Genomic DNA, 57,671 nt, shown 5'->3' with positions numbered 1-57,671 from the left:
TTTGCCCCACAGAAGGGGCAGTCGCAGGATTCCTTGCGCGCCCAGGCTTCGACCGCCAGGGGAGACACTCCCGATCGCCGCTCCAATTCGGGACGGATGACCCAGCGTCGGTAGAGTTTCGGCCCCCATCGGCCGCAGACGGCGCAGCGATCGAATCGGCGATGGCGGATCGCCCCGGCATACTCGCCGGCTCGCCAGGCAAGCTGGTGACCGCCGTTCCAGAGCGGGAGCAACAGACGCTTGAGCCGGGAGGGGATCACCGGGCGGAAGACCTCGACGGATGATTGCAACCAGGGCGGAATCTCGGCTCACACGCCGGGACTCAAAGCGTTGATGATTGTCGCGACGATTCCGAGGAACAATCCCCCGGCGACACTCGTTCTCAACCCGGCCTGGCTCGCGTGATCTTGATGCCACGGCCCCGCTTGACTACGATAAGCAGGGAAAAACCACACTTTGCGTGAAAAATGCGCAAAGCCCGAGCACCTCGAACGATACGGACGCGACACAGCGATGGCCTACGCGACCACGGTCCAGCGGCACAAGACCCGCGAGGTGGGTATCGACGACCACGTTGTCGGCGGTGACAACCCGATTTGGGTGCAGTCGATGACCACCACCGACACGGCCGATGCCGCCGCCACCTTGGAACAGATCAAGCGTTTGGAGGAGGCCGGCTGCGAAATCATCCGCGTGACCGTGCCCAAGAAAGGGGACGTGGAAGCCTGCCAGGCGATCCGAGACCACATCCAGATTCCGCTGATCGCCGACATCCACTACGACTACCGGATGGCCCTGGCCTGCCTGGAGGCCAAGACACCCTCGGGCCGCCGCGCGGTCGATAAGATTCGGATCAACCCCGGCAATATCGGGGGAATCGAGCGCTTCAAGGAGGTCGTCCGCAAGGCCAAGGACAAAGGCGTCCCAATGCGGATCGGGGTCAACAGCGGGAGCCTCGAAGAAGATCTGATCGAGAAGTACGGCTTTCCCTGTCCCGAGGCGATGGTCGAAAGCGCCCTGAGGCACATCGAGATTGCCGAGTCGCTCGGCTACCACCAGATGATCATCAGCCTCAAGGCCAGCCACGTGCCGACGGCCGTCGAGTGCTACAGCCTGTTCGCCGAGAAGAGCGATTACCCGACCCACCTGGGGATCACCGAGGCCGGTTCCCGGGAGTACGGGACGCTCAAGAGCGCCGCCGGGATCGGCGCGATCCTGCTCCGGGGCATCGGCGACACGATCCGGGTGAGCCTGCTTGGCGACCCGGTACCGGAGGTGAAGGCCGGGTTCGACATCCTTCGGGCAACCAGCCGACGGATCAACGAGCCGGAGGTCGTCGCCTGCCCAACCTGCGGAAGGCTTGACATCGATCTGGAACGGATCGTCGCCGAGGTCGAGGAGCGGATGAAGGGGCTGACCCATCCGCTTCGGATCAGCATCCTCGGCTGCCTGGTCAACGGCTTCGGCGAGGCCAAGGAGGCCGACATCGGTATCGCGGCCGGGAGCGGCAAGGGGATCATCTTCAAGCGAGGCGTGCCGATCCGGCACGTCAAGGAAGCCGAGATGGTCGAGGCCCTTTGGGAAGAAGTCATGCGCTTCGAGGAGGACACGCCTCCGCTGGAGTCGTATCTGAAGAAGCAAGAACAGAAGCAGCAAAAGTCGGCCCTGACCGTCATCGGTTGAGCCGTCATCGGCTGAGGGCGGGTCCGGCCCCCCCCACCAGACCCGCTCCCTCCTGTTTAGCCTCCGGCGCCCTCGTCGAACGTAGCCTCGGGCATCGTCGACAGGCAGGGTGTCGTCCGCCGGATCGTGTTTGCGAAGAATCGATCAACAACACCCTCAATGGTCCTCGCCTCTTGATGGTCGTTCGATTCGATTCTCTCGAGACCGACCGGCGACTCTGGAACGTGCGTCGAATGACTTCTTCCGAACACGATCCATGGCAAAGGGGGCAGAATTGCGATTATTCGACATTAACCTTGTCCGGAATCTGATTGACCCCTATCTTTTCAGGACCATTACCAAGAAGGTCTACAACCCGACGAGCGGGGCCATGAGGAATGAGGTCCGGCCGGTCGTCGTCGATGATGGCGCCCTTCCGGGCAACGACCCGATGATGAAGAGCTCCCAGAGCGACACGGCTTTGCTCCTCCAGGGGATGGGCCAGAACACCGTCAGCGAGTCCTGGTGGTTCGAGTACGGCCGTCGGGTCCACCAGCGATTTCAGAATGTGGGGTCCATGGGGATCCGCTGCGACACCTGCACCGCCCTGGTGTTCTACCTGCTCCGCAGCAACAACTGCCGCGGGGCGATCACGGTCATCGAGCAGGCCCAGGGCAACGCCAACGGGCACTGGTTCCTGCTGGTGGGCTGCCCGAAGGACGCGGCCATCCAGTACCGCGATCGCTTCCCGCGCGGCTGCTTCGCCGTCGACCTGTGGGGCGTGGGCGTCAAGCGACAGCGAAACGAGACGACGAGCACCACGGCCGTCCTCGATCCGGCATCCTGCTGCTACAGCTGCGGGGACAACTCCATCAAGCGGAAAGTCCACCGGGACGGCCTGACGACGGTCCCGAGCGGTCGGGATTTCGTCCGGGACACCACCGTGCCGGGATTTATCGGCAACAAGTGGCGAAGCAGCAAGCTCAAGGCGCTGGACGCCAGGCTCAACGACTATCAGAAGGGCACCGCGACCGTGGACCAGCTCGCCTCGGCGTTCAAGGCCTGGGCCGACAAGAAGCCGACGCTCCTTGACGGAGAGATCGACAGCATTCGCGACAGAGAGGGGCAGATCAGGGCCTTGCGGGAGCAGATCCAATGGCTCGGAGGGACGGTCTGATCCCTGTCGTGATCGGTCTCGGCCTCGGGGGCCGATGCAGGGGCCGGCGGCCCCGGATGATCCTCGCGGAGATCGCTCGATGTCAGGGGGCCGCGACTGGCGTATTGCCGGGTCGATTTCCCAATGACACGCCACCCCCGGGCGAACGCCACTGCGGCGTCCCTGTCGGGCATCACGACCTGGATTCCGGGCTGGGCGTCTGTCCCTCTCCGAACGTTCGACGTGCCGCATCGCAGAGGGCAATGACGGCCGGATGGTGGATGGTGCGCTCGATCGTCACGGCGAAGAAGCGCTCGCGGACCTCGTCGATGCGACCAACGCGCTCGACCTCGTACTGCTCGCAGACCTCCGACTCGACGACCGAAGGAACGAAAAAGAGCCCTTCCCCTGATTGGCCGAAGACCTTGATCAAGGCGCTGTCGGCAATTTCTCCTCGGATCTCGGGTCGGAGGCCCCGCGTCTGAAACCAGGCATCGAGCATGCGTCGCAAGGCGGAGGTCACGGTCGGCAAGAGCAGCGGCGCACGGTGGAGCGAGTCGGGGAATCCCGGTCGATAGCGTTCGGCGAGCTCAGGGCTGCCGAGCAATGTCACCCCGCATTCTCCTAACAGGTGGGTGAAGGCCTTGACGCGAACCTCGGGAACGAGGGGAGAGTCGGTCAGCACCGCATCTAGCTCATGAAGGGCCAGATCGGCAAGTAACTGCGCAGGCTTTCCTTCATGACACACAAGGCTGACCGACTCTGGCCCGGTCATGACCGGGCGGACAAGGCGATAGGCGACGGTTTTCGGCATCGCATCGGCAATTCCGAGGGTGAGCCGCATGGGCCGGCCGGGCGGACGACCGCGGAGGGTCTCCATCAAGTCCGACGCCGTCCGGAACATCTCATCGGCATGGCGAAAAACCAGGCGGCCCGTCTGGGTCAGAACCATCCCCCGTCCCTGGCGCTCGAACAGGCGGTTCCCCAGATTCGTCTCCAGAGTCTTGAGTTGGGTGCTAATCGTCGGCGGGGCGAGCATCAACTCGTCGCAGGCCGCGGCGATGCTCCCCGTACGGGCCACGACCCAGAAGTAATAGAGGTGGTTGTAGTTGATCTGGGGCTGCATGACGTGCTCGCCAATCGTTCGAAAAATCCGAAGAGAGCGATTCCTGCTTTCTTATAGTCGAATTGGATTTTTTTGCCAATAATCCTCCTTGTCGAGAGCGCGGTGCTACGCCGCCCGAATCGCACCGGGGGGGAGCGAACGGGAGGTGTGGCCCGTGCTCTTGGCAATTTCACGAGTGGATCCCTCACGAGCGGAACCGTTTGCATCATCGTTCTGCGAGGTTGACCGGCGGTTCCGCCGATCACACGTCTTGCTCAGGAGGGTTTGCCCATGAAGTGTCCCAGCTGCAACACCCGGTTGATGCCTGCCAATCGCGGTCCGGTGGCTATCGACTTTTGCCCGAAATGCTGGGGAGTCTGGTTGGATCGAGGCGAACTGGACGCGATTATCCGGGAGTCTCGATCGCCCGAGCATGCGCAGGGCGTGGCGTCTCGGCCGATACTCGATCCGGGAAATCACCTGGTTTCATCTCGGCCACATTGAGAACGGTGACGTTGCACAACGTGTTCATGGTGTTGGGTCATTATTCAGGAGGACACACGTCATGAGGTGCCCGAATTGCGACATGCTGCTGATTACCGACCATCGGGTCGACGTCGAGATCGACACCTGCCCGTCGTGCCAAGGGGTCTGGCTCGATCGAGGCGAGTTGAACGCGATTCTCGATCGATGGGCCGATCTTCCTCTGCCGACTGCGGAAGTCGGACAGGTCGAGGCCGTCGCCCCCGCCAGCGGGCCCGATCAGGCTCCGGGCGCTCGACGAGCCGAGCCGTCGTTCTGGATGACAGTGCTCAACGCCGACTGAGCGATCGGCAGGCGGATTCCCGGGCCTCGGCCCTGTTCCCGGACAGTTCTTCCCACGGCAAGCGTGGGGAACTCCGGGGCCAGGGCCGGGGCCCGGGGTTTTGCGTGGTGGGGGAATCGAACTTGCATCGACGTTGCGTGACAACGACCACCCCACGGATCTCGACCAGGGGCGAGACGCGATGACATCGAGGACCCCGCTCCTAATCGTCGATGCCATGAATGTCATCGGCACACGGCCGGACGGGTGGTGGCGCGATCCGAATGCCGCGAAGTGCCGGCTCGTGGGCCGCCTGCAACGACTGGCGGCGGCGCGTCCCGAACGGATTGAGGTCGTCATCGACGGCCGTCCCGTGCGGGAGATGCCGGCAGGGGAGTACGACGGCGTCCTGGTGCGTTACGCGGGGCATTCGGCGCCCAACGCGGCCGATGATCATATTGTCGCGCTGGTCCCCGACCAATCCGAGGACATCACGGTGGTCACCTCCGACCGGGAACTCCGGAGGAGGGTCGAGGCCCTCGGGGCTCGGGTCGAGGGAGCGACCTGGCTCCTGGACCGCATCGATCAGGCCGAGCACCCGGGACATTTGCCCGAGCCTTGAGAATTCGCAACGAGCGGGTGCCTCACCGCCCCGAGGACCCCGGCCGTTTGACCCGATCCGGGCCGAAGTCCCTGACATTTCAGGGATCGCCCACACAAGCCCAGGTTGGCCGCAGGAAGGCCTGCGGACGTGCAGGACAGCAGCCCCCCCATCTGGCGTAGACGCTATTTGACGTAGCGGCCTGGGTCAGCCACTCAGTCGCCAAATGATGCAAAGGGTTGGGTACGGGCCGCCGAAGATCGTCCTGTCGATCCAGTTCGCCGGGGTGTAAATTGCCTTCAGTGCGTAATGGCGGGACAGGTCCTCAGAGGCGGCGGCTTCCTCGAAGGGGACGTACAGGAAGCCTTCGATGCCGTAGATTTCGGCCTCTTGGAGCCCACGCCGGGAGAGGCGATGGTAGCTGACCGGGTAGGAGAGGACCAATGCCGAGACGGCGACGAGGAGGATGAGCCCTCGGAGGCCGAGCTTTGGCCGCCGTGGGATACTCAGGATCAGTCTGCCTTCAACATAGCGGATTCGCATGGACTCAACTTGTACTGGATCGTGGCCGATGACCCGGCCCCTCCAACATACACGACCCAGGCGACCGAGGAATGTGGACCCGTCGAAGCCTATCCCGGAGACCCTGACAAGTAGCGTATCCGTATCCTGACAGGGCGGTTCACCATGCTGGGATCGAAACCACCGTCGAGCGGGTGGTGATCGGCGGGAGATGCCCGGCTCAGGCCATGAACTGATCGGCCAGGCTGGGGTCCTCGACGAGCGAGAGGAGCAGGGAGCGTTCCTTGTCTCGCGTCTCGCCGATGGCGGTGACGTAGACGGCGGGATCGTCCTTGACGGGGCACTCGTGCTCGCAGATGCCGCAGCCGATGCACTTCTCGGGGTCGATGAAGGGGCGCTTGAGTTCGAGGGTGCCACCCCAGCGGTCGGTGACCTCGACGTTGCGGGTGAAGATGGCCTTCGGGCTGGTCGGGCAGACCTCCTCGCAGACGACGCACTCGACGTCCATCGCCCAGGGGAGGCAGCGGCCGCGGTTGTAGAAGGCGGTGCCGGTCTTGATCGGCCCCTGGGCCTCGAACGGGCCGACGCCGAGCTTCTCGGCGATCGAAATCTCGCGGATGGCGCCGGTCGGGCAGACCTGGCTGCAGAGGGTGCAGTTCAGCTCGCACCAGCCCATCTTGGAGATCATGATCGGGGTCCAGAGCCCCTCGATCCCCGCCTCGAACAGGGCAGGCTGCAGGACGTTGGTCGGGCAGACCCGGATACACTGGTCGCACTTGATGCAGCGGCGGAGGAATTCGTCCTCGGCGACCGAGCCGGGGGGCCGGATCACGCGGCGGTCGAAGTTCTTCTTCACGCCGCCGGAGAGCCGGGCCATCGGGAAGAAGAGGACGCCGAAAACCCCGGCAAGCATCAGGGATCGGCGATTAAGCGCCGGGCCGGTGACTTCACTCGCTTTGCGCGGGAGGAAGCGGAACTGGAGGGCGTCGTGCGGGCAGTCCTCGATGCAGTTGAAGCAGACGAAGCATTCGCTCTTGCGGAGGTCGGTGTGAGGGTCGGAGGCGCCTTCGCAGCTCTTGAGGCAGAGGTCGCAGTCGGTACAGCGGACCGGGTCGCGGTCGATTCGCCAGAGCGAGAACCGGCTGAAGACACCGAGCAAGGCCCCGAGCGGGCAGACCGCCCGGCAGAAGAAGCGCGGGATGAACCAGTTGGCGACGAGGAAGCCGAGGAAGATCAGGCCGACGACCCAGGCGAACCAGTATTCGCGGGTCTCGGTGTAGACCCCTTCGGTCGCCTTGTCGACCGAAGGGAGGACGCTGGTGGTCATCGACCGGACGGTGAGGGCGATCGGGTCGAGCAGGCCGATCTGGAGCGTCGAGTTGCCCCGGCGCGAGGCCTCGACCGATCGACCGACGCCATCTCCGACGGCCGAAAGCGTTTCCGGGACGCCCGCACGAACGATGCCGATGCCAAGGCCCAGCACAATCACCCCGAGCAAGGCCCCCGACACCGGCACCCGAGCCAGCCGGGCCGGTCCGAAGAGGCCGAGCGCTCGCAGGACCGCGTAACTCCCAAGCGAAACCAGGCCCAGACCAATCATCCACGACGAGAGGCCGAAGACCTGGCTGAAGGACGACACCGATTCGCCCTCGGCCGCGCGGGCGAGGGCGGCCTCGTCGTACGCCTCGGCGATCTTGCCCGGGGCGTTGTAGAGGGCGGGGACGATCCAGAGGGCGGCCATGGCGATCATCGCCGCCAGGATGTAGTACTTGATGGCGTAGATGCGGCGGTAGCGGTTGACCTCGATCATCTGCTTCGTGTTGCGGCGGTTGCCGATGTAGCCGAACAGGTGGTGCAGGATGCCGAAAGGGCACATCCAGTTGCACCAGACCCGTCCGAGCATCATCGTGATGCCGAGGATCACGAGGCCCCAGAACAGGTTCCGGTAGATCGTGTGGGTCGTCAGGGCAGTGGCGACTGCTACCAGTGGAGAGGCTTCCAGGAACCACGAGACCGGCCAGCCTTTGAGGAAGCGCAGATCTGTGATCAGCAAGAAGAACAGGAAGAGTCCGAGGGCGAGCGCCTCGTAGGCGCGACGGATCTTGACCATCGGTTCCTCCGAACAGGGGCCGTCGAGCCCAGGGGGATGATTCGCGGATAAGTGCGAGTGTTGAAAGAGTCTATCAGCAACGGGGGGAAATGTTGAACACGATTCCCGAGAATCCAACCCAGCCGGTCAATCCAAGAGGATCCCTTTGAGGTCGAGCACGAAACCGGGGAGGATATCTTCCCCTGAGAGTGTGTCGGGGCACTTGAGCACCTCAAGGGGGAGGTCGGGGCGGTAAATCTCAACGGTCCTGGCCTTGATCGTGGGGTCGATCAGCCAGCCGAGCTGGGCGCCGTTGGCGAGGTACTCGCGCATCTTCGCCCGAAGTTCCCGCTTGCGATCGCTCCGCGATCGAATCTCGACCACGAACTCGGGGCAGATGTGGGCAAACCGCTCACGATCGCCCCTCGGCAGCATCTCCCAACGCTCCCGGGAGATCCAGGACGCATCGGGGCCTCGGACCGCCGTGTTGGGGAGCGTGAAACCGGCAGAAGGGCCGAAGACACATCCGGGATCGCCGTTCGATCGGTTCCAGAGCCACAACTGGCCCGTCAATTCCGTGTTCCGAGAGTCGGAATCCGCTCCGGCAGGGGCCACGATAACGAGATCTCCCCACGCCGTCCGTTCGAAATCCAGTTGGGGGTTTTGCTGGCAGAGCCGCCAGAATGCATCTTCCGATAGACCAGGGCGGAACCGGACCTTGAGGGGTCCTCGAAGCAAGGCTCGGGTCAGTGTGACGTTGCCGCTCATGGCGGGCCTCTCCTCACACGACGGTGATTTCTCGGGTCCACTGGGGCCGCCAGTCGGAGGCGAGGCCGCGGTCGATGGCCTTGTCGAGGTAGAGGATCTCGTGCCGCTGCTTCTCCAGGAGCTTGGAGACGCACCAGCTATCGACGGCGACGTGATCGGTGCCGACGACGATGGCGTCGGACTGCTTCACGTCGTTGAGGCTGCCGCCGGTCGGCCCGTTGCGCATGAGGAGCTTGCGGCCGTCGGCGATCACGAGGGTCGGCTTCATCATCTTGGCAAAGTCGGAGATGATGCCGTGAATGTCCTGGTGGAACTGGTTGCGGGGGTTGCCGAGCAGGCCGTACCAGTTCTTCAGGCAGATGGTCGCCTTGCAGAGGTTGTGGTCCTTGACCGGGCTGATTCCGATGACCTTCGTTGCCTCCTTGAAGGGGGCGTAGAACATGCTCCAGGTGTCCTTGATCGTCTCGCCGCCGACGTAGAGGGGCTCGAAGTAGCTGGACTTTGGCAGCATCAAGGTGGCCCCTGCCCGCTGGGCGGCGTCACCGACGCGGGTCTTGAAGAAGCAGCTCTCGGGGTTGTTGATCGGGTTGTCGCAGACGATCACCTTGCGGGCACCGGCGGCGAAGCAGAGCTTGACGACGGCCGAGACGGTGTCGGGCTGGCTGGTCGCGCCGAGGTCCGGGTTCTTGTCGAAGGCGACGTTCGGCTTGATGACGACCACGTCCCCCTTCTGGATGAACTGCTCGACGCCGCCCATCTCCTGGAGAGCCGAGCGGACCATGGTGAGGGCCTGCTCCTCGCGGGCCGCGTACTCGGCATCGGGCGATTCAAAAGCAGAGCGGTCGGGAGGGGTCGCGCGGACGACGACGAGGCTCGGCCGGCTGGGAGCGAGGGCAATCGAGTAGTCCTTCAACCGGACCGGGGGGGGCGGCTCGACCCCCTTCATGCCCCAGGGGTCGGTGATTGCCACGCCCACCCCGGCGGCCGCGCCAACGGCGGCCGCGCCGACGCCGATTTGGGTGAGGAACTGGCGTCGAGGGATGGGCGCCTCGGCGGGATTCACCCCTCCGAGCCGCTCCAGGTTCTTCTGCTGGGTCCGGGTTAGCTTCTCGCCCATGGCGAAGGCCTCGGTTCAGTTCGGGGAAGGAGTCGGCGGGAGGTCGGGAGGACACGCGGAACGTTCGATGTCACCGGGATCGACAACGTGGCGGGTCATTCGCCTTCGTCGAAGTGGGGCACCGTCTCGGGGAGCGAGCCGGCGAAGCGGTCGATGAAGGCCCGGGCGGCATCGAGGTCGGTGGAATCGTTCAGACCACCGACGGCGTTGCCCTTGCGGAAAATGACCTCGATCAGGCCGAAATTCTCGGCAACGAACATGGCATCGGCGACCTCGGTCTCGACTTCCGTAATGGTGGCGTCGAACGACTCGGCATCGGCCCGATAAAGCTCGAAAATCTCCTGGGCACGTTCAGGAGAGGCATAAGGTCGAATGAATGCCTGCCAGGTGAGATCGTTCTCACCGTAACTGGCCATGAAGACATCGGAGAGGAAGGCATAGCCAAACGCATCCTGCGCGAGGTATTGCTCGTTGGTTCGGCCGGGGCCGTCGGGCAGGAGCGCGAACAAGGCGGTGGGGTCGGCCGCCTCGGCGGCGGAGGAAGCCGCATCCGTGTCCGCCATTTCCTCGGCTTCGGCCGAGGCGAGCGCGGTCTCACCCTCGGGCTTTGGCTCGGGGGCCGAGCCGGGAAGCACCTCGTTCGAGATACGCCGAGCGATCGTAAGGGCAAAGTCGCGGAACTCGTCGGACTCGGAAGTGGGCACGACCTGAACGTAATACGACTTCGCGTGGAAGAAAACACTAGCCCCGGAGGCATAGCCGGCGCTGCCGAGCTGGAGCGATTCGGCTTCTTCGGGTTTTTCAGTGCCGTACTTACCGAGGGCCTTTAGGGGGCTGTCCATCTCGAAGATGTAGAGCTGCACCTCGTTGGCGGGGTTGCCTTCAGGGTGATAGAAGGTGTAAGCCATCCCGACCACGTCGTACTGAACAAAGCTCTCGGCGCGGCCGTCGATCTTCTCGTAGAGGTTGCCGGCGTTAAAGGATTCGAGCGATCGGCCACCCGAGTCGCCAATTGCCCAGCCCTCGGGCAGGTTGGTCAGCGGGAGAAGCGCAGCAAGCGACCGCTGCTCGTCGGGCACCTGGGCGAGTTCGGCCTCGCGTTCGGCGGGTGAGAGACCGGGGCCGGGGGGTTCCGCGGCCGCAGGAGCGCCGGAGGTCATCCCACCCCAGTCCACTCCAGGAGGCATCATGAAGGGATAAGGGAAGCTTGGGGCTCCAGAGCGGGCGATCTCGATGGGCGGGGCGGTCTCGTCGAGCAATTGCTGAGGGGCATCGACCCCGACGGCTTTCCGGATGGTCGCCAGTCGCTCCAGGACCTCGGGCATGGCCTCGGCGGTCGGGGGGGCGACGGCGACGGCCGATCTGAGGGTGATCATCGCCTGGTCGAGTGCCTTGATCCCGTCGCTAATCAACCGACGCTCGTTCTGTAGCCGTTCGTATTCCTGCTGGGCCGCGTCCGCCAGTTCCTGAGCGTTGCGGAACTGTCGTCCCTGGTCCGCGACCGACCAGGTGCGGTTGGGGTCGAAGGCGTAGCGATCTTCATCGAAGTACTGGCTCTTAACCAGCAGGACGAGGATGATGCCCGGGACTCCCATCACCAGGGCCATGCCGCAGACGACCGACCACCATTCAGGCTTGCGGTACACACGGCCCCTGCGGGTGTGGAGGTACTCGGTGCGGCCGAGCAGGGCGAAGGCGATCGGCGTGGTGGCCAGGGCGATCACGCAGGCCAGGGCGGCCAGGCCGCGCATCGGATCGGCCAGGAACCAGTCCTGAAGAAGATTCAAGGGGCCGGACGTGGTCGGTTCCATGCGTCTCGATCGCTCCGAGCCAAGAGGGACGAGGGTCGGTGTTGACGATTCGTTGAATTCTTCTTCGGATTCTATCGGACATCGGGGCCAGGCAGCAATCGGCAAGCTGCCGATCCAGACGAACGAAAGGAGGGATCAGGAAAAGAGCGACTCAACGAAAGCGTCCGGGTCGAACGGCTGCAGGTCGTCGATCCCCTCGCCGACGCCGACGAACTTCACGGGCAGGCCGGTCTGCTGGCGGACGGCGACGACGATGCCCCCCTTGGCGGTGCCGTCGAGCTTCGTGAGGATCACGCCGGAGCAGTCGATCGACTGGGAGAACATCTTGGCCTGCTGCAGGGCGTTCTGGCCGTTGGTGGCGTCGAGGACGAGCAGGGCCTCGTGAGGGGCGCCGGAGATCTTGCGGGCGATGATGCCGCGGACCTTCTCCAGCTCGCGCATGAGGTGGGTCTGGGTGTGCAGGCGGCCGGCGGTATCGACGATCAGGAAGTCGGTCTTATGGGCGAGGGCGCGATCGCAGGCATCGTGGGCGACGCTGGCGGGGTCGGCCCCAGGGTTGCCGCGGACCAGCTCGGCCCCGGCGCGATCGGCCCAGATGGCGAGCTGGTCGGCTGCGGCGGCGCGGAAGGTGTCGCAGGCGGCAAGGACGATCGAGTGCCCTTGATCCTTCAGGAATTGCGAAAGCTTGGCAATCGAGGTTGTCTTCCCCGAGCCGTTGACTCCCGCCACGAGGATGACGGTCGGGTTTGAGGCGGCCCGGTTCAGCTCGCCGGCCTTGGGGTCCTGGAGCAGGACCTTCATCTCGGCCTTGAGGAAGGTGAGTAGATCCTCGTCAGCGGTCTTGTCGGCGAAGGCTTCGCGGACGCGATCGATGAGAATCTCGGTGGCCTTCACGCCGACATCGGCCCGGATGAGCTTGGCTTCCAGCTCGTCGAGGAAGTCCTGATCGACCTTGCGGCCAAACCAGGAGCGGACGTCGAACAGCTTGGCGGTGCGGGCCAGGCCCTTCTTGAAGCGGGAGAGGAGGTCTTTGAAGGCCATGATCGTCGGTCGAGGGTCGTGAGGGAAATCCGGTCGCGGCGTGATCACGATCCCCGACCGTACAAAGCGGACGCACGCTATTGTACGCGATTCGCCTCCGATTCGGCTGGTCCGGTTTCGTCGAGCCCCAGTTCGGCCTGGTAGAGGGCAAGGTCGTCGTCACCGAAGACGCAGAAGATGACTTCCCGGGGCGAGTCGTGGACATGCAGCCAGAGGCGGACGGCGTCGACGGCAATCGTGGCGGCCTCGGCCTTCGGATAGCCGAAAACGCCGGTCGAGATGCACGGAAAGGCGATCGACTCGACGCCGTGTTGATGTGCCAGAGTCAACGATTCGACGTAGCAGGAGCGGAGCAGGGCGGCTTCTCCATGGTCGCCCCCCTGATAGACGGGGCCGACCGTGTGGATGACATGAGCGGCGGGGAGCTGATAGCCCTGGGTCATCCGCGCCTGCCCGGTCGGGCAGCCGCCAAGGGTCCGGCATTCGGCCAGGAGTTCCGGACCAGCGGCGCGATGGATCGCCCCATCGACCCCGCCGCCGCCGAGCAAGCTCTCGTTGGCGGCGTTGACAATGGCGTCGACCTTGAGCGAGGTGATGTCACCCTGAACGACTCGGATGCGATCGAGGATCGGGTCGGTCGGCATGGCGAAGCGTCTCCGATCGTCTGGGATGAGCGTGGGGAGCCAATCACGAGCGCCCCGCACGCTGACGAAGCCGGTTGAGGTCGTCCGCCGGGGTCGCAATGGCCCCGACCCAGCGGCCGGCCCGGTCGGGAGCGTGGAAGTCGGAGCCGGCAATGGGAACAAGATCGAAGCGGTCGGCAATCTCCCGCCAGCGACGTGATCGGCGGTTGTCGACGCCGGGACCATCGACCTCCAGGGCGGCAAGCCCAGCCTCTCGATACGATGCAAGCCGCTCCAAAGAGAAATCATAAGGTGGGTGAGGGAGCCCTGCAACGCCGCCGGCGTTGAGGATCAGGGTGATGGCCTCAGCCACCGTCGGCCCCCCTTTGGAAACGTTGGCCGGACCGTCATCGCCGAGATAGCGGGCAAAGACCTGACGATGGGTGGCAACCTGGCCGGTCCTCACGAGGTAATCGGCCAGATGCTTGCGTCCAAGGGCTGCTCGAGGATACGAGCGCCGCAGCGACTCGGGATCGACCACCAGGCCGCATCCGGCAAGGCGAGCAACCATCTGGTCCAAGCGTTCCTGACGATTGCGTCGCAACGACTCCGCAGCCTCGCAAAGGTCGGGATCGTCAGGGTCGACAAAGTGACCGAGGATGTGCACCTCTCGACCGTCGTCGGAGGCGCTCAGCTCGATCCCGGGAATCAGCTCGATGCCCAGCCGATCGGCCTCGGGTCGAGCAACATCAAGGGCCGATAGGGTGTCGTGGTCTGTAATGGACAGGGCCGAGAGCCCGACCGTCGCCGCGGCGCGGACCACGTCTCCCGGAGAACAGGAGCCGTCGGAATGGGTTGTATGCACGTGCAGGTCGGCTCCGCGATCGACCCGAGGAGCCGGCCGGGGGCGCGGCCGTCGGCGGCTCATGATGATTCAGGCTCACGATCGGCCGTTTCGTCTTTGAGAGAAGGCTCCGGAGCTTCCGAGGTTGAGGTTGGGGGGGGAAGCAACTCGGCCGGTGGTGTACCGCCGCGAGCCTCGGTTGCGGCGGGTTGGAGACGGTCGAGAATCCCGTTCACGAACCGGCTCGACTGCGCAGTGCTGTAGCGCTTGGCCAGTTCAAGTGCCTCGTTGATGACCACCTTGACCGGAACCTCGGTACGGTAGAGCATCTCGAAGGCACCGAGCCGGAGCACGTTGCGGTCAATGGCCGCCATGCGTTCGACCGACCAGTTTTCGGCGACCCGTCCGATCAGCTCATCGAGATGATCCTGGCGGGAACGGACGCCTTCAATGAGGGCATCGGCATAGGATCTCAGAGTCGGGTCGTGGAGGCGGCGCTCCACGAACTCCTGAATGACCTCGGGGGCAAGGTCCGCGTTGTGGTCAAGTTGATAGAGGACCTGAAGCGCGATTTCTCGTCCTCGGGTGCGTCGCGTCATGGTCGGCCGGGCTGACGGGTCGGGGGGTGGGTTGGTCGGTCGGTCGGCGGGTGTCGGACCGATCGGGGGGCTCCATCCGCCCCTCTGTTGCTCTCAGTGAGCTAGACCATCTTAGTCAATCGTTTGACCTGTCGTGAAGGGCGCGCGGACGCTTTGGAAGGGGCAGACCAGCCTGGCGAGGGAGCCCGGCTCGGCCCTAGGCATCTGCGCCACTTCCTGGCATGATCAATTCTGAAGCGATGGGAGAACCGGACGAGAGGCCGTCCGGGGATCCCCCGATCGCGCGACCGGCGCGGATCGGATCGCGATGAGGAGCCGCAAAGGAGCCCCGAACCCGCCATGATCCATTCTCGACTCGCCCCGGCCCACCGGCTCGCCGTGACCCTGGCCCTGTTGGCTCCCACGGTGGGATGGTCCCAGGAACCGGCCCCGACGGAAACTGACTCGATTGAGGCCATTAACGCCGACTTCAACCGGAAGTATCGCGCTCTGGAACGGGAGCGACTGGAACAGCTCGCCGCGTTGGCGGGCCGAAGCGATCCGAAAGAGGCCGCCCCCATCTACGAAACCTATTTCCGAGATGCGTTAGGAGCCGGTCTCTACCAGGAGGCCGAGCCGGTCGCCGAACGAATTCTCTCACAACAGCCGCCGACAGCCGTCGTGCGGTATCTCGCCGAGGTCATCAACATCATGGCCGAGGCCGATCGAGGTGACTTCGAAAAATCACTCGAGAGCCTGCTACGGGCCATTGAAGCAGGAAAAGAGGCCGACGAGGCTGAACTTGCCCGAGTGGCCTTGCCCGTCGCCGCTCGGCTGTCCCTCCTCGACGCCTATTACCAGCGACTGGTGCAGGCTGGTGCGTACGAGATTGCCAGAAAGGCCTTCGGGACGGTCAAGGAGAGTGCCCAGGAAGGCAACGAGCCGGCCATTCTCGACTACCTCTCCAATCGAATTCAGCAACTCGACATGATCGGCCGCCCCGCGCCGAGCTTCCAGGGGAAAGACGTGGACGGACGATTGGTCCGGCTGGAAGACTTCGAGGGGAAACCCATTTTGCTCGTCTTCTGGGCCACCTGGTATCGCCCGAACGCCGAACAGGTCGCCTGGATGAAAGAGGCGTACAACGAATACCGTCAGAAGGGCTTGCAGATTGTGGGAGTGAACCTTGACGCCTTGGCCTCGGGTAGCCAGCCGGTCGAGCAGGTCATTCCCGAGGTCCGACGCTACGTGCTGGACTACAACATTAGCTGGCCGAATCTCATCAACTCCCCGGGCGAGGGAGACATTGCCCAGGCCTACGCCGTGAGTGAGATCCCGGCAAATGCTCTGATTGACTCGGAAGGCCGCATCTCGGCGCTCGATGTCAATCAAGCGAATTTCGTGGAGGAAGTCGAGAAGGTGCTCGGCGAGCCGAAGTGAGTTGCGAGGATCAAGTCGCGCATCGTCCTCGATTGGTGCCGGACAGAACCATCTCTCCGGCATCCGAGTCCGGGCGCCGAGGGGGGGGCTCGTTGGCCCTTCGTGAGGCTGACGCCCCTTTCAGGAGTACGCGTTCTGTGAGCCCGTGACGCCCAGACCGCGCCAGGTTCAAGGGAGGCTTTCCCCCGGGGCGGTGAGCCGCTCCGGCCAGCTCCGGTCGATCGAGAAAGGGCGGTGGTAGAACCACCATTCGCGGCCCCGCGAATAACCGCGACGCCGTGCCGCCACCTCATTGCCGAGGGTTTGCCCGAGCGGGAGGAGGTGCGACCTGATGAGGTCGTCGGCCGCCTTTACCCTGCCCTCGAAACGGTCCCTTTGCTCCGGCGGAGCGGCCTCCAACGCCCCAGCCAGGATGTCGCGAACGATCACCTCATTGAGATAATGATCGTAGTATTGCGGCTGACCCTGGGCGACAGAAGCCGCCGTCGACTCCCACTTTCCCGTGAGGTATTCGAGCCCACCGCGGATCGCCTTGTCTGAGCATCCTCGGCCTCGCAAATAGTCTCTGACCGGGTCGGGCATGGCAATTCGCCATCGATGCGATGAGGAAGCGATCGCTCCGGGCGAGGGAATCAGCGGTCCTGCGCGTTGATTCCCTGCTCGGCAGCCTGCGCCAGCGAGTCATAGAGCGAGAGCAGGAACAGGTGGAAGGTATCGGCCACGCGAGCCGTGGAGGTTTCTCGAAGGTATTGAAGCGCGGGCTGTCCGTAAGCGATCAAATCCTCCCGGGCAGTGGCCACAGTGTTGATCTGAGCGCCGTTCATGGCCCGGTATTCCTGCACGACCTCATGAATCGCCTCGTCGGCCTGATCGCGCTTGGTGATCAAATCCCCGGAGACAGGGGCATCAGACGGCCAGACGAGCTGATCCTGCTGATTGACAAAGCTGGTGATTTCGAGAACGGGTCGGGCGACGGCGGCCGCTTGATTGGGGGGAGGAGGGGTCGGCCTCCCGGCCTCACTGGCCCGGCTTCCCGGAATCGGAGTCCCGCGTCCGGCCCGAGCGACTTCCATGCCTCGCGTCGAGGAGACGTCGTAGCGCTGTTGCATGGAAACCTGCTGCCGACGGTAATCAAAACGGTCAGGGGTTGAGAGACTGGTTCGATTGAGCGCCTCCTGATCCATACCGGCCCGTACATTCGCTCGTTGATCGAGCATTCGGACCGATGGCGGGGTGTAAGGATGAGCGAATCCCCAGCCGAAACCGCCGAATGGCCCGAACCCCCACTGGGCCTGAGCGTCTCCGGAGCAGCACAAGAGAAGCACCATCGACGCCAGAACACCTCGGAGGAGTGTTCGGCGAGATCGGGAGTGAAGGCTCAGTTCGGTGGTCGTCATCATGCGATCTCGAGGGCGTCGTCGATGCAAGATCGGTGAAGCCGAAGGCCGGCCCAGGCTCCCCGGCAGCGATGGGGAGGGTCGGTCGACCCGACCCCTGACACGCGCTTCTTGCTCAATCATAGGACGATCAGGGAGGATTCCACAACGTCGAGCAACCCGGCCGCGAGGAAGATCCCGAATTCCAGAGCTTAAGGCACCCTCGTCGAACGAGAATTTGCTGAAGAACACTGTACGTTCGGTTCCGGAACGAGAAGGCATCACTCGCTCCGACGGGTCGAACCTGGGAGAGCGTTGCGTCGGACCCGCCGGGTTCGAACAACGCAAGTGATCGAGTAAAGTCTCGGTCCGACGAGTTGGACCAGCCGGGGACTTGTCCCACACTCAAGCGCCCCTTTACACTCATGGCCATCCACGGACGCCGCCTGGCTCAATCGGGGGCGTCTCGCCCAATTCAACGCCACGTTCTCTCACTCTCTCCGCGGCGCGAGGCCCTGTGATGTCCGAGTTCTTCCCTGACGTTCCCAAGATCGCTTACGGCGGACCTGATTCGAAAAACCCCCTTGAATTTAAGCATTACAACCCGGATGAGCTGGTCGGCGGGAAGTCGATGCGCGACCATCTGCGCTTCTCGGTCGCCTACTGGCACACGTTTACGAACCCCCTGAGCGATCCCTTCGGCGCGGGTACGGCTCAACGCCCCTGGGACGACGGCACACCAACAGTCGAGAACGCTACCCGACGCGCCCGGGCGGCCTTCGAATTCCTGGAGAAGCTTGGGGTCCCCTTCTACTGCTTCCACGACCGCGACGTTGCGCCCGAAGGCAAGACGCTGAAGGAGTCGAACGCCAACCTCGACGCCGTGGCCAAGGTCCTGAAAGAAGAACAGCAGCGGACCGGAGTGCGGTTGCTCTGGGGGACGGCCAACCTCTTCTCCAACCCCCGCTACATGCACGGAGCCTCGACCAGCCCGAACTTCGACGCCTTCGCCTTCGCCGGCGCCCAGGTGAAGAAGATGCTGGAAACGACCCTGGAGCTGGGGGGCCTCGGCTACACCTTCTGGGGAGGCCGGGAAGGCTACTCGACCCTCCTGAACACCGACCTGAAGCGGGAACTCGACCACCTGGGCCGGTTCCTCAACATGGCTGTCGATTACAAGAAGTCGATCGGCTTCGACGGTCAGTTCTACATCGAGCCGAAGCCGATGGAGCCGACCAAGCACCAGTACGACAGCGATACCGAAAGCTGCCTGAACTTCCTCCGCACCTACGACCTGCTTGGCCACTTCAAGCTGAACCTCGAAACGAACCACGCCACCCTCGCCGGCCACGAGATGCAGCACGAGCTGCGCATGGCCGCCGCCTCCGGCGTGCTCGGCTCGATGGACGCCAACACGGGCGACCCGATGCTCGGCTGGGATACCGACCAGTTCCCGACGAGCATCTACCTGACGGCCACCAGCATGCTCGAAGTCCTGGACATGGGCGGCTGGACCACCGGCGGCATCAACTTCGACGCCAAAGTGCGCCGCGAGAGCTTCGAGCCGGTCGACCTGTTCTACGCCCACATCGGCGGGATGGACGCCTTCGCCCGCGGCCTGAAGATCGCCCACAGGATTCGCGAAGACGGGCGCCTCGCCGAGTTCGTTCGCAATCGCTACGCGAGCTGGGACGGCGAACTCGGCCGCAAGGTCGAATCGGGGCGGGCCACCTTCGCCGACCTCGAAGCCTACATCCTGCCCAAGGGAGACGTCACACCGAACGTTAGCGGACGGCAGGAGATGCTCGAAAACCTGATCAACGAGTTCATCTGAGCATGAGCGACCCCGCAAGCCGATTCGTCCCCAGCTCGATGGGTTCGAATCGGCGAGTGGGTTAGTCGCAAGATCGCATCCGCCTATCGCACGACGCGATCGATTATTGGCTGCTCGGCAAGAATCACTTCGGAGGCGTCCCAGGTCACTGCCAGGTCCTGCGACGCTCCGAATCCAAGGGCGGAAACCCAAAGTCCATAGGGCGCCTGCTCCTTCTCAAAGTGAGGCTTGTGAGAGGTGTCGGGCTCGACCCCATCACAAACCAAGGTGAGCCGGTGCAAGCCCTCTGCCAGATCGAGCGGAGGACTGACGATCGTACGCTGATCGCCCGCTTCGATGCGCCATCGAGCCAGCACCGAGTTGCCATCGCGAAGTTCCAGAATGCGAGCCGCCCGGCGGGTCGTTCCCCGAAGTGCCAGCACGATCGGTTCGCCGGCGTTCGGGTTGTATAGGGTCACTTCGCTGACGGGGTCGATGAGCCGCCCCACTCCAAACCGGGACGGGATGTATCCTCGCCAACCCCGGCCACAAAGCAAGGTGGGGCGAGACGGGACGGGAAGCAGCTCCGTCTCGTAGACCGCCGTCACCTCGTCTTCAAAAACCTTCGCCGGTGCGAGCCGATGCTTGATCTGATCGAACTGTACCGGAAGTTCCGGATAATCTCCAGGACGATGATGGAGAACCAGATAGTCAAACCCAAAAGATTTCAAATATAGCCATACATAATCGTTAAATTTCTGTGATCCCGTTAACCCGATCGGCTCGAAGACGATCGTGTCAGACGCCTTCAAATACTCCGGATCCGCTAATCGATGGGCGTGAAAGGGGGACGAATGCGTGATCAAGGGTTCGTGAACCGGGTTTAGGTCAGCCGTATAGCCCGCCGAGGTCCGAAGCCCGTGGAATGATTGCCAGTAGGTGCAAAGCGCCGGCATTCGCCACGCGAAATTGGAGTGCGGCGCTTCGAACAACGCGGCATTCGGTGAGCGTTCCTTGATCCACTGATACGCCCTCGGCATTTCCGGGACGGTGCGGGTGGGGAATGGCACATGAGCTAGATCAACCAAAGCAACCGACATCACCAGAAGTGCCAGACCAGCGCGGCCGATGGCATTCGGAATGCGAGTCAGCAGGTGCCTGAACCCGGCCGCAGCAATCAGAACTGCAAGAAGGGCCGCGAAATAGGCAAATCGAGCAGGCACTCGTACAGGTTTGAGAATTTTGATGTACTCGCGGAGCCATTGAGCGGGCAACGGGAGTTCCGTGTTGCCGATGGTGATGGACGCTCCCAGCGACAAGATGACCAACATTGCCAGTCCAAGCCACCAGAAGGAGGCCCGAGGAAATCGCACTCTTGCCACCGCAGTGTAGGCGAGCAACCCAAGAGTCACGATTCCCAGATAGGCCGGAAAGAATGCCTCTCCGAGCAAGACTGACCCTGGCTTTTGCAACCAACCCGCCAGCAGTTTCGGGGCGATCGGAATGAGATATCCCCCCAGGCTCGCCTTGTAGAACTGAAACTCGCCCGAGGATCGGTCCATCGGGAAGCCATGTGTCATGGCCCAGACCTGGCTGGAGAACAGGACGAGGAGCGCAGGGAAGGTCAATCCGACGAACGCGATGAACCATCCCAGGCGGGGGAGGATAAACGGTTTCCGAACGCGCCATCCGTGGCTCCAGGCACTCCAGAGTACGTAGAGTGTCGCCGGAAAGACACCAAAGAGTCCGTAGTAGGGTGCGCTCATCGCGAGAAGAAGATACAGAGCGGCCGCGAGGACCAATCGGCCGCGCGAGGGTTGATCGACGAAACGAAGCCATCCGACCATGAACAGGGGGAACCATCCCAGGGTAATCTGTTCAATTTCTCCCACGGCAAAATAGGAGATTGGCCCCGCAAGCATCGCCAGCAATCCGGCCAGTGTCGCCGCCCAGCAGTGACGCAGAACGTACCAGGCCAGGATATAGGTGCCAAAGCCAGTCAACACGAACCCCAGAAACCAGATGATGTTGAAGCAAAGCACGTCGTTGGAGAGGAGTGACGAAAGACCGAGATAGAGCAGACTCTGATATTGCAACGGAGGCAGGTATCCGACCGGAGCCCCGACGGGATGCTGGAGGCCGGGAGCCAGAAAGGGAAGGTTTCCTTCCATCAGGCACTGCTTGTACCAGCGCATCGTCCAGAGATGAACGAGCGGATCAGCCGGATGACCTGGCAACGCGGTCCGAATTGTGGTTATGGCGGGAAAGGTTGCTCCGATCGCCACCCCGGTATAGAGCAGCGCGATCAGCGTCAGACGTCTCCAGGACGGGAACTCGGGCCGATCGGGAGTCACTGCGTCTGCGAGCGATTTCATGCTGCAAGATCCTCCTTGGCTCCGAGAAGGCCCGAGAGCCATCCGAACGTCGCGCTCTGACATCGTGAATGGCGTTGGGAACCTGAGTCATTCGGGCCACGATCTCCCGAGTGATCCGGCCGGGGCAAGCCGTTCGGAAGTTCGCTGACAAACGCAGGTGCGGGATTGAAACAGGAAGGGCCGGATGGGTCAACGGAAGTCAACCCACCCGGCCATTTCAAGGGATCGAGGCTCTCTCCGTGTTGATCAGGGAGCCTGACGGGCATTCAGCCGTTCAATGAACCGGAAGGTGTGGCTGGGCTGGCCGCCGGAGAGTCCTTGAACGCCAGGGGTTCGTCCGGGGCCGGGCTGCGGCCGGAACGGGGCACCAGGTGCCGCGGGAGGAATGACCGGGCCGGATTCGAGTCGAACCCGCTCGGCAAAGAAGGCTTGATCGAATGCCTCGGGGCTGACCAGCGGATTGAGGCTATTGTCAATCAAGCCCTCAACCTTGGCATTGATATAACCGGTCGGGAGGACCAGGTCTTGAGGACTACCAAAGACCCCTTCGAACGGCTGGACCGAGGCGGCGAAGAGCGAGTCAAAGACGTCTCCAGCCACCCGGACCGTCATCTGTCCACCGGACTGGGCCGTTGGAGCCGCTCCGACACCAGAACCGGGCGTGTAGCCGGCGAGAACGTTGGTGTTGATCACGTCGCCACCGAGTGTCAACGAGCCGGCGTTTCGACCCACGAGGACGGATGACCCGACGGCTCCCCGATTGGCCTTCAGTTGCTCAATCTCGCCCGCCTGGATGGAAACGGTATCCATACCCAGGCCGAAGAGTGCCGTTCGAATCCCTTCGACGGCCGCGACTGTCACCTTGTTCGTTTCGCCACCGATGAAGAAATTTGTCAGTCGCGCATTGTTCCCGCCTACCTGAACCGTCATGTTTGTGGCGTTGCCACCGATTCGGAACCGCCCGATGGCCCCGGTCCCCACCTGGCTAATGACCTGGGGAGGTCCGGAGATAATGGTCGTCCCACCAGAATTATTGCCGTCGAAGGTTCCCGAGTCACCCAGATCCAAGGTGGGATCGCCGTCAATTGTATTGGCCTGAAACACGTTGAGCCGGCCGCTGACGTTGAAGGTCACTGTGTCTTGAGGAGTGAGGGGATCAACGAGAGTCGCCGGGTTTGTCGTATCGACTCGATCAAGAATAATGCTCGTACCAACCCGGGTTGGAAGGCCGAGATTGATCGTGAACCGATTGGGCTGGGCGTTTGTCGCGGGAGGTTCGGGAGGTTCCTCTCCGAAGGACGCGCGGGTCACAACCCCTCCGAAGTGCAAGGTCACAACACCGTCAGGAATGTCGATCCGACCTTGAACCTGCTCGGTATCGCCGGGACTGGTATCTCCGAGCCAGAAGTTGGGCATGTCGATGGCCAACATGCCGACTCCAGTCCCAGGCCCCGGAATGACGCTCGCGGGCGAAATGAGATTCTCGAAGAAGACTCGACCATCACCACCCGCAGCTTGCTCGACGACGCCAATTAGGCGGGTCGTTGAGGGATTCGCGCCCTGAACCGTGATCGTATCAATCAGTCCTGGCTGACCGATTGGAACCGGAGTCACCCCGTCAGACCCTGGTTGATTCGTCACCCGAAGCGAACCCGGTCCGACCAGCCGCAACGTCCAGATGTCGCCATCAAAATCGACCCCCCGGAAGACCGTCGAGAGCAACTGACGGCCCTCAAGCAGATCCGGCCTCGGACGGAAACTCAGCGACCGACGGCGCTTTGACGTCGACATGGAGACACTCTCCCTGAAGGGGAAAACCTCGCCCGATGCGGGACGACCCGCCCAGCCTGCCGCGCCAGGTCACAGTCGGCCTCACCACGAGAACGGGCGAAGCCCAAGCCCCCTCATCGCTCGATCCAACCACCGCGACCCTTGATTCGCTCCCCTGCTGGACAACGAATCAAGCCAGGAAACGTTCCCTCACGGTGGTCACCGACTCACTCCTATTCAGTCGGTTCCTGTCTCGCACCCCTTGAGGAAAACCCACACGACCGGCACGATCAACAGAATCGCCAATCTCTCGGCGAGACCTATGGGCTGGACCACCAGCCCAGATGATTGCTAACATGCATGAAATATGTGTGTTCCTACTGGGCCATGGAGGGCTTGATGGCATTGCCGACGACCATTGATGCATTGATTGCCAAGCCCGGTGCCTTGCCCGTAGGAGGAGACGATGAGTTCGAACGCTCCGCCCCGACGTCGGCCGGCAGTTCAGATCACCGACAGCCGGGCTGCCCGGTTGCACCGCCTGGCTCGATTGCTCGACGAGGCTCCACGATCGCGAGCGGAGTTACTCGACATGCTTCAAATCGGCTTGCGGACGTTTTACCGAGAGTTGGAGTTGTTACGACGCTGTGGCGTCAAGATCCGCCTGATCGGCAAGAAGTATCAGCTGCGTGGGACGTTGTCGCAGGCGGAAACCCAGTTACCGTTTCCTGATCCTCGGCTGAGCTTTGCCGAAATGGTGGAACTGTCCTCGTACCAGGGAGCAGCGTCGCGGCGTCTGGGAGCGATGTTGAAACGGGTGCTCGATCAATCGGCCGGGAAGACACCGAAACGAGGCCAGAATCGTCAGGAGGGCGCAGAGGAAAGCCCCCCGAAACGTCGGGGGGCTCGGAAGTGACCGGGGTGGGACTCGAACCCACGACCAGCGGATTAACTTACCCCATCGGCTTTCACCGACCTCAGGTCAGCCCGAGTTGAGGGGGGCTGACCCGTGTTGGAGTCTGGACTCTCCCTTCACCATCGCAGGTGTGCCGCGTCGAGTCTCTGAGGCTGGACCCGGCGATCCGCCGGAGTCCTTGCCTGCTGATTACCCAATCCCTCGATCTTTTCGAACCGTCACGTTTGCCGTTGCCGGCTACCGTTGTGGTGGCGGGGGCTCTCAGGGCGTCCCAGCATACTGCGGCATGCACTCTCGCAGTTCGGTTTCTTCCCGCGAGAGGCTCCAGGTGCGCGCCAAAAAGGCGGCGTCGAAGTCCGCTGCTCTACCGACTGAGCTACCCGGTCGGTGGTGAGCCGACAGAAATGTGACACCAGAACGCTCCGATCTCAACACTCCTGTCACTCACTACCATACGCAACCAACGTCGCCACGTCCAGGGACACGCCGCGTTCCTCAGATGTTCGTTCCGAAATGAGGCGGATCAGCACCTTCGAACCACGGTTGGCAGACCAGCGTTGAACCCGAGCATGGTGAAACTTGGTTTAACTTTTTCTTGTCGCTTGCAGGGAAGGTCAGTAAAGTTTAGGGGTGGTTTTCGTCCCATTGATGGGGCTCGGGCCTGGAGACGGTCTTGGTTCCGAGTTGCTGAGACGGGGCTCCGAGGAGACCAAAGTGATGCGCAGCTGGTTGGCCGCAACAACGATCGGAATGGTGCTGACGGCAATCGGCCCTGACGGGCTCACGGCCTCGGAGGTCGATCGATCCGAAACATCCCTGGCTGAGTCGTTACGCATCGTCCCAGACGCGGTCACCTTGATCGGCCCTGATGCCGTTCAGCAACTGGCAGTTGAAGGCCGAGAGGATGGGAAAGATCGGACTTCCTCGGCTCGATTTACGAGCGAGGATGAGACGGTTGTTGTCGTCGATCCGTCGGGAGTGATCTCGGCGCGGGGCGATGGCAAGACGATCGTTCGAATCGAGGTGGAGGGCCGTCAGGTCGAGGTGCCCGTCGAGGTTCTCGCCTTCGACAACCCTCCACCGATTCACTTTACGAACCAGATTGTGCCGATTTTCACCAAGCTCGGCTGCAACGCCGGTGGCTGCCATGGGAAATCGGGCGGACAAAACGGGTTCCGCCTGAGTTTGCTTGGTTTCGAGCCGGAACTTGACTACGAAACCCTGGTGAAGGAAGGCCGAGGCCGGCGGGTCTTCCCCGCCGCCCCGGAGCAGAGTCTCTTACTCTTGAAGGCTGTGGCCGACGTCCCGCACGGGGGCGGCAAACTACTCGCAGAAGATTCGCACGAGTATCGCCTCATTCGCCGATGGATCGCCGAAGGGATGCCGGTCGGTGATCCAGACGCACCGACGGTCGCGAGAATCGAGGTCTATCCGCCATCTCGGGTTCTCGATCAAGGAGTCGACCAGCAACTCGTGGTCACGGCGGTTTACTCGGACGGCTCGACCGAGGATGTGACTCGGTGGGCCCAGTACGAGTCGAACGTTTCAGAGATTGCCAACGTCGCCGAGGGTGGACGCGTCCGCACGGCAGATCTCCCTGGTATGGCCGCCGTAATGGCTCGCTATCAGGGTCAGGTGGCGGTGTTTCGGGCGACCGTTCCCCGAGGCGAACCAGTGGCCGATGCCATCGCGTTTTCGCCCAACAACTTCGTTGATGATCTCGCACTCGCCCAGTGGAAGGAACTGGGGCTTACCCCCTCGGACCTTTGCTCGGATGAGGAGTTCATCCGTCGAGCCTCTCTGGACATCACCGGCACGTTACCGACGGTCGAGGAAATCGACGCGTTCGTCGCCGAGACCAACCCTGACAAACGGGCTCGACTGGTCGATACACTCCTTGATCGTCCCGAGTATGCCAAGCTATTCGCGGTCAAGTGGGCGGACATCCTCCGAAACAAGCGTGCGGGAAGCGCTCGGAATCAGCGCTCAACCTTCCGGTTTTATGACTGGATTCGCCGACAAATTGATCAGAACACCCCGTTCGACGAGTTTACCCGTCAGGTGATCGCCGCCAGTGGAACTCCCGAAACGGCTCCGGCAACGGTCTGGTACCGGGACCTGAAGAAGGCCGACGAATTTGTCGACGACGCGGCGCAGGTCTTTCTCGGGATGAGGCTTCAGTGCGCGAAGTGCCATCACCACCCGTTTGAAACCTGGAGCCAGGACGATTACTACGGCTTCGCGGCCTTCTTCGGAAGGGTTGGGCGTAAGGGATCGCTGACCTCGCAAAAGGGTGGAAGCGATGAGCTGGTGATCTTCAGCAAGCGAAGCGGCCAGGTTCCCCACCCGAAGACTGGTCAACCGATGCAGCCAAAGGGCCTCGGAGAGGCGGAGCCGTTCACCATCCCGGCGACCGAGGACCCAAGAGAGGTGCTTGTGGACTGGCTTGCCCGCCAGGATAACCCATTTTTCGCCCCGGCGGTGGTCAATCGCTACTGGGCCCACTTCTTTGACCGAGGCCTGGTCGAGCCGATTGATGATCTTCGCGAAACGAACCCCGCCACAAACCCGGCCTTGATGAAGGCATTGAGCGATGATTTCATCGCTTCTGGCTACGACCTCAAGCATCTGGTCCGGACGCTGACCACGAGCAGGCTGTACAGTCTTTCGAGCGAACCAAATGAGATTAATGCCCGCGACACTCAGAGCTTTGCCCGCTTCTATCCCAAACGAATGAGCGCGGAGGTCTTGCTCGACGCCATTTCGCAGGTCACACGGGTTCCCAATCGCTTTGACGGCCTGCCGTCTGGATTTCGGGCGATTTCGTTGCCGGACGAATCGGTCCGTTCGGATTTTCTCGACACGTTTGGGAGACCGATGCGTGACACCGCCTGCGAATGCGAACGGATCGGAGATGCCAGCCTCAGCCAGAGCTTGATGCTGTTGAACTCTGCGGAGGTTCAGGCCCGACTGTCAGACAATGGCGGACGCGCGGCGGCCCTCGCGAGTGACGCGAGGCCGATTGAGGAGCGTATCGACGAGCTGTTCCAGTTGGCTTTCGCCCGAACCCCCTCGGACAGCGAACGCGCAACGGCCATCTTCCACGTCGAGTCGAAGCCTGGTCAGGAGCGTGAGGCGTTTGAAGACATCCTCTGGGCCCTGGTCAACGCCAAGGAATTCCAGTTTATTGATTGACGGGGCCTCGCCGAGGCGGGACCCTGGTGGGTCCTGGATTGACTTTCCCTGGATTCTGGGACCGACGACCATGCTCCTCCTCGGCACCGTGACGTATAACATCGCCAAGGATTGGGACCTCGACACAATCCTGACGAAGCTGCCGGCGCTCGGCTTCGAAGGGGTCGAACTGCGCACCACGCACGCCCACGGCGTTGAAGTGTCCTTGTCCAACGCAGATCGGGAACACGTTCGTAAGCGATTCAGCGACTCGGGCCTGGAACTAGCTGGGCTGGGCAGTGCCTTCGAGTATCACTCGGACGACCCGGCCGAAGTCCGTCGGAACATCGAGGGAACAAAGGAGTTCATCCAACTCGCCCACGACATTGGAGCCCCCGGGGTGAAGGTCCGACCGAACGGCATTCCCCAGGGGGTCGATCCCGAGGCGACCTTCCGACAGATCGGCGAGTCGTTGCTCGAAGTCGGGGAGTATGGCGAAGGCTTCGGTGTGGAGATCCGGGTTGAGGTGCACGGGCGAGAGACCGCGAAGTTTCCCGCCTTCGCGACCATCATGAATCACGCCAAGCACCGCAACGTTACGGTCTGCTGGAACTCTAATCCGACGGACCTGATTGACGGCTCGATCGAACCCGCATTCCGGATGGTCGCCGACCGGATCGGCCTGGTTCATATTAACGAGTTACACAGCGGTTACCCTTACCGAACTCTATTCCGATTGCTCAAGGAATCCGGCTATCAGGGCTTCACCCTCGCCGAGATTCCCGACAGCCCCGAGCCCGATCGCCTCCTTCGGTACTACCGGGCACTCTGGGAGGCCCTCCAGACTGAGCACGAGGCCGACTGAATCGTCTTCCCCTCGGCTTCGAGGCATGGGGCCGGTCCTGCTGCTTGCCACTCAACCGGCGAGCGTATCACCACGCCAATCCATGGTGCGCCCATCGCAATCGCGATTCGGATCGTCATTTGGAGAACGGAATGGGCATGTCCGGGAGTCACCAGCACCAACGAATCCATCACCGATCCGATTCCGGCCTGCCGAGTTTCGGAGTCGGAATGAGCTGAGCAAGTGCCTCGAAGTCGATGGGTTTGAGTAAGTGGTGATCGAAGGGGTCTGCATCGGGGTCGGGTTGCCAGCCGGAACCGGTCAGGCAAATCAAGAGTGCCGAAGCGGTGGCCGTGATCTCTCGAAGCCGACGGGCCAGGCTTTCGCCATCGATGCCTGGAAGTGCCCGATCGATCACGAGGATGTCGGGAGGATCGGCAATCGCATCCCTGAGCGCGTGATTGCCGTCGAAGGCCATCCGAACCTCACAACCCCACAGGCGAAGAACCATCGCCAGTCCTTCCGCCGCCGCCTCATCATCATCAACGATGAGGATTGAGGTGGCTGATGACGATCGAAGCGGGGGTTGAGGATGGTCCACCCAGGCAACCGGAGGAGTTGGAGAAGCCGTTCCGACGGATGCGATGGGTAATCGGATGGTAAAGGTGCTTCCCTGACCCGACCCCGGACTGGCCGCGGAAACGTTGCCACCATGACGAGCGATGATCCGGTGGACCATTGCCAGACCAACCCCTTGGCCTTCCCGAAGGCGAACCCGGTCGGAGTCTCCTCGACGAAATGGATTGAAGATACGACCCAGATCCGTCGAAGGGATACCGATCCCATCGTCCCGGATTGAGATGACCACGTTTTCGGGGTCTCGAAGAACCTCCATCCGGATGTTCCCGCCGACCTCCGAATATTTCGACGCGTTGACCAGCAAATGAAGAAATGCCTGTTCGATCCACGTCGGATCGACCGCCAGCAGAATCGGTTCTTCCGTAAGACGGACCTCGAGTTGCTGCCCCCGGGCCGCGACAAGTGGTCGGATCGCCTCGGCACTCCAACTCACCAATCGGTTGACGGTGATCATCACCGGACGAATGGGAATCGACCGACCGTCACTAACCTCCCCTTCAACGAGGTCTTCAAGGAGGCGACCCAAGCGTCGGGCCTGATGCTCGACGAACACCAGAACTCCTTGCTGGGTCGACGGATTCAGTCGGGCCGCATGCAGAGCACCAAGCATGGCGCTGAGCGGGCTACGTAACTCGTGGGCAAGAAGTGACATGGCTCGATCGGGCCCTCGCGATGCATCACCACGACGGCGGGGGCGATGGGCCGATCTGACCTCACGAAGGGTGATGAATTGCTCCTGCCGGCCTGCCCAGCAGACCTGCTCCACTTTCATTCGCAAGCGTCGACGAGTTGGTGGTCCCGCCTCAACCAGGACACTCTGTCCACTATGAACGGGGATTCCGAGAAGATCACCGTCAATCGCGGCTTCAGGGTCGTCTCGAAGAAGAAATCGAGCCGCGGTATTGGCATGAACGATCCGTCCGGAATCACTCGCCACGACAAGAATGCCGTGCGGATGATCCTTGATCAATCGTAATAACTGTGGATCAACGACCTGCGTCATCGCCGGTCGCTCTCCTGACCTCGTCGTGGAATCGATTCGTTGAGTCGACATCCGGTGTCTGCCTCACCGATGCGGAGCGAACGCTCCTGGTCGGGAGATCATCAGCATCCCGGCAACCAATACCGCCAAGCTCTCAATACCGCGAGACAAATTCGCTCACTTTCCAACACGAACTCGGTGGATCGCGCTCACTGCTCCTAAACACCGATAGGGTTCAACACATCCTTCTGACGCGATTGATTGCCGAGTTCAAGAAGAAGTTTGATTGGCGAACGACTCCAACGCGATCAATGGATCGATCATCCGCCACCCTCATTTCTAATCCCTCAAACAACATCGAGGCAAGGAAAACTTTGAAAAAATTGAGCGGGACGGAAACTAAGGTTCCAGAAAACTGGCCAAACACCTGGCATCACGTTGCAGCCACGATCCGATCAAGTTCGTCTTCGTCAAGAATCGTGATCCCCAGCTGCCGGGCTTTTTCCAGCTTACTGCCGGGATCGGCCCCTGCGATCAGGTACGAGGTATTCTTTGAGATCGAGCCCGTGACTTTACCGCCGGCCCGCTTGACCAGGGCTTCCGCCTCGGAACGTGACCGTCTCGGAAGGGTGCCGGTAATGACCACTGTTTTGCCGGCAAGTGGAAGACCCTCTGTTGTCTGAAGTTCCGGGAGCGGTTCGGGAGCCACTCCCGCTTCGAGCAGTTCGTCGATGAGCGCCTGGTGGGTCGGATCGTCGAGAAAGTGTCGAACGCTTGCGGCCACAACGTGCCCGACCTCGGGAACAGCCTCCAATTCCTCAAGGGAAGCCGACCGCAGTGCTTCAATCGATCGGAAGTGGAGGGCGAGGATCTCGGCGATCCGGGTTCCAACATGGCGGATTGTCAAGGCTGTCAGGAAGCGGTCGAGGGGTCGGTGTTTGCTCTGTTCGAGTTCCCGGATGAGATTCGCGGCCGATTTTTTCCCCATGCGGTCCAGCCCGGAAAGTGTCTCCTGGTCGAGCCGGTAGAGATCCCCGAGCGATCGGACAAGTCCTCGCTCCACGAGTTGATCAATGAGTTTCTCTCCCAGGCCATCGACGTCCATCGCGTCGCGGTGGGCGAACCAGCGGAGCCATTCCTTGAGCTGGTCGGGGCACTTGGAGGGGGGGTTGGTGCAACGGGCATCGACCTCTCCCGGAATGCGTTCGATGGGGGCATGGCAGCTTGGGCATTGATCCGGAAATGCGTAGGGCCGTTCCGATCCGTCTCTTGAGTCCGCTTCGACGCGAACAACCTGGGGGATGATCTCACCGGCCTTCTGAATGACGACCGTATCGCCGATCCGAACCCCTTTGCGCTCAATTTCGTCCGGATTGTGCAAGCTCGCCCGCTTGACGACCGTGCCGGCCAGGGGGACCGGTTCCAGCTCCGCCACGGGAGTCAGCTTGCCGGTCTTGCCCACCTGAACTGTGATACCAAGAATTTTCGTAATCGCCTGTTCTGCTTCATATTTGTATGCAATGACCCATCTGGGACTCTTGGAACGATAGCCGAGTCGGGCACGCTGACCAAGGTCGTCAACCTTGATGACCAGACCATCGATCTGGAAGTCGAGGTCATGACGTTGGTGTTCCCAGGCGTTTGCGTGCTGAATTACCTGCTCGATGTCGTCGAAGGCCGCGTTATGGGGGCTGATCGGAATGCCCCATTCACGAATCAAACCAAGAATTTCTTTATACGAATGCACGTCGATCCCGCGTACTTCCCCGAGACCATGTGCGACGAACAATAGCCGACGACGGCCGCAAAGCTTCGGGTCGAGCAGCTTCAAGGAACCTGCTGTGGCGTTGCGAGGGTTGGCAAAAGGCAAAAGGCCCTCGGCCTTGCGTCCTTCGTTGAGCCGGGCCAGTTCGGAGTTCGTCATGTAGACCTCACCCCGAACCTCCAGCACTGAGGGGGGATCATCGAGTAAGGTCAGGGGAATCCCTCGTACAGTTCGAAGGTTTGAGGTGATGTCGTCCCCGCGCTCACCATCGCCGCGGGTGGCACCGAGGACGAGTGTTCCCGCTTCGTATCGAAGCGAGACGGCGACTCCATCTACCTTGAGCTCGACCACATAGAGAACCGACTCTCCATCGGTCAGTCCCTTACGAACGCGACGGTCCCACTCCCGGATTTCATCAAGCGTATAGGTGTTCTCAATAGAGAGCATCGGCACGGAATGCCGGATCGTCTCGAACGCAGAGATTGGTTCTCCACCGACGCGCTGGGTAGGGCTGTCGGGAGTGATCAGCTCTGGGTGTGCGGTCTCAAGATCTTCGAGTTGCTTGAGCAGCCGGTCATATTCCCGATCGCTGATAATCGGAGCCGCCTCAACGTAGTAGAGGCGGTTATGCTTTTCGATCTCCTGGCGCAGCTCATTCACAGCCCGGACAACATCTTCGGTCGCCATGGTCGATCGCCCCCCCTCCTGGGAAGCGCCCGTCAGGAAACCCTGGGGGCGAGAGAGTCGTTCAGTCGACTCCCGTCTCCGAGGAAGCCGAAGACGGGAGCCATCATCACAGAATCGTCAATGCCTCACCATTGCTCACGCCTCGCTGACCCAGTGCTGGCCGGCGAGTTCGTAATCAAGCAGTTCCTGAGGAGCGAACCAGAGGGCGATCTCACGATCAGCGGAATCGGGGCTGTCGCTGCCGTGAATCAGGTTGTTTTGCTTGCTTACGGAAAAATCACCCCGAATGGTACCGGGTACGGCTTCGATGCCGCTGGTCTTGCCCATCATTCCTCGGACGACCGACACGGCTTCCGGCCCTGCCAGCACGGCGACAACCACCGGACCTCCGGTAATGAACTGGATCAGGCCGGGGAAGAAGGGACGTTCCTTGTGCTCGCCGTAATGCTGCTCGGCCAGTTCCTGGCTAACCTGAATCATCTTCAAGGCGGCGATCCGCAGCCCCTTCGCTTCGAATCGCTGAAGGATCTGGCCGACCAGACGGCGCTGCACGCAATCAGGCTTGAAGATGACGAGGGTATGTTGCATGGCGGGGGGACCTTACGCTCTCTCGACTTTGGGAATCGCTGCCGAGGCAAGTACGAAGGGACGAGGTGCAAGCCGGTCCCGTTGACCGGTCCGGCAGTATAGCGAGTGCAATGCGGGCGATTCAACCGTCCGCAACGCTTCGCCAGGGCAGCGCATCGTAGCCGTCGGGACGAAGCCTCCAGATCCGGACGTCGGGCTTGGGACCTTGCAACGAGACGATGATCCTGGGAACGTCTTCGTAATAGTTCTCGCGCAGGTCAGTCCCGCTTGGAATTGCCGACCATTTCGGATGTGAGTGATAGATGGCGAGAATCTGTGCGGATCGGCTTCGGAGGTCGCGAACGGCGGCGATGAGATCGGTCGGATCGGCGTCGTATCGGGTTTCACTCTGCGCCGCGTTGCGGAGCGGATGGATTGAGGAAACCCGAGGCGGCTCCCCTCCGAGCAAGCCGCAGGCTTCGAGGGGGGCTTCTCGAACACAGTGATCGACCATCGCTTGAAGAATCGGATGGGGGATTTCCAGAACCTCCCCGTCTTCGATCGACGACGACTCAGGGACACTCATTCGGGGAACAAGGGGGTAGAGAGGTATCGCTCGCCGAGGTCCGGAAGCACCACCACGACCATTTTCCCCGTGTTCTCTGGCCGCATGGCCACCTGGAGCGCTCCGGCGGCGGCGGCTCCACAGGAAATGCCGCAAAGCATCCCTTCTAGCCGGGCCAGACGCCGTGTTGTCTCAAACGACTCGTCGTTCGAGACGCGAATCACCTCGTCGATGATATTGACGTTGAGAATCTCGGGGATGAATCCGGCGCCGATTCCCTGAATCTTGTGGGGTCCGGGCTTGGTCGGCTCTCCGTTGCGTGTCTGGGTAATGACCGGCGAGTCTTCCGGTTCGACGGCGACGACCTGCAGCTCGGGCTTGCGGCTCTTGAGCACTTCGCCGCAACCGGTGATGGTACCGCCAGTCCCCACGCCGCAGACCAGAATGTCGATCTGACCTTCGGTGTCTCTCCAGATCTCCTCGGCGGTGGTCTTGCGGTGGATCTCCGGGTTGGCCGGATTGCGAAACTGCTGCGGCATGAAGGCGTTCGGGGTATTCTTCGTCAGCTCCTCGGCTCGACGAACCGCACCGGGCATACCTTCGGCAGCGGGTGTCAGGACGATTTCGGCTCCAAAGGCCTTGATCAAGCGACGACGCTCCAGGCTCATGCTCTCGGGCATCGTCACGACCAGGCGATAGCCGCGAGCCGCGCAGGTGAAGGCCAGGCCGATCCCCGTGTTCCCGCTTGTCGGCTCAATGATGACCGTCTCGGGGTTGATCTTCCCTTCGGCCTCGGCCGTGTCGATCATCGCAACGCCGATGCGATCCTTGACCGACCAGAGGGGGTTGAAATTCTCTAGCTTCGCAACGACCTGAGCGTGACATCCCTCGGTGATCCGTCGCAAACGAATCAACGGGGTATTCCCGACACATTGCGTAATCTCGTCATAGATCCGGCCCCGCGTCCTGACCTCGTCGGCGGTCGCCATCGTCTCGTCTCCTCGGGCGTCGAAGTAACTCGGCGTCTGGAACCCGATTGAACCGGCAGTGATTGTCTCGCCCCTCCGCCGGCAAAACCCCATCATACGGCCAGGAATCGGACCCGGCAACCCGACCAATCACGACTAGACGACCAATCTTTGTAATCTTTCCTGGCCATCGGCTTATTTCAATGCCATCGGTCGCAAGGCAAAGCCGGCTGTGGTTCTCTTGATCTTGCGGGTCAAGGCAACGTCGAAAACTCGTAAACCTTGTCTCGATTCTGTTCTTCGAGATGATGGAATTCGAAGATATGGACGCCTTGATCGACAAGCAAATACGTGTGTACCCGGATCATGATCCCTCCCTCCCACCTGGCCTTGAGAAATTCGTTGTACCAGTGGTGATCAGCCCCGGCGGTCACATGCGCAAGCCCGTATAACTGGGTCGCCACGTTGTCACTGATGAACTGAGCGCAGGAGTGCCAGTAGACCTGATCCGCATTCCCTTCGAAGAGATGTGCATCGAGGTCTCCCATCGTGGCAATCCAATCGAGACTGCGAAAGGTCATCCTTTCTTCCGGATTGTGTTCTCGTTGATCCGAGGGACCTCGCCCTCGGAGAGAGAAGCCGGCTTTACCATCTCGCCCATGATGACGAGCAGCAACAAGGCCCCGAATACGCCAAGCACCCCCACTCGCTTCCCTCCGGGGTCATCACCGCGATGATGATTCCATCTGATGATGGCACCCTTCGTTTGTGATAAAGCGTAATGCGTGATTGCTTGGCTCGACTTGGTCTTTTGTACCGAAACATCCTTCTCCGGCAACTGCCCGACTGCCGTTGACACACCGACCCGTCCCTCTTACGATCAACCATTCAAACGCCACCGTAGCTCAATCGGCAGAGCACCGCTTTCGTAAAGCGGGGGTTAAGAGTTCGACTCTCTTCGGTGGCTCTTACGACACAAGGACTTGCGAAAAGCGCAGGTCGGCGTCAGGCTGGGTCGATACTGAATCCGGTACGGAATCCTTCGCGGACCGACCGGAGTATCGACAATGGCACGCACCCCAAAGCCGTGGTACTGGCAGCAAAGACGAGGCTGGTACGCGACGATTGATCACCGACGACGACTCCTGGCGGCCGATGCCGACCACGGGTCCAGGGCGAAGGCGAAGCAGGCAGCCGACGCCGAATTTTACCGGATCATGTCCGAGCGGAAGCGGGACTTGAAGGCCGGGCAGCCGATCCCGGTCGGACTGCTGATCGCCCGGTTCCTGGCGGACGTCAAGGCGAGGGCGGCCCGCGGCGAGGTCGGGGCCCGGACGCATTCCGACTACGTCGGCCGGCTGGATGACTTCCCCGATATCCACGGGCACATTCCGGCCGAGGAACTGAAGCCGGCCGTCGTCCGGCGATGGCTCGAAGCCAAGGCAACCTGGGGACCGAATCGGCGGCATGATGCCGTCGCGGTCCTCAAGACGGCATTCCGGTGGGCGAGGAACGCCGAGATGATCGAAAAGGATCCGCTCGAGGGGATGGCCAAGCCGTCCCGGAAACTCCGGCGGGATCGGGTGATAACGACCGAGCAGGCTCGGACGCTCCTCGGGGCGATTCGATCCCCGGTCGCCCGGGACTATTTCGAGTTCCTCTTCCTGACTGGCTGCCGGCCCTCCGAGGCGGCGGCCCTCGAGGCCCGGCACCTCGACCGGGCCCGACGGCTGGCGATCCTCGACGTCCACAAGACGAAGCGGAAGACGGGAGCCGACCGGGTGATCCCGCTGACCGACGCGGCGTTCGCGATTGTCTCCCGGCTGGCCGACCTGCACCCCGAGGGCCCGCTCTTCCGGACGCCGAGGGGCCGGCCGTGGAACCGGTTCGCGATCCGGCAGCAGATGATGGCGGCCCGCGTCAAGGCCGGGCTCGGGGCCGAGGCGGTCGCCTACGGCTTCCGGCACGCCTTCGCGACCGATGCCCTGGAGCGGACCGGCGACATGGCCAGCGTCGCGGCCGTGCTTGGGCACGCCACGCCGGACATGTTAAATCGGGTCTACAGCCACCTTGACCGCCGTCACGACCACCTCCGAGAGTTCGTCAACCGGGTTACGACGCCCGAGCCGCCTCGAGTTCCGACCGCCAGTCCGGGCCAGCCGGCCGGGCCGGCCCCCGAGACGACTCCGTCTTCGACTTCGAAGCCGATGCCTTCCGGGGAGGGCGCCGATCCGGGCCCCGCTCCGACGTCGCCAGGTACTCCAGCAGCCAGCGACCGAGGATGACGATCCGCCCCTCTCGGGGCCCGAGCCGCCGATGCCGGATGGCATCGGCGGACAGCAGGGCATACAGGCTCTTCCGGTTCAGCCCGACCAGCGGGGCGGCCTCAGCCGGGGAATATCCCCGGTCGGGGTCAATCGCCTTCGACGCCGACGGCTCCATGTTACTCATTGGTGGGTTCCTCCCCGTTCCAGGAGACTCCTGTTGTGATGCTCCCCGGCCTTGGTCAGGGCGAGATAGTCGGCTGCGTCGATCGTCTTGTGGCCGAGGAGCCGGCCAGCGGGCTCCGGTCGGCCGACGACCACTTCGAAGTCCGGGGCGAGGCGGCCGTCGAATGCGGGTAGGTCGTCGACCGCCGGAGCCCCCCCAATCTCACTGGGTGGCAATTCTCGGACTCCGACCCGACCGGCATCGGTCGGACGCCGGCCGGCTTCGAGCCCAATCCTCGACTGGGAAGACTCCCAGGACATGCGGGCGGCAAGCCAGGCCGGCGGCCAAGCCGGGGCAGCGTCACTCGGTGTCACGCGGGACATTTCGTTGCGGGCTCTATCTTGCATGTCTTCTTTCTTCCTCGTCCTTCTCCGGGCTTGCGCGTGCAATAACAAAACACGTGTGACAGTGCGTGACAGGATGACCATCGGTCCGTTAGAAGATGTCCTGGTTGCGGTCGCCGTCGCGTCGCAACGATTGGACGACCTGCTCGAAGGCGGGATTGAGCCCGATCCCCTCGTAATGGCGGTTGCGAGTCCTTTCGTCCCTCCGCTGGACGACCTGCAGCTTGGGCAGGACCGCCCGGAGGTCGCGGCCGAACGACTGCTGATTGCCAGGCTTGTCCCGACCGACGGAATCGCACCACTGTTGCCAGGCCCGGAAGAGGAGCCCGACTTCGACGAGCCGGCCGGGCTCGACAACGCAGCACTCCGAAAGGAAGGTGCTCACAGGGCTCGACAACGCCTCAATGTCGGCGATCAATTCGGCCCCGGATTGCGGCTGGACAAAATGCCCCCGCTCCCGAAGCCGGGCCCAGCCGGAAATGGCCCAGTGCAGGATCCCGGGCAACTCGCCCATGAGACGGTCTGTGAGGTTGGTGTCCTCCGAGCCGAAGAAGGACTCGACCAGCTTGAGCACAACAAACCGGCCGGCAAGGGCCTTCGACTGGTCCGCCAGTCGGGGCAGCTCGTTGCTGATGAACGTGATCCGCGTCGGCAGCTTCCCTGACCAGGCAGGGCGGTGCTTTCGGTCGACCGTCAAGGTATCCTCACCGGTGATCGTCAGCAGTCGTTCGACGATGACCGCCTGATCGGTTCGGCTCGACAATCGGGCGTCGCTGATGATCGCGGCCGGCTTGCCGACCAGCGGTTGAAGGCCGAAGGGCCCAGCCAGCGTCGAGAGGGTCGGCCCGGCGACGTTCTCGACACCGATCAGTTCTCGCAGGACCCGGGCAATAGTTCCCTTGCCCGACCGCCTTGGCCCAATCAGGGCGAGTGCCTTCTGCTGTCTCGTGTCTGGCGTCAGGCAGTAGCCGAACCACTCCTCCAAGGTTGAGATGCTCTCGGGGTCGTCCGGCCAGAGCGAGTCCAGGAACCGGAACCACTCCACCGGTTCGGGGGCCTGGGAGTCGAACGCGTAGCCGAGGGCATAGGTATTGAAGAACCTCGGCGTCGGCGGGGCGAGATAGTCCTGGGCCTCGACGAGCGACGGCAGATGGACCAACCCGTTCCGGGTGGGCAGGACTTCCGACGCAGGGAACGGCCCCGGCCCGTCGATCCAGGCTGGCGACTCGACCGACTCCGGGAGCAGCGTCTCCCCAGACAGGGCGAGGGCGACATTGCCGACCAATTGGCCCGTGACCTTGCGAGCGGTCGGGGTCGGCTTCCTCGGATCGGCGTGCCGGCGGACTGCCTCGACGTTAAGCCGGTCGAACTCGGCCTTAGCGGCCGAGGCGAGTTCAGCCCGGAGTTCCTTTTCTGAGACCGCACCCCAGGCTGATCCATTCCACCGGATGAACTCGTCCCCGTGGAACCGGATCATCGACACGCCGTCATGCCGGTACCTCGTGTCCAGGAAGAGCCGGGCCAGACGGTGCGGGTCATCCCCCGCCTCGTTCGGCCCGTCACCGTCGGCTCCCGTCATCGCCAGAGACGGATTGCGGGGCGGACCGTCAGCTGACGCCTCGGCCTCGACGAGAGGGGCAGACTCGATCAGCCGGAGCAGTTCGTCCGCAGTCCCACCAGCATCGACGTATTCTCGGGCGTCACCCTTCTCGGGGAGCCCGGAAAGGTGGACGACCTTGACCTCCGGCGCCGGCTTCAATCCCGCCAAGATCGAGGCAACAGAGCGGGCGAACTTACGCCCCTTCTCATCGTTGTCGGGCAGGATCGCGACCGTCTTGCCGGCCAGTGGCGACCAGTCCGAGCGGCGTGGCGACTCGGCTCCGTGTGCCGGAGACGTTCCGGCCAATCCGAGTCCCCAGATCGCCTCGGCCGCCTTCTCGCCCTCGGTCACGATGACGAGGTCGGCGTCGATCAACTCGGGCAGCCGATAGAGCGGGAGGGGGTCTAGGTGCTTATCCCCATTGATCCAGCCGCCAGGGTGCCGCCCAACCGGGCGGAATTCCTTCGATGGCTTCCCCGTCTGCGGGTCGATCTCGCCGGTGTCGAGACGATAGACGACCAGCACGAGGCTCCCATCAGCATCGTGGTAAGGCCACTCGCCGGCAATCCTGCCGATCGCCCTCTCGCCCTTGTGTGCCCAGCGGATTGCATCGGACGGTGTGGGGTAGACCCTCGGGGGTTTTTTCCTGCCGAGTCGCGGGCGTGTTTCTGACTGGTCGAGACGGTGCTTGTATAGGGTACCGGATGCGGACCCGATCGAGTCGGGCGACTCCTGCCGAGAGCAGAATGCGAACCGGCCCGAGCCGGAGACGAACCCGGCGCAACGCTGGTCTCGGCCCCGGGGCAACAGTTGGTGCCCGCCGCAAACAGGGCACGGGTGGTCTGGCGTGAATCGCTGGTCGGGAGAAACGGTCGTATCGTTGGCGGTGCTCATGGCCGGCGTCCTCCCGGCCGGTCGGCCGTCTGGGCGGTGCCCCTGACCAGCCAACCCAAGCGGCGGATCACTCCTGGCAATCGGCGGCCCTTGGCCGCATCGTGGCGGCGTCGGGCGTCGGCGAATTTGACGAAGGCATGGACGGCGGGATCGAGCACGGGTCCATCGCGATGGCGTGGCTGTCGTTCGGCGGCCGTCTTCATAGGACCGTACCCCCTACCAACAAGACGAGGGGGCCGCCGTCGATCCAACGGACTCGGCGGGCATAGCAACGCCGGAACTCAAACGGAGTCAGTCGCAGACGTATTGACGCTTCGGCTGGCGTTACAAACTCTACTTCGCCTTGGTCGCTCTTGCGGGCATTAGAGGATCTGTGATAATAGAGCATTGGTCATCCTCGACTCAGGATTGCTTGGTGCTGGCGAGCACACGGTTTCTACGTTGAGGCACGGCCACTGACGCCCGGCCCGGTTGAGGTTGCAGCCTCTCCTGGTGCCGGGCGTTTCCGTCACTCCAGCTTCGCCGCAAGGCGCTCACAATCGGCCCTTCGATAGAGAAGGCGTGCCCCGACCTGATGCGTCCCGATCTCGCCCGCCTCGGCGAAGCGACGGAGTATGTAAGGGGTCACGGCCGCGATCCGTGCCCCTTCTGCTGCCGTGATGTACCCGCCGGCTCGGTGTGCCCGATGCCGAATCGGTTTCGGTTTGAGAGCCTGCACTGTCGTCACCTCCCGTCGCCAACTTGAGAGCTTTGCGGCCAATGTCGCCGTCTATTACTATTTTCGATTGGGCAGACAAAAGACTTTACGGAGGGTCGCGACGTAAACCCTTACTGTGCCGGGGATGCCGGCATTCTGCCGGCAAGTTGCTCATGCTCTCCGGCGTTGATCATGTTAAGGGGCCTTAGGTTACGAACGAACACCGTTGTCCGCCTCGGACAATCCGTGTCCTCGAAATGCTCCAGCGACTCCAGAAAAAATCTCCCGGAACCTCGATCAAGCAGGACGACTTGGCCGGAGGAATCACTTAGGGTAGCCGGTCAGTCGTTCAGCTCAATCAAGGCCGAAACATCCGGGGCGAGGATCAGACAGCTCACCTCTCACAGGTCAACCGCGCCGGAAGAAAGTCGGTCCGGCCGACCCTATCGCCGAGTAAGCCGGCCAAACATCCCCTGACGGCATGCCTGCACGCTCGGTCACCTCTTCCATTTCGCCACCGCACACTTAGACTGGTTGGCTCAAGAGGGCCGGGCTGTCGCTCAGGCTCAAGAACTACGCTCGCATTTAGGGACTGAGCCATGAGTTCGGGTAACGTCGATCAGAGCGGCTCGGGCGAAGATGGTCGCCAACCTAGGCCCGTTGACGTTTCTTCATCGCCTTACCCTGGATCGGGGCGTTCGGACTAGATCCTGACGAACTGGCGATCCTCTCCGACTCGAATCTGTGCTCAGGCCGGCGATTATCCGGGGCGAAGTGGTCGACCGTCGGATCCTCTGGATGCGAGTCGGGCCCGGATCGGAGCAGGGACTGAACTTGTCATCGAGTGACTTTAATCTAATGCCCAACCTTCCCAGCGTCTTCCAGCAGTGCACCCCGCGGCCCGAGGTGCTGGCCGGCGAACTACCTGACTCGATCTTCGCCGCAGACCTCTGGGACGTGGTCTGTCGCAAGCCGGGCACGCACCCCGATTACCTCGATCCAATCCAATTCTTCGGGAGCACACACCCCACCGAGAACCTCAAGCTGCTGATCCGGGACGTCACCGAGCGCCTCGCTGGCGTGGAGGGAGGGACGCCCGTCTACCGACTGGAGACCGGCTTCGGCGGCGGCAAGACCCACAGCCTGATCGGCACAACTCACGCCGCCCGAGAGGGCGAACGGCTGGCCGACCAGCTCCAGGACTTCCGCATCGGCAGGTTCCCGGCGCCCGATGCCGTCCGGGTCGCGGCGTTCGTCGGAGAGGAGTCGGACCCGCTGAGCGGCAATGAGCACGTCGTCAGCGGCGAGAAGATCCGCACCTTCACCCCTTGGGGCCAGATCGCGGCCCTGGTCGGCGGCAAGGAGGGCTACGAGGAAGTCCGAGCCAACGACGAGCAGGGCGTGGCCCCGGCGAGAGAGGCCCTGGAGCGGGCGTTCGCGGACCACCCGGTCCTGATCGTCATTGACGAGCTGGTCCTTTACATGGCCCGCGCGTTCGCGCTCAAGGAAGACCAGCCAAGGTCTCGCGTCAACAGTCAGTGGCCGACCTTCCTTCAGACGCTGTTCAAGCTGGCCACCCAGCGGCCCCGAACGGTCGTCATCCTGACGCTGCCATCCGAGCAGGACGCAAACCGGAAATTGACCGGCGAGTTGAAGCAGCACATCCCGACCGTGCTGGACACAGTGGACGAGTTGAGCAACACCGCGGGCCGGCAGGCGAGGAACCTGACCCCGACACAGTCGAACGAACGGGCCGCGGTGCTCGGCCGCCGCCTGTTCGAGCGGGTCAGCACCGACTTGGCTGGCGACGTCGCCTCTGCATTCGTCGCCTACTACGAGGCGCAGCAGCGGGCCGGCGTTGCGCTCGACGGCCGTGCGTTCGAGCCCGACTACGCCGAGCAGATCCGCGCCGGCTACCCCTTCCACCCCGAACTGATCCGGCTATTCGCCGAGAGGCTCGCCGACATCCCTGACTTCCAGGCGACGCGTGGCGCCCTGCGGCTGGTCGCTCGCACGATCCGGGCCGCGTGGGACCGCAAGGCGGAGTTCCCCGATACGCTGCTGCTGCAGCCGTACCACATCGACTTGGCCCGCGGCGAGATGCAGGACGAGGTCCTGAGCCGCCTGAGCCGCACCGCCTTCGCCCGCGGCCTGGAGGCCGACGTCGTACGCCCCGAGGGCGGCACCCATGCCAGCCAGGCGGAGGCCGGCTGGCCCTGGAAGGCCGCCACTGAGGCGTCGCTGGTCACCTTCTTACACAGCTTGCCGGACGGCTCTAAGGGCATCACCGGCCCCGAGGCTGCCCTGGCGCTCGGCCGACCTGGTGTCGACCTGGCCTACGTCCCCAAGGGGCTAGAGGAGACGGAGCGGCGGGCCTGGTACATGCGGCGCGAGGGCGACCACTACCTGTTCCGCACCCGCGCCTCGATCAACAAGCGATACCAGGAGCGCCTCGCCGAGTTGCAGCAGCAGCCGGCCGAGGTGAAGCGGGTCCTCGACGACTGGATCAAGGAGGTCTACTCCGGGTTCACCGCCTTCCAGCTGGTCCCGTTCCCGTCCGACCACACGGCCATCAACGACAACCCGGACCGCATCCGACTGGCCCTGATCCACTACGACAAGGAGGTAGGTTTCGTTGGCCCCGGCGCGGGTGAGCGGCTCAACTTCGTCAAGACGCTGTTCACTAAGACCGGGGTCAACGCCGGGCCGCGTACTTATCGCAATAATCTGGTCTTCCTGCTGGCGGAAGGGACGAGGGTTCAGGGGCTCAAGGATGCGGTCAAGTCGCTGATGGCCTGGGAGCGGGTGCAGGCGGACATCGAGCAGGAGCAGGCTAACCTCGCTCAGGCCGGGGGCTCGACGTACACAGAGATGAAGCGCAGGGCCGGCGCTGGAGCGACCGGAGTCCCCGCCGAGTTCATGGCGTTGGAGGACGACCTGGCCCGCGTCCGCGAGCAGCTCGGCCCTCAGGAACTCAACGTCCGCACCAAGCTGCTCGAAGCTTACCGCGTGCTGGCCTTCCCCCGTGGCGGCGAGTCCGATTCCAGCGACCTGTTCGCCTCGAGCGCCTCGGCGTCGATGCTTGAGTGCTTCCGGGTCGACTTCGGCGAGACCCCCGAGCGGGGCGGCCGGCATAATGAGCGCCGGGCTGTCGCCGAGGCCCCGCTGCTCCAGTGCTTGCGGCAGAACAACAAGCTGGTGCCGGAGGCGACGGCGAGCGACCCCTTGGTGTTGGCGCCCGACCTTATTCGCCAGGCGCCGCTGTGGCAGGACGGCGAGCGCTGCCTTTCGACCGAGGAGGTCTGGGAGCGGCTGCGGCGCGAGCCTGAGTTGCCAATGGTCCTACGGCAGACCGACCTGCTACCCTCGCTGCGGGCCGGGCTGACGGCCACGCCTGACGCGCTCTGGGCCTACTACGACCGGGCGACGAAGAAGGTCTACACCCGAGCCGAGGCAGCCGATCTGTCGCCGGTCATCGGCGCCCAACACCTCCTCTATGACATCGCCGCGGCGGCCGCCGACCGGATCCTCCCGGTCAGGGAAATCCGCCCGCAAGAGCTATGGGACCACCTCTGGCCCAAGGAGGGGACGTCCCCGGCGCCTACCGTGACCGCCCCGCGTCTCTTGGAGGCGGCCAAGGCCAGCGCCCACTACCCCGTCCTTCCCGACCGGGCGGTGCTCTGGCAGGCGATCCAGGAGGGGACGCGTGAGAATCGCTGGGTTCTCTACCAGCGCGGCCCGAACCTGGCCATCGGAGCGCAGGAGATGAACGAGTGGCCGGGCACGCCGCGGTTTGAGGACTCCGTCGAGTTCTGGACCTACCAGGCCGCGCTCGACCAGGGCATCTACCCACGCAAGAAGAAGCCGGACGACGGCGAGCCCGGCCCCGAGTCGCTGCCGCTGACGCCGGCCAACGTGAGGGAGCGTTGCTGGCCGGCGAACACGCCCGAGCTATCGACCGAGGACCTCGAGAGATACGCCCGCAACGTCTGGGCGGACCTGACTCGGCCCCGACTGGAGACGGCCCTCCGCGATGGCGTCCGAGACGGCACCTGGGCGGCGTGGCGAAAGGGGGACGACGAGACCTACTTCATCCGCGACGACAGCCCCGGCCCGCAGATAGTGGTCGGCCCGGCTTGGTCGCTGGTCGACCCGGCATCGCCGCTTGCCCACGAGCTGGACGACCTGCGGCCGGGCCGCGGCCCGCAGCCGGTCGTGCAGGTCGGCACGCCGCGCGAGGCCCTCACCGCCGCCTGGGACGCCCTGGCGGCCGCCCGCAACGTGCGGATCGCCGAGCTGGATCTGAGCGTCGAGGACCGCGAGAGCTTCGACAACACCCTGCGGGTGGCCTGGGCCGACCGGCCGAAGGCGGCGCAGGTGCATGCGACCCTGGTCGCCAACGGGCAGCGGGTCGTCGAGGGGAAGACCGAGGCGGTCAACGTGACCTACGAGGGCCGCTTCGAGGCGCTGAGGGACCTGCTGGCCCCGCTGTGGCCGTTCCGCGGGGGCCAGGGTGAGTTGCAGGTGACGATCACCGTCGGGCTCAAGTTCGCCGACCCGCCGGCCGTGGACGACGCGGCCCTGTGCGCCTTCCGAGATGCTATGATGAACGCCGGCCAGGGCCAGATGGAGGTCCGGCTGGTGCCCGTGCGGCCGCGCAGGGCGGGGGATGCGTGATGGAGCGATTCCGGCTGAGGGTGCGGCAGGAGGCCAGGCGCGGGCAGATCTGGGAGCTGCACCTGTTCCCGAACATGCCCGGCCGGCTGCCGCGGGAGGCCGACGCCAAGGTCATGGGCTCGTCGGCGTCCCCCGAGACGATCCAGTGGCTGCGGGAGCTGTCCGACCCGTTCCTGCAAGAGGCCGAGGACCCCGGCCCGATCGCGGCGTGCGACTTCCGCCCCGGCACCCCGGCGCGGTGGCTCCGGCACGCCGACGGCATGCGGCTGGCCTTGGCCTTCACCTCGGCCCGCTACCTGACACGGCCGGCGCAGCGTGCCATGTTCCGCTCGGGGCTGCTCGAACTGCCCTCCGAGGTGGTGCTGTACTGGTTCACGCTGTGCTTCTACGGCTACCGCCAGCAGGCGGGGCGGGCAGCCCTGCGGACCCTGCTGACTTACGAGCAGCCCGACGAGGGGCCGGCGGTCAGGACGGTTCGGGGCCGCAAGAACGGCAAGGGTGCTGTTGGGCCAACTCTATTCGACATCGACGCGTCGGAGGTTGCGGCTGCGGGACCTGCCGAGGGCAAGAACAGATCGCGTGCGAAGAAGCGGACAACATCGAGTCGGTGAGAGTGCCATGACCCAAACGTTCACCAAGACGAAGCCGTCGCTGATGGAGGCCGGGCTGCCTTGCGCCTCGCTGTCCGCCGAATGCCAGCGGGACAACAACTCGCTCCGGCCACCCCAGAACCGCTTGCATATTTGGTGGGCACGGCGTGCTCCGACCGTTTGCCGCGCGGCAATCGTGGCGGGCCTACTCCCTCATGACGTGGACCTCCCGCCAGAGATACTGCCCGCGGATATCGAGGAGCCTACAGAGGCGGACCTGAGGGGTGTCCCGGCGAAGTATCGCAAGTTCGACGCTTTCTATCGAGAACTCATCAACTTGCCTGAAACTCACCTTGCCAAGTCCCATAGAGATTTCTTGAAGGCCCTTGGGGTCACAGCGGATGTCGCGAGGGCATACAACAGGATCGCCCTGGCGGAGTCGGCAGGCGATGGCCAGAAAATCGTCCTCGGATCGACCTGGGGATATCGTCATCCTCGTGCGTTCGCCCTGAACCCGCACAGCGGGCTCGTGGAGCACCTGCTCGCGGAGATTCGGAACTACCTGGGTCTCTCCCCGACAGAGCCCGTCAACGTCCTCGACTTCATGGCCGGTGGCGGTTCAATCCCGCTGGAAGCCGTCCGCTACGGCGCGAAGGTCTACGCGAACGACCTGAACCCCGTTGCCAGCTTGGTTCTCAAAGGAACCCTGGAGTACACGGCTCGCTTCGGGCGACAGATCCAGCCCCAAGTGGTTCGCTATGCCGAGATGGTACGACGGGGAGCGCTCGACCGACTCCAGAAGTTCTTCCCATCGCACCCGTCATCTTCGTGGTGGCAAGACGTCGAGGCGGTTGCGCAGCGAAAATTCCTGAAAGGTCAAGTCGTCAAGGTCGAGCCAGGGGACGAATCCCTGATTAAGAGAACCACATATCTCTGGATGCGCGTTTTCCCCTGCACCAAGTGCGGCCTGCAGATCCCGCTTTCGACGAACCTGACCCTTTCTCGAAAGGGGCCTTCGCAAGAACATCTGGCGATCTTTCCCATCGTGCCGACATCCGCCGGACAGCATGAATGCGGCTTCCGCATTGTTCCGCGCGGTTCGTGGCAAGACTGCCGTTGGCCACGCTTTGATGCGGCGGAGTCCTTCGATCCAGCCAACACGGTTACTTACCGTGACGGAAATGCAATCTGCCCACGCTGCGGCTCGGTGATCGACAGCGACACGGTAAAGAGGACTGCCCGCCAGACTCCTGGGGGATTGCAGTCTCAGTTGTATGCCATCTCATGCCGGGTGCCGGTCAACGCCCATTACCGCAATGGGGATCTACGTGTACGACACGTTTGGCACTTTCGCACACCAACGCCGTCGGACCATGCGGCAGTTCAAGCAGCACTGAAAGTATCTGTCGATAGCGATTCTCATTGGACGAATCTCATCCCCACAGAAGAAGTGCCGGAGGTCATGGAGGATCGTCGGCCTAGAGACTATGGGATGACGCGCTGGCGTGATCTTTTTACACCGCGACAGCTCCTAGTCACTCTCACGATCCTGGAGGAAATACTCAAAGCAAGCGACAAGGCTCGGTCGGAACTCCCGGCCCAGGAGGCCGAGGCCATCGCTGTCTACCTCGCACTGATGTTGGGCAAGGTGGTGGACTACAACAGTGTGAATACGTTCTGGCACACTGGGAGCCACGCGCCTATGCACACTTTTTCGAGGCACGACTTCGCGTTCAGGCCGGCTTTCTGCGAGATCGAGGGGTCGAAAGAGCTGTTCGCGTTCGCATCGGGCCAGGTTGCCAGTGTCTACGGTGAACTTGCAGAGCTGATCCACGGCGCAGCCGTCCCCTTGGAGAGCGATCCAGGAGAGCTGGATGGAAACGGAGAGGCCGATGACGACGAACTGGACGACGAGTTCGAGGAGGGCCTCGATACGGCGGGGGCAGCCCTCGAGGCGAACGGCGAGGTGCACCTGCGCCCCGAAGTGATCGTGCCGACCGTCACCTGCAACGACGCCGCCGCCCTGGAGATGCCGGCCCCCGGCACGGTCCACCTCATCTGCGTCGACCCCCCTTACTACAACAACGTCCAGTACGCCGAGCTGTCGAACTTCTTTTATGTCTGGCTCAAGCGGGCGTTGGGCGACTGGCCTGGGCTCGAACATCTCTTCCGCGAGGAGCTGGCCGAGACGAACCGCGAGGCGGTTGCTAACGCTGTCCGCTGGAAGCAAGAGGCAGAACGGGAGCAGGTTGCCTGGCAGGAGCGGTTCGACCGGGGGCTGGAGTCCCTGGCGGACGCGAGGGGGGAGAACGGCCGCAAGCTGCCCGTCGCCGAGCGGAGGCGGCGGGCCGCCGAGCTGGCCGGTCACGTGCCGCTCACCGCCGCCGAACGTGCGGAACAGTTCTACGAGGGGAAGATGGCCGCCGTCTTCCGCCGGGCCAAGCAGCTCCTGCACCCGGCGGGCCGCATGGTCGTCATGTTCAACCACAAGATGACCAAAGCCTGGCGGGCGCTTGGTAAGGCGCTCATCGAGGCCGGCTTCGAGATCCGCACCTCGATCCCCATCCACACCGAGGCCGAGAGCAGCCTCAACATCCGCGGCCTCGACGCGGCCCGGAGCACCGTCCTGCTGCTCTGCCTGCCGCGCCAGGACGCCGGGCAGGTAACCGGGAACTGGGGCCGGGTGCAGGAGCGGATTGGCACCGTCGCCCGCAACGCGGCCCAGCACTTCCAGACCCAGGGGATCGCCGGCACCGACCTGTACCTGTCCGCCCTCGGGCCGGCGCTGGGCGAGGTGGGGCGGCACTGGCCCATCACCGACATGGCCGGCCGCCCGGTCGACCTGACCGAGGCCCTGGAACGGGCATACCGGGCCGTCGGCCAGTTCCGGCTGGAACAGATCCTGACCGAGGAGCTGCCCGAGAAGGTCGGCGGGATGGTCGAGGGATTCGCACCCGACATTGCCGACCGGAATACCCAGGCCCTCTGGCTCTGGCTCGACACGTTCCAGGGCGACGTGGCCGACAGCGACGACGTCCGCAAGCTGTCCAAGTCGCTCGACATCGAGCCGGACACCTTCAAGAAGCTCAAGCTGATCGAGTCGGAATCGGACCTCTTCTACCTAAAGCCGCCGCAGGCTGTGGACCTCGCCCTGCTCGCCCGCCTGCAATCGGGCGAGAGGATAGCCCGAGGCCGCGCAGCCCGCGAGGCCGACGTCTGGGAAGAGCGAAAGTTCCCCAACTTCCTGGGCGCGGCGGTGTGGAACGCCGTCTCGCTCCTGGCCGGCGGCGACGAGCTGCACCGCGGCGTCGAGCCGCTCAAGCAGTGGCTGCGAACCAGCGGCTACGGCGACATGCCCGAGTTCCGAGGGTCCTATGCCGTTACCCTCCACCTGATGGAGCAGGCATTCGGCCGTCGGAAGGACGACGACCCCTGGAAGGTGGCGACGACCGAGGCCCGCCGCGGCTGGGACCTGGTCCTGCGCGACTGGCGGGGATGACGCATGAGCTTCCGCGACCTCAACTCCTTGAGAAGGCACTACGCCGGCCAGGCGGGTCAGCTCGTCAACGAGTTCTACCTGCCCGTCCTGGGTGCCGCGACCCGTTACGACCGGCAATCGGGCTACTTTAACTCGTCGGCCCTCGTGCAGATCGCCGCCGGCCTGAGCGCGTTCATCGCCAACGTCCGGCGGCACGCCCTCCCAGGACGGCCACCGATGCGGCTGATCACCGGCACGACCTGGAGCGACGAAGACATCGAGGCGTACCACCGGGGCATCGACCTGCTCTACGAGAGCCTGGAGCGGACCGCCCTGCGGCGCCTGGAGCCGACCGAGGCCGAGTGCCGCCGGCTCGGCCTCCCGATCGGCTGGAAGCCGGAGGCCGACCAGATTGCCCGCGACCGCCTGGGGACGCTCTCCTGGATGGTGGCCTCCGGGCTGCTGGAGGTTAGGATCGCCCTGCCGCTCGACCACTCCGGGCAGCCGCTTTACCCCGGCCAAGGCGGGGGGCTGTTCCATCCGAAGGTCGGCATCCTCTCCAACGGCGATGACAACGTCATCGCTTTCAGCGGCTCGGTCAATGAGACCAGCGCCGCCTGGACACGCAACCGCGAGGAATTCGAGGTCAAGCGGAGCTGGTTCAACCCCCTCGACGCCGAGGACATCCAGGTCGCCCAGGCCCGGTTCGAGGCAATCTGGAATCGCAAGGATCCCGGCCTATTGGTGCTGCCGCTACCTCAGGCCGTCCGCGAGCACCTCGCCGCGTTCACCTCACCGGACGGCCCTCCCCGCCGCGATCCGATGCAGCGTGTCGAGCCGGACCAGTCCGCCGACCTGCGCGACCGCATCGCCGCCCAGTGGCTCTTGGACGCACCGACCAAGCCGGGCGGCGAAGCGCTTGTGCTCGCCCCCATCTGGGTCGACGGCAAGCCGTTCGAGCCGTTCCCCCACCAGGCCCGGATCAGCCAGCAAGCAGTCGACTCGTTCCCCCGCTCGTACCTGTTTTGCGATGAAGTTGGTTTAGGCAAAACGATCGAGGCGGGCCTCGTCCTCCGGTCGCTTATCCTGAAGAGGGAGCTGGGCCGAGTCCTGATCATTGCGCCACGGAGCCTGGTCCGGCAGTGGATGGAGGAGCTGCGCGAGAAGTTCGCCCTGACGGCCTGGTTCTATGACGGCCAGATGCTCCACGACGTCGGGGGCCGAGTGAGGCGGTCGGAGGACCCCTGGGCCGAGGAGGGCATCGTGATCGTCAGCCGGCACCTGATCGCCCGCCAGGAGCGGATGGGCAGCGTGCTGTCGGCTCGGCCTTGGGACGCGGTCGTAATCGACGAGGCGCACGCCGCCCGCCGCCGAGTCTTCGGGGCCGATGAGCCCAACCTGCTGCTTCAGCTCCTGCAGGAGATGAGGCGGCTCCACCTGTTCCGATGCTTGTGGCTGTTGACGGCGACCCCGATGCAACTGGCCGCCCACGAGGTGCATGACCTGCTGCTGCTGGCCGGCGTGGACGACCCCCGATGGGGGCCGTGGGCCGACCTCCACGAGTTCGAGCTCTTCTTTGACCGTCTGCGCAGCTTCGCCTCCGCGAAGGGCGACCGGGCCGAGGTGGTGACGATGACCCGGCGGGCGGTCGAGATCGGTGCACCGGACCTGTCGCCGGACGAGGTCCCGGCCCACTGGACCGGCCTCCAATGGCGCAGCCTGGTGCAGCGCATCCGCTCCAACGGATCGGGCCTGGCCCTCGCCATGCAAGGGCTGCTGCCGCAACAGGCCGAGGGCATGACACCGTACCTGGCCCGGCAGACGCCGCTGGCCGTCCACATGTTCCGCCACACCCGACAGACCCTGAGGGCCTACCGCGATCGGGGCCTGCTCCACGCCGGGCTGGCCGACCGGCGGCCCGAGGACGTGCCGGTGACATTCCAGTCGCCAGCCGAGGAGGCCCTGTACCGCCGCATCGACGTGCTATGCAGCCAGTTTTACCGATTGGCCGAGGTCGAGCCCGACGAACGGAGCGGGGTCGGCTTCCTGATGGCTGTCTTCCGCAAGCGGCTGGCCAGCTCCTTCGCCGCGTTCCGCAAGAGCCTGGAGCGTCGGCGCGACCTGATCGCCGCCGTCCAACGCGACCTGGCCGTCATGGACGAGGCCGCACAGTTTCAGAGGACGATGAGCGAGGGCGAGGAGGACGAGGACGAGGCCGAGGCCGCGGCTGCCCTCGACCGTGAACGCCAGCGGCTGCTGAGACTGCGTGCCGACCCGCATCGCCGGCAGAAGCTCGAGGAGGAAAGGCTTTACCTGCAGGACTACATCTTCGAGTTGCACCAGATCGACAAGGACAGCAAGTTCTGCGAGTTCGCAGCCCGGCTGGATGATCTGCTCGACCGCGGCCGCCGGGTGATCGTCTTCACCCAGTACCTCGACACCCTGGACTTCATCCGCGACCAGCTGATCGCGCGGTACGGCGCGCGCATGGCCTGCTACTCGGGCCGCGGCGGCGAGGTGTGGGACGCATCCACGAACGCGTGGCACACAGTCGACAAGGCGGAGGTCAAGGCTCGATGCAAGCAGAGCCACACCCGCGCCATCGACATCCTGCTGGGGACCGACGCCGCCTCCGAGGGCCTGAACCTGCAAGAGTTTTCGGCCCTGGTCAATTACGACTTACCGTGGAATCCGATGCGTGTTGAACAGAGAATCGGTCGGATCGACCGCATTGGGCAGGCTGCGAAGGTGGTGCTAGTCTCCAACCTCTACCTGACGGGCACCATTGAAGAAGACACCTACTGGACGCTGAAGGACCGCATTGGAGTGTTCGAGGACGTCGTCGGCCCGCTCCAGCCGATCCTGGCCGAGATGCCAAGCATCTTCCGGAAGCTGGCCCAGGGCGAGATCGAGCGGGCCGAGGCCCTGCGGCAGTTGGAGGCGGCGAGGAACCGCCAGGCGCCGGCAGTCGCAGCGGCCATCGAGGACCTATCCCCGGACCTGGAGGGCTCCGGGTCGGCCGCAACGGCCGACCCGCCGGCCACACAAGCGGAACTGGCGTACTGGTGCCTCCAGCACCCCGCCCCTGGCATGCAGATCCGGAGCGTGCCCGAGCCCGACACAGATCACCTGGCCGCGGACGGCGCGGTCGGCTGCCTGTCGATCACCTGGGCGTACGCGCCGCCCCACCTGGGCATTGGCAGCAATGAGGAGCTACTGGGCACGTTCAGCGGCGAGGTGGCCGACCGTCATCCCCCCACCGGACCCACCACCGACGCGACCGGCGTTGACCACCCAGGCAAGGAGGGCGTAAGACTCTTGACCTGGGGCGATCCGTATCTGATGGCTTGGCTCGAGGCAGTCCGGGGAGAGCCGGTTCCGGAAATGGATTATCACCAAGCGGAGTTAGAGGTAGGTCGCGATCCCTTACGGTGACGGAATCGACCTTGCTGACTCCTGCACGGCAAACTCGTCGACGGCCCCGGGGGCACAGGTGCCGTTTCAATCCTGTTCTTCGGAGCCACCCCTGGGCGAACTCTCTGGTCCCCTTCCTTCAGTCGAGCCCTCCGGTTCGGATAGGTTGGCATCCCCGATGTCGGCATGCTTGTTGAAACAAGCATGGTCCTGTCAACCTCCTATGTGTCAACCCCGCCAAATGCCTGAGGCGTGCGGATCGGTTCCGGCCGCTCAACCGAAGTGCCGAGCCGCGGGGCCAGAGCGGCGACGGCCAGCTTGCTCAGGTGCGGTTCGGACCGCTCAGTCATCGTCTGGAGCGGGCCGTAAACCCGAATCGTCGAGACTCGACTCCGAGGGGGCCCGAGACGGATGGTGGTCGATCCCCTGTGACGCGGGACGACAGGTAGCCGTCCGGCCGCCGACATGGTATAGAATCCGATACGGAATCCGTTCCGTAGCGGCGGAAAACTATGGATTTTGAGGTATTTCGCGAAGGAGGCCCCGACCGGCCGGGATCGGCCCAACCCAAGAGCCGCAACCACTTAACGCAAGCGATCGTCCATATTCCGATTCGCTTTCGTAAAGCGGGGGTTAAGAGTTCGACTCTCTTCGGTGGCTCTTGTGTGAGCGTGAGTCTTGTGGCCGTGTGGTTGTAGCAATTTGGCTGGAACTGCTCGTACAGGAACTGGTGCAGTCATTCATTTGCCTCGACAGGTCGCTGACTTTCTTTACTGACCGTTGCGCAAAGAAGCTCAAACTTTTTCGATCGCCAATCCGGCCTGAGCGAAGAAAGATCGGATCAATTGAGGTTTGTGCCGAACGCGTCCGATGGCGCAGTGGAACTGCTCGTGCAACTCCTCCAAGTCTCGGCAGACCAGGTTCCTCATCTCCACGTGCTTGAGGTGGTGCCATCCCCCTTCATCCCACGGGTTGAGGTCAGGGGCATAGCCCGGCAGGACCTCCAGCCGAACCGCATCGCGCGTCTCCGAGACGAACTGCGTCACCTCGGCTCGGCGATGGATCGGAGATCCATCCCAGATCACTAGCAGTCGCCTCCCGGCCACGCGTCCCAGATGCACGAGGAATTCGATGCTGTGCAACCCGGAAAGCGACTCTTGCCGCGCCAGGGTATAGAGCTTGCCCTGCGGCGTCATGCCGGCCATGACCGAGAGGTGATCACGCGTCAGTTTTTCCCGGAGGACCGGCGTCTGGCCCTCGGGGGAATAGGACTTGACCACGCCGGGCAAGAGATAGAACCCGGATTCGTCCACGAAAACCAGCACTCGGCGCTCTCTTCGAGACTGCTTCAGCAGCTCCGGCCAAACCCCGCACCGCCAATGCTCGATGGCGGCCTCATCACGTTGGATGGCCCTGCGAATCGGCGTCTGAGGTGTCCAGTGCAACTCCTTGAGCAGGCGGGAGACGTGCCCCTTGTGATAAGCGACTCCGAATTCCAATTCGATCACCTTTGCCACTCGGGCGCAGGTCCAGACCTGGCCCCGGAACCCGTACGCTTCCGGTCCATGCCAGAGGAGTTCGGGGATCAGATCCCGCTGCGCCGGCGAGAGATCCGAGGGATGACCCTGCCCCGGATGAGCCATGAGGGACTCGATGCCATCTTCATCGGCGCGGGCCAGCCACCGGCTCACCGTCGCCTCGGCGATGCCGAGGGCTTCGGCGATGTTCCGCTGATACCAGCCTTCTTGCTTCAGTTGCACGGCCCGCAACCTCCGCCATTCACGCCAACTTCGAGACACGACGTCGCTGGATTCCATCCCGCGATTCTACCAGAAAAAGTTTGACCTTCTTTGCGCAACGGTCAGTAATTGCTGCAATTGGTATTCGATCGGCGATCAGCCTCTGTTTTCAGGTTTGTTGAACGAGGGCTTGAACACCTCGCGCACCACTCGGAGAACGTTGCCGCCGAGAATCTTGCGAATGTCGTCGTCCGAATGACCACGCTGAACCAGACCAACCGTGAAGAGCGGCCAGTTGGTCCAGGAGAGGCTCTCGATCGCTTCGGGAGTGGTCACGAAGGGATCGTCGGGCCAAAGAGCTTCCCAACGGTCGCGGCGACGACCGCTTGATGGGATTTTGCGGTTTTCGGCCGCTGAGGCTCGCGAGGTGTAGGCGACATCGGTGCCGATGGCCACATGGTCCGAACCGAAGCGCCGAACGGCGTAGTCGACGTGATCGAGAAAGGCGGTGATGTCTCCCTTGCCACCCAGAAATCGGGGAATGCAGCAGATCCCAATGTAGCCGCCGGTGTCGACGATCGCTCGGATCACGTTGTCGGGCTTCGATCGAATATGGTTGTGCAATGCTTGACACGTGGTATGGCTCGCCACAACCGGACAATCTGAGACCTGCGCCGCCTCCAGACTGGTCTGCCAACCACTGTGGGCAACATCGGGGATGATTCCCAGGCGGTTCATCTCGGCAACGACGGCCCGCCCGAAATCGCTGAGGCCGGCGTTGGACGGTTCGGCGCATCCATCGCCGATCAAGTTGCGGCGATTGTACGTCAGATGCATCATCCGTATGCCGAGCTGAAAAAAGATTCGGACATATCTCAGCTCGTCCTGGACCGAAACCCACTGCTGTGTGAGAGGGACGCCGTTGCCTGTCAGGTAAAGACAGTGTTTCCCTTGCTCCTTGGCAGCGACGATGTCCTCGGGGGAGGCTGTGCGTCGGAGCGTCTCGGGGAGCATGTCGGTCAGGTAGGTGAAGCGGGCAAGTCGCTTTATGAGGCGAAGTGGGTCTTGTCCTTCCTCTCCGGCGTTCTGGAAGATGCAGGTAACACCCGAGGCCTTCCAGGCAGCTTCGAAGTCAGCCTGTTTGTTCGGGTTGATCACAGGGTGGGTCATGGACATCTCTTCCATGAGATCCTGCACCTCGATGTCCGAGGCACCGGCCTCGACTGCGGCTCGGACGGCCTCGCCGTCGATGGCAGCACGGGGTGCGAAGCCGTAGGCATCGAAGACGAGCGATTCAGCGTGAAGTCTCAACCCGTGCTCCAGCTCTTTACGGGTCGGTTTTATCAGCCCAAGCGCAACATCTCGTGCTCGGGAGATCTTCGGGTCAGGCTCTCGATGGCCGATTGCGCTGGAAGATGCGACGTTCTCCGTTCCTGCCTGGACCTGTCCCGTCGTCCCTGCCATTGCGAGAGCGGCCGAGGTCGTAAGAAATCCTCTTCGATGCATCGTGATCTCCCAGGATTAAGGGGTCCTTTCCGAGAGGCGTCGTGCCACGCGAGCCTCTGCCTCTTCTTCCGCTTGCCTAAGGGTCCGAGGTGAGGGAACACAAGATCCAGGCGTGGAACGATCGTTCCAGACCCGCTTCTCCACCTCAGGACCAGCGGACAGACAGAAAAACTCGACCCAATGTTCCAGAGGTTCGAGAGAACGGACGCGGTGTGCGGCCGGCACTCCTCCGCCGAAAGAGGCCCGATGGGCAGCAGGGAGTCGGACGGGGCGTGAGTCGAAGAGGTCTTTGGAGAAATCAGGGTTCAGGGGTGATCTGACCAAGGACGGCTTCGACCTGCTCACGGACCTCGGGGCTGGGGTCGTCTCGCAATCGTTCTAGAGAAGGGATCGCCTCTCTGGAGGCAACGCCTCCAAGGCCCAGGAACTTGATCGCCAGGAGGCGGACGGCTTCCTCCTGATGCTCCAGGAGATCGATCAGTTCGGGGATCGAACCTTCCAGTGGCCCTGTTCGTTCGAATCGTCGGAGTGAGCGTTCGACAGATCGGCGATCCGATTCGAGTGCGGCGAGCGAGATGAGATCAGGGACAAAGAGCGCGCCTTCCGGACCGAGTCGCTGAATCGCGCGACGGGTAGCATCGCGGACATCAGCATCCTCATCGCGGAGGGTTCTGACGAGATGCGGCCGAAGGGTGTCCGCATCGAGCTCCAGGCTTCCAACGGCCAGAACCGCCGCCTCTCGGGCCCTGGCATTCGTGTCATCCAGCATGGGAATCAAGAGAGCCGCCATCGGCTGTGCCGCTGAGCCCAGCGTCGCCAAGGTCTGCGCGGCAATAACTCGGAGTTCCGAGTTCGGATCTTCGAGCATTGCTCCGAGCGCGGGCACCGCCTCGGACGCGGCCGGGCCGTGAGCGGCGATCAGCTCCGCCGCTGCGATGCGGACCTTGGGGTCCGGGCCTTGAAGCTTCTCAATCACTTTGGGCAGGGCAGGGCGGCTTGCAGGGCCGAGTGATCGGAGGATCTCAATGGCCGATTGTTGGACCCGAGGATCGTCATCATTGAGGATCGATGCCAGTTCGCCAGGCAGTCGATCGTCTTTCGGAGCGAGACGATGCACGACCGCGATGGCTTCGAGTCGGATCGCCACGGATTCGTCACGAAGCAAGCTGCGAACGGCGGGGAGCGCGTCAACGCCTCTCGGACCAAGCTCTCCGATGGCATGGAGAAACGCCGTACGGACCTCGGGATCGGGGTCGTCCAGGCCTGCCATTAGCCTTGACACAGAGCCAGGGGCTGGAGGCCGGAGCCGGCCCAGGGCCAGGGCCGCGCCTCGACGGGTTCGAGGGTTCGGATTCTCGGTCGCTTCCATGAGTAGCCCGCCGATCGGGCGACCGATCAAGCCCAGAGCCTTGGCGATTTGATCGACCTGACTCGTCTCACGTCCCAGAGCGTTAAGCAGTGTCGGAGCCGCCTCAGGGCCGAGAAGGTGCAGGAGAAACGCCGCATGCCATGCGATTCCTTCATTGGCGTCCGAGAGCAGAGAATCAAAAAGCGGAATGAGTTGCCGGAGCAATTCTGGCCGACTGGAAAGCAGATGGACCGCCGCGCCCCGAACCTCATCCTGTTCGTCCCGAAGGCT

General features: G+C 63.3%; 42 protein-coding genes and 1 tRNA gene (2 of these 43 cut by a window edge). 16 read left to right on the top strand and 27 right to left on the bottom strand.

The window, feature by feature from the left end; genetic code table 11:
• On the bottom strand, window positions 1–290 hold the 5' end (the start) of the coding sequence (locus HG800_RS19935) for a class I SAM-dependent methyltransferase (protein WP_206352359.1). Its footprint begins 646 nt before the window's first position; 290 of the gene's 936 nt are visible here — the first part of the coding sequence; its start codon is at window positions 288–290; the stop codon falls past the left edge of the window.
• A gap of 223 nt (window positions 291–513) precedes the next feature.
• On the opposite strand from HG800_RS19935, the gene ispG reads away from it, so the two are divergent.
• Complete coding sequence (gene ispG / locus HG800_RS19930; protein WP_169978769.1) at window positions 514–1,683, top strand: flavodoxin-dependent (E)-4-hydroxy-3-methylbut-2-enyl-diphosphate synthase; 1,170 nt, start codon at window positions 514–516, stop codon at window positions 1,681–1,683.
• Window positions 1,684–1,939: 256 nt separating this feature from the next.
• Window positions 1,940–2,839, top strand: a complete 900-nt coding sequence (locus tag HG800_RS19925; RefSeq protein ID WP_169978767.1) for a hypothetical protein — start codon at window positions 1,940–1,942, stop codon at window positions 2,837–2,839.
• Between the two features lie 172 nt (window positions 2,840–3,011).
• Here the strand turns inward: HG800_RS19925 and nhaR are convergent, their stop codons facing one another.
• Window positions 3,012–3,944 carry a transcriptional activator NhaR gene (gene nhaR, locus HG800_RS19920; RefSeq protein WP_169978765.1) on the bottom strand — a complete coding sequence of 311 codons (933 nt, stop codon included), beginning with the start codon at window positions 3,942–3,944 and terminating at the stop codon, window positions 3,012–3,014.
• 270 nt (window positions 3,945–4,214) lie between these two features.
• Here nhaR and HG800_RS28475 point away from each other — a divergent pair, with 270 nt between their 5' ends.
• The 3 genes from HG800_RS28475 (at window position 4,215) to HG800_RS19905 (ending at window position 5,350) form a co-directional block, all read left to right on the top strand.
• Complete coding sequence (locus HG800_RS28475; RefSeq protein WP_169978763.1) at window positions 4,215–4,427, top strand: TFIIB-type zinc ribbon-containing protein; 213 nt, start codon at window positions 4,215–4,217, stop codon at window positions 4,425–4,427.
• A gap of 61 nt (window positions 4,428–4,488) precedes the next feature.
• Window positions 4,489–4,749, top strand: coding sequence for a TFIIB-type zinc ribbon-containing protein (locus HG800_RS19910; protein WP_169978760.1), 261 nt, complete (start codon window positions 4,489–4,491; stop codon window positions 4,747–4,749).
• Window positions 4,750–4,930: 181 nt separating this feature from the next.
• Window positions 4,931–5,350 (top strand): NYN domain-containing protein, encoded by a 420-nt coding sequence (locus HG800_RS19905; protein WP_182830383.1) that lies wholly within the window; start codon window positions 4,931–4,933, stop codon window positions 5,348–5,350.
• Window positions 5,351–5,536: 186 nt separating this feature from the next.
• Here the strand turns inward: HG800_RS19905 and HG800_RS19900 are convergent, their stop codons facing one another.
• From HG800_RS19900 to nusB, 9 genes are all read right to left on the bottom strand, one after another.
• Complete coding sequence (locus HG800_RS19900) at window positions 5,537–5,872, bottom strand: hypothetical protein (RefSeq protein ID WP_169978758.1); 336 nt, start codon at window positions 5,870–5,872, stop codon at window positions 5,537–5,539.
• Between the two features lie 199 nt (window positions 5,873–6,071).
• The gene (locus HG800_RS27560; RefSeq protein ID WP_235963819.1) at window positions 6,072–7,961 is read right to left on the bottom strand and encodes a 4Fe-4S dicluster domain-containing protein; all 1,890 of its coding nucleotides are present in this window, start codon (window positions 7,959–7,961) and stop codon (window positions 6,072–6,074) included.
• A 126-nt stretch (window positions 7,962–8,087) separates the two neighbouring features.
• Complete coding sequence (locus HG800_RS19885) at window positions 8,088–8,708, bottom strand: Uma2 family endonuclease (protein ID WP_169978756.1); 621 nt, start codon at window positions 8,706–8,708, stop codon at window positions 8,088–8,090.
• 13 nt (window positions 8,709–8,721) lie between these two features.
• On the bottom strand, window positions 8,722–9,825 hold the full coding sequence (locus tag HG800_RS19880) for a DUF362 domain-containing protein (protein WP_169978754.1): 1,104 nt from the start codon (window positions 9,823–9,825) through the stop codon (window positions 8,722–8,724).
• 95 nt (window positions 9,826–9,920) lie between these two features.
• Window positions 9,921–11,636: a DUF6599 family protein gene (locus tag HG800_RS19875; RefSeq protein ID WP_169978751.1), complete on the bottom strand. Its 1,716-nt coding sequence runs from the start codon at window positions 11,634–11,636 to the stop codon at window positions 9,921–9,923.
• A gap of 135 nt (window positions 11,637–11,771) precedes the next feature.
• Window positions 11,772–12,677 (bottom strand): signal recognition particle-docking protein FtsY, encoded by a 906-nt coding sequence (gene ftsY, locus HG800_RS19870; RefSeq protein ID WP_169978742.1) that lies wholly within the window; start codon window positions 12,675–12,677, stop codon window positions 11,772–11,774.
• Window positions 12,678–12,754: 77 nt separating this feature from the next.
• Complete coding sequence (locus tag HG800_RS19865; protein WP_169978740.1) at window positions 12,755–13,321, bottom strand: O-acetyl-ADP-ribose deacetylase; 567 nt, start codon at window positions 13,319–13,321, stop codon at window positions 12,755–12,757.
• Between the two features lie 43 nt (window positions 13,322–13,364).
• Window positions 13,365–14,228: a PHP domain-containing protein gene (locus HG800_RS19860; protein ID WP_169978738.1), complete on the bottom strand. Its 864-nt coding sequence runs from the start codon at window positions 14,226–14,228 to the stop codon at window positions 13,365–13,367.
• Window positions 14,225–14,743, bottom strand: coding sequence for a transcription antitermination factor NusB (nusB, locus tag HG800_RS19855; protein WP_169978736.1), 519 nt, complete (start codon window positions 14,741–14,743; stop codon window positions 14,225–14,227). Before nusB ends, HG800_RS19860 begins: the two co-directional genes overlap by 4 nt.
• Window positions 14,744–15,082: 339 nt before the next feature.
• Between nusB and HG800_RS19850 the strand changes: the two genes are divergently transcribed.
• Window positions 15,083–16,162 (top strand): peroxiredoxin family protein, encoded by a 1,080-nt coding sequence (locus HG800_RS19850; protein WP_169978734.1) that lies wholly within the window; start codon window positions 15,083–15,085, stop codon window positions 16,160–16,162.
• A 168-nt stretch (window positions 16,163–16,330) separates the two neighbouring features.
• Here HG800_RS19850 and HG800_RS19845 read toward each other — a convergent pair whose 3' ends face one another.
• Both HG800_RS19845 and HG800_RS19840 read right to left on the bottom strand, forming a co-directional pair.
• The gene (locus tag HG800_RS19845; RefSeq protein ID WP_169978732.1) at window positions 16,331–16,744 is read right to left on the bottom strand and encodes a hypothetical protein; all 414 of its coding nucleotides are present in this window, start codon (window positions 16,742–16,744) and stop codon (window positions 16,331–16,333) included.
• A 50-nt stretch (window positions 16,745–16,794) separates the two neighbouring features.
• Entirely contained in the window at window positions 16,795–17,562 is a 768-nt protein-coding gene (locus tag HG800_RS19840) for a hypothetical protein (RefSeq protein ID WP_169978730.1), read from the bottom strand.
• A gap of 496 nt (window positions 17,563–18,058) precedes the next feature.
• On the opposite strand from HG800_RS19840, the gene xylA reads away from it, so the two are divergent.
• Complete coding sequence (gene xylA, locus HG800_RS19835) at window positions 18,059–19,372, top strand: xylose isomerase (protein ID WP_169978728.1); 1,314 nt, start codon at window positions 18,059–18,061, stop codon at window positions 19,370–19,372.
• An 83-nt stretch (window positions 19,373–19,455) separates the two neighbouring features.
• On the opposite strand, the gene HG800_RS19830 is transcribed toward xylA, so the two are convergent.
• Window positions 19,456–21,726, bottom strand: a complete 2,271-nt coding sequence (locus HG800_RS19830; protein ID WP_169978726.1) for a hypothetical protein — start codon at window positions 21,724–21,726, stop codon at window positions 19,456–19,458.
• 246 nt (window positions 21,727–21,972) lie between these two features.
• Window positions 21,973–23,517, bottom strand: a complete 1,545-nt coding sequence (locus HG800_RS19825) for a hypothetical protein (RefSeq protein ID WP_169978724.1) — start codon at window positions 23,515–23,517, stop codon at window positions 21,973–21,975.
• A 445-nt stretch (window positions 23,518–23,962) separates the two neighbouring features.
• Here HG800_RS19825 and HG800_RS19820 point away from each other — a divergent pair, with 445 nt between their 5' ends.
• The 3 genes from HG800_RS19820 (at window position 23,963) to HG800_RS19810 (ending at window position 28,451) form a co-directional block, all read left to right on the top strand.
• A complete protein-coding gene (locus HG800_RS19820; RefSeq protein ID WP_169978722.1) occupies window positions 23,963–24,412 on the top strand; it encodes a hypothetical protein in 450 nt (149 codons plus the stop codon).
• A gap of 717 nt (window positions 24,413–25,129) precedes the next feature.
• Complete coding sequence (locus HG800_RS19815; RefSeq protein WP_169978720.1) at window positions 25,130–27,607, top strand: DUF1549 domain-containing protein; 2,478 nt, start codon at window positions 25,130–25,132, stop codon at window positions 27,605–27,607.
• Between the two features lie 70 nt (window positions 27,608–27,677).
• Entirely contained in the window at window positions 27,678–28,451 is a 774-nt protein-coding gene (locus HG800_RS19810; RefSeq protein WP_169978718.1) for a sugar phosphate isomerase/epimerase family protein, read from the top strand.
• A gap of 169 nt (window positions 28,452–28,620) precedes the next feature.
• On the opposite strand, the gene HG800_RS19805 is transcribed toward HG800_RS19810, so the two are convergent.
• The 6 genes from HG800_RS19805 to HG800_RS19780 all read right to left on the bottom strand — a co-directional run bounded on the left by HG800_RS19805 (window position 28,621) and on the right by HG800_RS19780 (window position 35,184).
• The gene (locus HG800_RS19805; RefSeq protein ID WP_169978716.1) at window positions 28,621–30,072 is read right to left on the bottom strand and encodes a hybrid sensor histidine kinase/response regulator; all 1,452 of its coding nucleotides are present in this window, start codon (window positions 30,070–30,072) and stop codon (window positions 28,621–28,623) included.
• Window positions 30,073–30,484: 412 nt separating this feature from the next.
• Window positions 30,485–32,503 carry an NAD-dependent DNA ligase LigA gene (gene ligA / locus HG800_RS19800; RefSeq protein WP_169978714.1) on the bottom strand — a complete coding sequence of 673 codons (2,019 nt, stop codon included), beginning with the start codon at window positions 32,501–32,503 and terminating at the stop codon, window positions 30,485–30,487.
• 135 nt (window positions 32,504–32,638) lie between these two features.
• Entirely contained in the window at window positions 32,639–33,091 is a 453-nt protein-coding gene (gene ndk / locus HG800_RS19795; RefSeq protein WP_169978712.1) for a nucleoside-diphosphate kinase, read from the bottom strand.
• Between the two features lie 121 nt (window positions 33,092–33,212).
• The gene (locus HG800_RS19790) at window positions 33,213–33,656 is read right to left on the bottom strand and encodes a Mov34/MPN/PAD-1 family protein (protein ID WP_169978710.1); all 444 of its coding nucleotides are present in this window, start codon (window positions 33,654–33,656) and stop codon (window positions 33,213–33,215) included.
• On the bottom strand, window positions 33,653–34,624 hold the full coding sequence (gene cysK / locus HG800_RS19785) for a cysteine synthase A (protein ID WP_169978708.1): 972 nt from the start codon (window positions 34,622–34,624) through the stop codon (window positions 33,653–33,655). The genes HG800_RS19790 and cysK overlap by 4 nt, the downstream gene beginning before the upstream one ends.
• 233 nt (window positions 34,625–34,857) lie before the next feature.
• Window positions 34,858–35,184: a hypothetical protein gene (locus HG800_RS19780; protein ID WP_169978707.1), complete on the bottom strand. Its 327-nt coding sequence runs from the start codon at window positions 35,182–35,184 to the stop codon at window positions 34,858–34,860.
• A 313-nt stretch (window positions 35,185–35,497) separates the two neighbouring features.
• Between HG800_RS19780 and HG800_RS19775 the strand changes: the two genes are divergently transcribed.
• Both HG800_RS19775 and HG800_RS19770 read left to right on the top strand, forming a co-directional pair.
• Window positions 35,498–35,570, top strand: a tRNA-Thr gene (locus HG800_RS19775).
• Between the two features lie 100 nt (window positions 35,571–35,670).
• Window positions 35,671–36,888, top strand: a complete 1,218-nt coding sequence (locus tag HG800_RS19770) for a tyrosine-type recombinase/integrase (RefSeq protein WP_169978705.1) — start codon at window positions 35,671–35,673, stop codon at window positions 36,886–36,888.
• Between the two features lie 162 nt (window positions 36,889–37,050).
• On the opposite strand, the gene HG800_RS19765 is transcribed toward HG800_RS19770, so the two are convergent.
• The 3 genes from HG800_RS19765 to HG800_RS19755 all read right to left on the bottom strand — a co-directional run bounded on the left by HG800_RS19765 (window position 37,051) and on the right by HG800_RS19755 (window position 40,089).
• Complete coding sequence (locus tag HG800_RS19765) at window positions 37,051–37,440, bottom strand: hypothetical protein (protein ID WP_169978703.1); 390 nt, start codon at window positions 37,438–37,440, stop codon at window positions 37,051–37,053.
• An 88-nt stretch (window positions 37,441–37,528) separates the two neighbouring features.
• Entirely contained in the window at window positions 37,529–39,931 is a 2,403-nt protein-coding gene (locus HG800_RS19760) for a phage/plasmid primase, P4 family (RefSeq protein ID WP_169978701.1), read from the bottom strand.
• Window positions 39,928–40,089, bottom strand: coding sequence for a hypothetical protein (locus HG800_RS19755; RefSeq protein ID WP_169978699.1), 162 nt, complete (start codon window positions 40,087–40,089; stop codon window positions 39,928–39,930). The genes HG800_RS19760 and HG800_RS19755 overlap by 4 nt, the downstream gene beginning before the upstream one ends.
• A gap of 1,397 nt (window positions 40,090–41,486) precedes the next feature.
• Between HG800_RS19755 and HG800_RS19750 the strand changes: the two genes are divergently transcribed.
• From HG800_RS19750 to HG800_RS19735, 4 genes are read left to right on the top strand one after another with little or no spacing between them, the layout of a single operon-like run.
• Window positions 41,487–45,305, top strand: a complete 3,819-nt coding sequence (locus HG800_RS19750; protein ID WP_169978696.1) for a DUF499 domain-containing protein — start codon at window positions 41,487–41,489, stop codon at window positions 45,303–45,305.
• Window positions 45,305–45,916, top strand: a complete 612-nt coding sequence (locus HG800_RS19745) for a DUF7680 family protein (RefSeq protein ID WP_169978694.1) — start codon at window positions 45,305–45,307, stop codon at window positions 45,914–45,916. Before HG800_RS19750 ends, HG800_RS19745 begins: the two co-directional genes overlap by 1 nt.
• Before the next feature lie 7 nt (window positions 45,917–45,923).
• A complete protein-coding gene (locus HG800_RS19740; protein WP_169978692.1) occupies window positions 45,924–49,394 on the top strand; it encodes a DUF1156 domain-containing protein in 3,471 nt (1,156 codons plus the stop codon).
• A gap of 3 nt (window positions 49,395–49,397) precedes the next feature.
• The gene (locus tag HG800_RS19735; protein ID WP_169978690.1) at window positions 49,398–52,808 is read left to right on the top strand and encodes an SNF2-related protein; all 3,411 of its coding nucleotides are present in this window, start codon (window positions 49,398–49,400) and stop codon (window positions 52,806–52,808) included.
• A 773-nt stretch (window positions 52,809–53,581) separates the two neighbouring features.
• Here HG800_RS19735 and HG800_RS19730 read toward each other — a convergent pair.
• The 3 genes from HG800_RS19730 to HG800_RS19720 all read right to left on the bottom strand — a co-directional run.
• Window positions 53,582–54,604 carry an IS630 family transposase gene (locus tag HG800_RS19730; RefSeq protein WP_261345961.1) on the bottom strand — a complete coding sequence of 341 codons (1,023 nt, stop codon included), beginning with the start codon at window positions 54,602–54,604 and terminating at the stop codon, window positions 53,582–53,584.
• 78 nt (window positions 54,605–54,682) lie between these two features.
• On the bottom strand, window positions 54,683–55,837 hold the full coding sequence (locus tag HG800_RS19725) for a dipeptidase (protein ID WP_235963818.1): 1,155 nt from the start codon (window positions 55,835–55,837) through the stop codon (window positions 54,683–54,685).
• Between the two features lie 493 nt (window positions 55,838–56,330).
• Window positions 56,331–57,671, bottom strand: partial view of a HEAT repeat domain-containing protein gene (locus tag HG800_RS19720; protein ID WP_169978684.1) — the 3' portion only. The gene runs 828 nt beyond the window's last position; the window shows 1,341 of its 2,169 coding nt (coding positions 829–2,169); its start codon lies beyond the right edge, outside the window; its stop codon occupies window positions 56,331–56,333.

It is taken from the genome of Tautonia rosea (genome assembly GCF_012958305.1).
Classification (GTDB): Bacteria; Planctomycetota; Planctomycetia; order Isosphaerales; family Isosphaeraceae; genus Tautonia; species Tautonia rosea.
The sequence above is the reverse complement of the archived record's forward strand: the minus strand, read 5'-3'. Positions and strand labels throughout refer to the sequence as shown.

Coding starts and splice junctions, on each gene's coding strand:
- ispG (WP_169978769.1), top strand. CDS start 514: ATGGCCTACGCGACCACGGTCCAGCGGCACAAGACCCGCGAGGTGGGT.
- HG800_RS19925 (WP_169978767.1), top strand. CDS start 1,940: ATGGCAAAGGGGGCAGAATTGCGATTATTCGACATTAACCTTGTCCGG.
- nhaR (WP_169978765.1), bottom strand. CDS start 3,944: ATGCAGCCCCAGATCAACTACAACCACCTCTATTACTTCTGGGTCGTG.
- HG800_RS28475 (WP_169978763.1), top strand. CDS start 4,215: ATGAAGTGTCCCAGCTGCAACACCCGGTTGATGCCTGCCAATCGCGGT.
- HG800_RS19910 (WP_169978760.1), top strand. CDS start 4,489: ATGAGGTGCCCGAATTGCGACATGCTGCTGATTACCGACCATCGGGTC.
- HG800_RS19905 (WP_182830383.1), top strand. CDS start 4,931: ATGACATCGAGGACCCCGCTCCTAATCGTCGATGCCATGAATGTCATC.
- HG800_RS19900 (WP_169978758.1), bottom strand. CDS start 5,872: ATGCGAATCCGCTATGTTGAAGGCAGACTGATCCTGAGTATCCCACGG.
- HG800_RS27560 (WP_235963819.1), bottom strand. CDS start 7,961: ATGGTCAAGATCCGTCGCGCCTACGAGGCGCTCGCCCTCGGACTCTTC.
- HG800_RS19885 (WP_169978756.1), bottom strand. CDS start 8,708: ATGAGCGGCAACGTCACACTGACCCGAGCCTTGCTTCGAGGACCCCTC.
- HG800_RS19880 (WP_169978754.1), bottom strand. CDS start 9,825: ATGGGCGAGAAGCTAACCCGGACCCAGCAGAAGAACCTGGAGCGGCTC.
- HG800_RS19875 (WP_169978751.1), bottom strand. CDS start 11,636: ATGGAACCGACCACGTCCGGCCCCTTGAATCTTCTTCAGGACTGGTTC.
- ftsY (WP_169978742.1), bottom strand. CDS start 12,677: ATGGCCTTCAAAGACCTCCTCTCCCGCTTCAAGAAGGGCCTGGCCCGC.
- HG800_RS19865 (WP_169978740.1), bottom strand. CDS start 13,321: ATGCCGACCGACCCGATCCTCGATCGCATCCGAGTCGTTCAGGGTGAC.
- HG800_RS19860 (WP_169978738.1), bottom strand. CDS start 14,228: ATGAGCCGCCGACGGCCGCGCCCCCGGCCGGCTCCTCGGGTCGATCGC.
- nusB (WP_169978736.1), bottom strand. CDS start 14,743: ATGACGCGACGCACCCGAGGACGAGAAATCGCGCTTCAGGTCCTCTAT.
- HG800_RS19850 (WP_169978734.1), top strand. CDS start 15,083: ATGATCCATTCTCGACTCGCCCCGGCCCACCGGCTCGCCGTGACCCTG.
- HG800_RS19845 (WP_169978732.1), bottom strand. CDS start 16,744: ATGCCCGACCCGGTCAGAGACTATTTGCGAGGCCGAGGATGCTCAGAC.
- HG800_RS19840 (WP_169978730.1), bottom strand. CDS start 17,562: ATGATGACGACCACCGAACTGAGCCTTCACTCCCGATCTCGCCGAACA.
- xylA (WP_169978728.1), top strand. CDS start 18,059: ATGTCCGAGTTCTTCCCTGACGTTCCCAAGATCGCTTACGGCGGACCT.
- HG800_RS19830 (WP_169978726.1), bottom strand. CDS start 21,726: ATGAAATCGCTCGCAGACGCAGTGACTCCCGATCGGCCCGAGTTCCCG.
- HG800_RS19825 (WP_169978724.1), bottom strand. CDS start 23,517: ATGTCGACGTCAAAGCGCCGTCGGTCGCTGAGTTTCCGTCCGAGGCCG.
- HG800_RS19820 (WP_169978722.1), top strand. CDS start 23,963: ATGAGTTCGAACGCTCCGCCCCGACGTCGGCCGGCAGTTCAGATCACC.
- HG800_RS19815 (WP_169978720.1), top strand. CDS start 25,130: ATGCGCAGCTGGTTGGCCGCAACAACGATCGGAATGGTGCTGACGGCA.
- HG800_RS19810 (WP_169978718.1), top strand. CDS start 27,678: ATGCTCCTCCTCGGCACCGTGACGTATAACATCGCCAAGGATTGGGAC.
- HG800_RS19805 (WP_169978716.1), bottom strand. CDS start 30,072: ATGACGCAGGTCGTTGATCCACAGTTATTACGATTGATCAAGGATCAT.
- ligA (WP_169978714.1), bottom strand. CDS start 32,503: ATGGCGACCGAAGATGTTGTCCGGGCTGTGAATGAGCTGCGCCAGGAG.
- ndk (WP_169978712.1), bottom strand. CDS start 33,091: ATGCAACATACCCTCGTCATCTTCAAGCCTGATTGCGTGCAGCGCCGT.
- HG800_RS19790 (WP_169978710.1), bottom strand. CDS start 33,656: ATGAGTGTCCCTGAGTCGTCGTCGATCGAAGACGGGGAGGTTCTGGAA.
- cysK (WP_169978708.1), bottom strand. CDS start 34,624: ATGGCGACCGCCGACGAGGTCAGGACGCGGGGCCGGATCTATGACGAG.
- HG800_RS19780 (WP_169978707.1), bottom strand. CDS start 35,184: ATGACCTTTCGCAGTCTCGATTGGATTGCCACGATGGGAGACCTCGAT.
- HG800_RS19770 (WP_169978705.1), top strand. CDS start 35,671: ATGGCACGCACCCCAAAGCCGTGGTACTGGCAGCAAAGACGAGGCTGG.
- HG800_RS19765 (WP_169978703.1), bottom strand. CDS start 37,440: ATGCAAGATAGAGCCCGCAACGAAATGTCCCGCGTGACACCGAGTGAC.
- HG800_RS19760 (WP_169978701.1), bottom strand. CDS start 39,931: ATGAGCACCGCCAACGATACGACCGTTTCTCCCGACCAGCGATTCACG.
- HG800_RS19750 (WP_169978696.1), top strand. CDS start 41,487: ATGCCCAACCTTCCCAGCGTCTTCCAGCAGTGCACCCCGCGGCCCGAG.
- HG800_RS19745 (WP_169978694.1), top strand. CDS start 45,305: ATGGAGCGATTCCGGCTGAGGGTGCGGCAGGAGGCCAGGCGCGGGCAG.
- HG800_RS19740 (WP_169978692.1), top strand. CDS start 45,924: ATGACCCAAACGTTCACCAAGACGAAGCCGTCGCTGATGGAGGCCGGG.
- HG800_RS19735 (WP_169978690.1), top strand. CDS start 49,398: ATGAGCTTCCGCGACCTCAACTCCTTGAGAAGGCACTACGCCGGCCAG.
- HG800_RS19730 (WP_261345961.1), bottom strand. CDS start 54,604: ATGGAATCCAGCGACGTCGTGTCTCGAAGTTGGCGTGAATGGCGGAGG.